The 57,671-nt window shown below is 71.9% G+C and carries 47 protein-coding genes (2 of these 47 cut by a window edge); 16 read left to right on the forward strand and 31 right to left on the reverse strand.

The features are described 5' to 3' along the window. The 3 genes from AB0C33_RS17500 to AB0C33_RS17510 all read right to left on the reverse strand — a co-directional run. Positions 1-1,622: the 5' portion of a VanW family protein gene (locus tag AB0C33_RS17500; protein WP_358288667.1), read on the reverse strand. It extends 262 nt beyond the left edge of the window; only the first 1,622 of its 1,884 coding nucleotides appear in the window; it begins with the start codon at positions 1,620-1,622; its stop codon lies beyond the left edge, outside the window. Between the two features lie 200 nt (positions 1,623-1,822). Further along, on the reverse strand, positions 1,823-2,485 hold the full coding sequence (locus AB0C33_RS17505; RefSeq protein ID WP_358288670.1) for a response regulator: 663 nt from the start codon (positions 2,483-2,485) through the stop codon (positions 1,823-1,825). Next, positions 2,482-4,047 carry a sensor histidine kinase gene (locus AB0C33_RS17510; protein WP_358288672.1) on the reverse strand — a complete coding sequence of 522 codons (1,566 nt, stop codon included), beginning with the start codon at positions 4,045-4,047 and terminating at the stop codon, positions 2,482-2,484. Before AB0C33_RS17510 ends, AB0C33_RS17505 begins: the two co-directional genes overlap by 4 nt. Positions 4,048-4,192: 145 nt before the next feature. Between AB0C33_RS17510 and AB0C33_RS17515 the strand changes: the two genes are divergently transcribed. The 3 genes from AB0C33_RS17515 to AB0C33_RS17525 are packed head-to-tail and all read left to right on the forward strand — an operon-like array spanning position 4,193 to position 7,174. After that, positions 4,193-5,164, forward strand: coding sequence for a tripartite tricarboxylate transporter substrate binding protein (locus AB0C33_RS17515; protein WP_357973258.1), 972 nt, complete (start codon positions 4,193-4,195; stop codon positions 5,162-5,164). After that, complete coding sequence (locus tag AB0C33_RS17520; protein ID WP_352352222.1) at positions 5,164-5,649, forward strand: tripartite tricarboxylate transporter TctB family protein; 486 nt, start codon at positions 5,164-5,166, stop codon at positions 5,647-5,649. The genes AB0C33_RS17515 and AB0C33_RS17520 overlap by 1 nt, the downstream gene beginning before the upstream one ends. Position 5,650: 1 nt before the next feature. Beyond that, complete coding sequence (locus AB0C33_RS17525) at positions 5,651-7,174, forward strand: tripartite tricarboxylate transporter permease (protein ID WP_358288675.1); 1,524 nt, start codon at positions 5,651-5,653, stop codon at positions 7,172-7,174. A gap of 197 nt (positions 7,175-7,371) precedes the next feature. On the opposite strand, the gene gatB is transcribed toward AB0C33_RS17525, so the two are convergent. From gatB to AB0C33_RS17565, 8 genes are all read right to left on the reverse strand, one after another. Further along, positions 7,372-8,859 (reverse strand): Asp-tRNA(Asn)/Glu-tRNA(Gln) amidotransferase subunit GatB, encoded by a 1,488-nt coding sequence (gene gatB / locus AB0C33_RS17530; protein WP_358289067.1) that lies wholly within the window; start codon positions 8,857-8,859, stop codon positions 7,372-7,374. A gap of 2 nt (positions 8,860-8,861) precedes the next feature. After that, entirely contained in the window at positions 8,862-10,352 is a 1,491-nt protein-coding gene (gene gatA, locus AB0C33_RS17535; RefSeq protein ID WP_352318951.1) for an Asp-tRNA(Asn)/Glu-tRNA(Gln) amidotransferase subunit GatA, read from the reverse strand. Continuing rightward, positions 10,349-10,648, reverse strand: a complete 300-nt coding sequence (gene gatC, locus AB0C33_RS17540) for an Asp-tRNA(Asn)/Glu-tRNA(Gln) amidotransferase subunit GatC (RefSeq protein WP_101787882.1) — start codon at positions 10,646-10,648, stop codon at positions 10,349-10,351. The genes gatA and gatC overlap by 4 nt, the downstream gene beginning before the upstream one ends. A gap of 97 nt (positions 10,649-10,745) precedes the next feature. Continuing rightward, entirely contained in the window at positions 10,746-12,191 is a 1,446-nt protein-coding gene (locus tag AB0C33_RS17545) for an ATP-binding protein (protein ID WP_358288678.1), read from the reverse strand. Positions 12,192-12,260: 69 nt separating this feature from the next. Next, positions 12,261-14,333: an EAL domain-containing protein gene (locus AB0C33_RS17550; protein ID WP_358288681.1), complete on the reverse strand. Its 2,073-nt coding sequence runs from the start codon at positions 14,331-14,333 to the stop codon at positions 12,261-12,263. 231 nt (positions 14,334-14,564) lie between these two features. Next, positions 14,565-16,757 (reverse strand): NAD-dependent DNA ligase LigA, encoded by a 2,193-nt coding sequence (gene ligA, locus AB0C33_RS17555; protein WP_358288684.1) that lies wholly within the window; start codon positions 16,755-16,757, stop codon positions 14,565-14,567. A 73-nt stretch (positions 16,758-16,830) separates the two neighbouring features. Next, positions 16,831-17,250, reverse strand: a complete 420-nt coding sequence (locus AB0C33_RS17560) for a hypothetical protein (RefSeq protein WP_358288687.1) — start codon at positions 17,248-17,250, stop codon at positions 16,831-16,833. Between the two features lie 14 nt (positions 17,251-17,264). Then, positions 17,265-18,257, reverse strand: a complete 993-nt coding sequence (locus tag AB0C33_RS17565; protein WP_358288690.1) for a methionine synthase — start codon at positions 18,255-18,257, stop codon at positions 17,265-17,267. Between the two features lie 24 nt (positions 18,258-18,281). Here AB0C33_RS17565 and AB0C33_RS17570 point away from each other — a divergent pair, with 24 nt between their 5' ends. Further along, positions 18,282-18,914 carry an MBL fold metallo-hydrolase gene (locus AB0C33_RS17570; protein ID WP_358288692.1) on the forward strand — a complete coding sequence of 211 codons (633 nt, stop codon included), beginning with the start codon at positions 18,282-18,284 and terminating at the stop codon, positions 18,912-18,914. Here the strand turns inward: AB0C33_RS17570 and mnmA are convergent. Then, positions 18,911-19,972: a tRNA 2-thiouridine(34) synthase MnmA gene (gene mnmA / locus AB0C33_RS17575; protein ID WP_352318938.1), complete on the reverse strand. Its 1,062-nt coding sequence runs from the start codon at positions 19,970-19,972 to the stop codon at positions 18,911-18,913. The genes AB0C33_RS17570 and mnmA overlap by 4 nt on opposite strands. 67 nt (positions 19,973-20,039) lie before the next feature. Here mnmA and AB0C33_RS17580 point away from each other — a divergent pair, with 67 nt between their 5' ends. Beyond that, on the forward strand, positions 20,040-21,092 hold the full coding sequence (locus AB0C33_RS17580) for a DUF695 domain-containing protein (protein WP_358288695.1): 1,053 nt from the start codon (positions 20,040-20,042) through the stop codon (positions 21,090-21,092). Here AB0C33_RS17580 and AB0C33_RS17585 read toward each other — a convergent pair. Beyond that, positions 21,085-22,248: a cysteine desulfurase family protein gene (locus AB0C33_RS17585; RefSeq protein WP_352318935.1), complete on the reverse strand. Its 1,164-nt coding sequence runs from the start codon at positions 22,246-22,248 to the stop codon at positions 21,085-21,087. The two genes, AB0C33_RS17580 and AB0C33_RS17585, sit on opposite strands and share 8 nt — an antisense overlap. A gap of 53 nt (positions 22,249-22,301) precedes the next feature. On the opposite strand from AB0C33_RS17585, the gene AB0C33_RS17590 reads away from it, so the two are divergent. The 4 genes from AB0C33_RS17590 (at position 22,302) to AB0C33_RS17605 (ending at position 25,427) form a co-directional block, all read left to right on the forward strand. Next, positions 22,302-22,811, forward strand: a complete 510-nt coding sequence (locus AB0C33_RS17590) for a TetR/AcrR family transcriptional regulator (protein WP_352318933.1) — start codon at positions 22,302-22,304, stop codon at positions 22,809-22,811. Between the two features lie 164 nt (positions 22,812-22,975). Next, a complete protein-coding gene (locus AB0C33_RS17595; protein ID WP_358288698.1) occupies positions 22,976-23,260 on the forward strand; it encodes a hypothetical protein in 285 nt (94 codons plus the stop codon). Positions 23,261-23,500: 240 nt separating this feature from the next. Then, complete coding sequence (locus tag AB0C33_RS17600; RefSeq protein ID WP_358288701.1) at positions 23,501-24,688, forward strand: MFS transporter; 1,188 nt, start codon at positions 23,501-23,503, stop codon at positions 24,686-24,688. Positions 24,689-24,758: 70 nt separating this feature from the next. After that, positions 24,759-25,427: a rhomboid family intramembrane serine protease gene (locus AB0C33_RS17605; protein WP_358288704.1), complete on the forward strand. Its 669-nt coding sequence runs from the start codon at positions 24,759-24,761 to the stop codon at positions 25,425-25,427. A gap of 74 nt (positions 25,428-25,501) precedes the next feature. Here the strand turns inward: AB0C33_RS17605 and AB0C33_RS17610 are convergent, their stop codons facing one another. The 12 genes from AB0C33_RS17610 to AB0C33_RS17665 form a co-directional block, all read right to left on the reverse strand. Beyond that, positions 25,502-26,455 (reverse strand): electron transfer flavoprotein subunit alpha/FixB family protein, encoded by a 954-nt coding sequence (locus AB0C33_RS17610; RefSeq protein ID WP_358288707.1) that lies wholly within the window; start codon positions 26,453-26,455, stop codon positions 25,502-25,504. 19 nt (positions 26,456-26,474) lie between these two features. Then, positions 26,475-27,254, reverse strand: coding sequence for an electron transfer flavoprotein subunit beta/FixA family protein (locus tag AB0C33_RS17615; RefSeq protein WP_352329623.1), 780 nt, complete (start codon positions 27,252-27,254; stop codon positions 26,475-26,477). Between the two features lie 253 nt (positions 27,255-27,507). Further along, positions 27,508-28,728 (reverse strand): serine/threonine-protein kinase, encoded by a 1,221-nt coding sequence (locus AB0C33_RS17620; protein WP_358288710.1) that lies wholly within the window; start codon positions 28,726-28,728, stop codon positions 27,508-27,510. Between the two features lie 35 nt (positions 28,729-28,763). Next, positions 28,764-30,527, reverse strand: a complete 1,764-nt coding sequence (locus AB0C33_RS17625) for a serine/threonine-protein kinase (RefSeq protein WP_358288713.1) — start codon at positions 30,525-30,527, stop codon at positions 28,764-28,766. A 16-nt stretch (positions 30,528-30,543) separates the two neighbouring features. Then, a complete protein-coding gene (locus AB0C33_RS17630) occupies positions 30,544-32,658 on the reverse strand; it encodes a protein kinase (protein ID WP_358288715.1) in 2,115 nt (704 codons plus the stop codon). A 126-nt stretch (positions 32,659-32,784) separates the two neighbouring features. After that, positions 32,785-33,297, reverse strand: coding sequence for a YbaK/EbsC family protein (locus AB0C33_RS17635; protein ID WP_358288718.1), 513 nt, complete (start codon positions 33,295-33,297; stop codon positions 32,785-32,787). Positions 33,298-33,361: 64 nt separating this feature from the next. Further along, the gene (locus tag AB0C33_RS17640) at positions 33,362-34,918 is read right to left on the reverse strand and encodes a flavin monoamine oxidase family protein (protein WP_358288721.1); all 1,557 of its coding nucleotides are present in this window, start codon (positions 34,916-34,918) and stop codon (positions 33,362-33,364) included. A 30-nt stretch (positions 34,919-34,948) separates the two neighbouring features. Beyond that, on the reverse strand, positions 34,949-35,791 hold the full coding sequence (locus tag AB0C33_RS17645) for a M55 family metallopeptidase (RefSeq protein ID WP_358288724.1): 843 nt from the start codon (positions 35,789-35,791) through the stop codon (positions 34,949-34,951). Positions 35,792-35,834: 43 nt separating this feature from the next. After that, a complete protein-coding gene (locus AB0C33_RS17650) occupies positions 35,835-37,040 on the reverse strand; it encodes a DUF6395 domain-containing protein (protein WP_358288727.1) in 1,206 nt (401 codons plus the stop codon). Continuing rightward, positions 37,031-37,378 (reverse strand): hypothetical protein, encoded by a 348-nt coding sequence (locus AB0C33_RS17655; RefSeq protein ID WP_358288730.1) that lies wholly within the window; start codon positions 37,376-37,378, stop codon positions 37,031-37,033. Before AB0C33_RS17655 ends, AB0C33_RS17650 begins: the two co-directional genes overlap by 10 nt. Before the next feature lie 80 nt (positions 37,379-37,458). Then, the gene (locus AB0C33_RS17660; protein ID WP_358003064.1) at positions 37,459-38,232 is read right to left on the reverse strand and encodes an enoyl-CoA hydratase-related protein; all 774 of its coding nucleotides are present in this window, start codon (positions 38,230-38,232) and stop codon (positions 37,459-37,461) included. A 64-nt stretch (positions 38,233-38,296) separates the two neighbouring features. Beyond that, positions 38,297-38,989: an endonuclease gene (locus tag AB0C33_RS17665; RefSeq protein WP_358288732.1), complete on the reverse strand. Its 693-nt coding sequence runs from the start codon at positions 38,987-38,989 to the stop codon at positions 38,297-38,299. Between the two features lie 101 nt (positions 38,990-39,090). Here AB0C33_RS17665 and AB0C33_RS17670 point away from each other — a divergent pair, with 101 nt between their 5' ends. Next, positions 39,091-39,375, forward strand: coding sequence for a Fe-S cluster assembly protein HesB (locus AB0C33_RS17670; RefSeq protein WP_352328823.1), 285 nt, complete (start codon positions 39,091-39,093; stop codon positions 39,373-39,375). 57 nt (positions 39,376-39,432) lie between these two features. Here AB0C33_RS17670 and AB0C33_RS17675 read toward each other — a convergent pair whose 3' ends face one another. The 3 genes from AB0C33_RS17675 to AB0C33_RS17685 all read right to left on the reverse strand — a co-directional run bounded on the left by AB0C33_RS17675 (position 39,433) and on the right by AB0C33_RS17685 (position 41,644). Continuing rightward, positions 39,433-40,491, reverse strand: a complete 1,059-nt coding sequence (locus tag AB0C33_RS17675; RefSeq protein WP_358288735.1) for a 3-deoxy-7-phosphoheptulonate synthase — start codon at positions 40,489-40,491, stop codon at positions 39,433-39,435. Positions 40,492-40,740: 249 nt separating this feature from the next. After that, positions 40,741-41,433 (reverse strand): CBS domain-containing protein, encoded by a 693-nt coding sequence (locus AB0C33_RS17680; RefSeq protein WP_358288738.1) that lies wholly within the window; start codon positions 41,431-41,433, stop codon positions 40,741-40,743. 7 nt (positions 41,434-41,440) lie between these two features. Beyond that, positions 41,441-41,644, reverse strand: coding sequence for a hypothetical protein (locus AB0C33_RS17685; protein ID WP_352322071.1), 204 nt, complete (start codon positions 41,642-41,644; stop codon positions 41,441-41,443). A gap of 187 nt (positions 41,645-41,831) precedes the next feature. Here AB0C33_RS17685 and AB0C33_RS17690 point away from each other — a divergent pair, with 187 nt between their 5' ends. Beyond that, a complete protein-coding gene (locus AB0C33_RS17690) occupies positions 41,832-43,742 on the forward strand; it encodes a peptidoglycan recognition family protein (RefSeq protein ID WP_358288741.1) in 1,911 nt (636 codons plus the stop codon). On the opposite strand, the gene AB0C33_RS17695 is transcribed toward AB0C33_RS17690, so the two are convergent. Together AB0C33_RS17695 and glgP are read right to left on the reverse strand one after the other, a co-directional pair. Next, entirely contained in the window at positions 43,705-44,601 is an 897-nt protein-coding gene (locus tag AB0C33_RS17695) for a MurR/RpiR family transcriptional regulator (RefSeq protein ID WP_352352251.1), read from the reverse strand. The two genes, AB0C33_RS17690 and AB0C33_RS17695, sit on opposite strands and share 38 nt — an antisense overlap. A gap of 50 nt (positions 44,602-44,651) precedes the next feature. Then, positions 44,652-47,231 (reverse strand): alpha-glucan family phosphorylase, encoded by a 2,580-nt coding sequence (gene glgP, locus AB0C33_RS17700; protein ID WP_358288744.1) that lies wholly within the window; start codon positions 47,229-47,231, stop codon positions 44,652-44,654. Positions 47,232-47,524: 293 nt separating this feature from the next. Here glgP and AB0C33_RS17705 point away from each other — a divergent pair, with 293 nt between their 5' ends. From AB0C33_RS17705 to AB0C33_RS17715, 3 genes are all read left to right on the forward strand, one after another. Then, positions 47,525-49,627: an alpha-1,4-glucan--maltose-1-phosphate maltosyltransferase gene (locus AB0C33_RS17705; protein WP_358288747.1), complete on the forward strand. Its 2,103-nt coding sequence runs from the start codon at positions 47,525-47,527 to the stop codon at positions 49,625-49,627. A 71-nt stretch (positions 49,628-49,698) separates the two neighbouring features. After that, the gene (gene treS / locus AB0C33_RS17710; protein ID WP_352322061.1) at positions 49,699-51,399 is read left to right on the forward strand and encodes a maltose alpha-D-glucosyltransferase; all 1,701 of its coding nucleotides are present in this window, start codon (positions 49,699-49,701) and stop codon (positions 51,397-51,399) included. A 3-nt stretch (positions 51,400-51,402) separates the two neighbouring features. Next, entirely contained in the window at positions 51,403-52,734 is a 1,332-nt protein-coding gene (locus AB0C33_RS17715) for an aminoglycoside phosphotransferase (protein ID WP_358288751.1), read from the forward strand. A 79-nt stretch (positions 52,735-52,813) separates the two neighbouring features. On the opposite strand, the gene AB0C33_RS17720 is transcribed toward AB0C33_RS17715, so the two are convergent. Beyond that, positions 52,814-53,668, reverse strand: coding sequence for an NAD(P)-binding domain-containing protein (locus AB0C33_RS17720; protein WP_358288754.1), 855 nt, complete (start codon positions 53,666-53,668; stop codon positions 52,814-52,816). Positions 53,669-53,754: 86 nt separating this feature from the next. Between AB0C33_RS17720 and AB0C33_RS17725 the strand changes: the two genes are divergently transcribed. Together AB0C33_RS17725 and glgB are read left to right on the forward strand one after the other, a co-directional pair. Beyond that, on the forward strand, positions 53,755-56,850 hold the full coding sequence (locus AB0C33_RS17725; RefSeq protein WP_358288757.1) for a BTAD domain-containing putative transcriptional regulator: 3,096 nt from the start codon (positions 53,755-53,757) through the stop codon (positions 56,848-56,850). A gap of 169 nt (positions 56,851-57,019) precedes the next feature. Then, a protein-coding gene (glgB, locus tag AB0C33_RS17730) for a 1,4-alpha-glucan branching protein GlgB (RefSeq protein ID WP_358288760.1) crosses the window boundary here: on the forward strand, positions 57,020-57,671 show its start. Its footprint extends 1,544 nt past the window's final position; only the first 652 of its 2,196 coding nucleotides appear in the window; its start codon is at positions 57,020-57,022; the stop codon falls past the right edge of the window.

The following is a 57,671-nucleotide window of genomic DNA, read 5'->3' on the forward strand; positions in this document are numbered from 1 at the left end:
GTGGTGGCGGTCTTGATCAGCACGCCGTACTCGGAGTCGTTGCGCCACTTGAGGTCGCGGTCGGGGTAGAGCAGCGCCACGTCGCGCCCGGCCGGGTAGGAGGGCGCGTAGTAGTCCATGGGCTCGTGCTCGACCAGGTCGAAGCCGCCGAGGAAGGCCGCGTTGTACATGGTGGTGGCGAACTGGGAGACGCCGCCGCCGACGATGTCGACCATCCGGCCGCCGACGATCTGACCGGCCCGGACGTAGCCGTCCTCGACCGTGCGCTCGCCGGTCGCCTCGTTGAGCGAGAGCGTCTCGCCCGGCTTGACCAGCCTGCCGTCCAGTTCCTGGGCCATGCGGCGGATGTTGGTGACGCGCGGCGGGCAGCAGTCGAAGGACGTGCTGAACGTGCCGACGTTCTCCTTGATGCCGAGGCCGCGGATCTGGCTCGTGGTGACCTCCGGGGTGACCACGCCCAGCTTGACCTCCACGGTCCGCGGGCCCGCGGAGGCGAGCAGCTTCTCGACGTCGCGGGCCAGCAGCTTGGCGTTCACGCCCCGGCCCTTGCGCGCGGGCACCAGCACCGGCTTGTCGCCGACGATCTGGTACGTCGCGTCGCGCGGCTGCTGGGTGGCGTCCACGAGGCTGTTCTCCACCGGCGCGAGCGCGGCCTCCGCGTCGAACTGGGGGACGAGCGCGCCGTCGCCGCCCGGCACGTAGGTCAGGTGGGCGGCGATCATGGCGGGGGTGAGCTGGGCCTGCTTGCCGGCGAGGGTCAGCGTGACGGGCGCGGAGACGGCCTTCCTGGCCGCGGCCAGGGCCGACTCGACGCTCTCGGCCGAAGTGGCGGACTTGGCCGGGCGCATGGAGAGCACCACGGCGCCGCCGCCGCGCAGGAACGCCTCGCCGATCCGGCGCACGGCGTCGTCGCGGTCGAGGAGCACGCCGTCCTCGGGCATGCGGGCCTTGGGCTCCAGCCCCGAGAAGGTCACCCTGCCCTCGCGGGCCTGCTTGTCCACGCCTTCGGCCAGGCCCTCGACGGTCCTGGTGAGCTGGGAGGAGTCGATGGTGATCTTCGGCGGGACGTCGGTGGTGCCGGTCAGGCCGCGCCAGACCTCGACCGGGCCGGGGAAGCCGCTGGGGGCCTGCCCGATGGTGCCGACCACGTCGAGTTCGAGACCGGCCTCGTCGGGCTGGACGGTGTCCTTCTTGCCGTTGATGTTCACCGTGACCGGCCGGCTGAGCCTGGGGCCCAGCTCGGTGCGCAGCTTGTCGGCCGCCTGGGTGACGGTCAGGCCGCCGATCTCCACGCCGCCCACCCGGGTGCCGCGCAGCACGGCCCCCGACATCATCACGGCCGGCACCACGTACGCCAGCGTGGCCAGGACGAGCACCAGCACCAGCACCCCGGGCAGCAGGCGACGCCGGCGGACGGGCTCCGGCTCGAAGGCGGGCGGCCGGTCGCCGCTCCCCCCGAACACGGGGGCTGGCCCGGCGGGGTCCTTGTCCTTCATGGGCCACGGCTGCGCGGGCGGCGCCTTCGGTGGCAGCGCGCCGCCGGTCTGGCCGCCGGGCGCGCTCGGTCCTGGGGCCGGCCGGGGCTCCTGCTGGTCCTGCGGGCCGAAGATGTCACGGGACACGCCCGGAGGTAATCCTTCGATCCGCGGCTTCTTGGAGACACCCGACGTGGGCATCGGCACCGAGGCGAACGGGTCCGTCGGTGATTCGATCGGTCCGGCGTTTCGCACGCCTCAATCTCCTCCCGGTCCGCAGCCAAGTCTCAGGCAACAGTAAGGCACGAGTATCCGACTATGTCACCAGAAACGAATACGGAAGTGTGTCAACCTAGCCACCGGTAGCGATGTTCCGGCCGTCCGGCGGTGCCGTACCTGGGGTGGAGCTCGGCCCGGCCGGACGCGCACAGGTGCTCCAGGTACCGCCGCGCGCTCACCCTCGACAGGCCCGTGAGCTCGGCCGTCTCGGCCGCCGACAGGTCGCGCCCGGCCTCGCGCAGCGCCTGCGCCACCAGCGCGCAGGTGGCCGCCGACAGGCCCTTGGGCACCGGGACGGGCTGCTTGGGCGCGCCGAACAGCCGGTCCACGTCGTCCTGGCGGGCCTGGGGGCCGATGGCGGTGAGCCGCCTGCGGGTGTCGGCGTACTGGCGCAGGCGTTCGGTGAGCGCGGCGGCGGTGAACGGCTTGATCAGGTAGTTGACCGCCCCGCCGCGCATGGCCTCCCTGACCGTGGCGACGTCGCGGGCCGCGCTGATCATCAGGACGTCCACGTCGTCGATGGCCTTGAGCACCTCCAGGCCGGACATGTCGGGCAGGTAGATGTCGAGCAGGACCAGGTCGGGCCGGAGCTCGGCCACGGCGGCGAGCGCGTCGGCCCCGGTGTGCGCCACGGCGACGACCTCGAAGCCGGGCACGCGCGAGACGTAGCCGCCGTGGATCCGGGCGACCATGAAGTCGTCGTCCACCACCAGGACCCGTACGTCGTTCACGCGTGGGCCTCGGCGGGCAGCAGGGCGGTGAAGACGGCGCCGCCGGCGTTGCGCACCCGCACCCAGCCGCCGCGGCGCAGGCACGCCTGCCGGGTCAGCGCCAGGCCCAGGCCGCGCGGCCCCGACAGGGCGGCCTTCGTCGTGAACCCCTCCCTGAAGACCTCCTCCACCAGCTCGGGGGTGATGCCGGGCCCTGAGTCGCCGACGCGGACGTGCAGCCCCTCGGCGTCGGCCACGACCGAGACCTCGATCGTGCCGCCCGCGCCGTCGAGCGCGTCGATCGCGTTGGCGACCAGGTTCCCGACCACCAGGACGGCGTCCTGCGGGTCGCCGAGCGCGCCCTCCGGCACGGCGGAGTCCTCGGCCAGCACCAGCCGCGCTCCGCGCTCGGCCGCCTCCGCCGACTTGGCCAGCAGCAGCGCGGCCAGCGTGGGGTCCTGGACGCGTTCGCGCAGGCCGGTGGCGTACGCGCCGGCCGTGGTGCGGGTGATGAAGCCGATCGCGGCCTCGTGCTCGCCGAGCTCCAGCAGGCCGACGACGGTGTGCATGCGGTTGGCGAACTCGTGGGCCTGGGCGCGCAGGGCCTCGGTCGCGCTGCTGGTGTCGTCCAGCTCGCGGGCCAGGCGGACCAGCTCGGTGCGGTCGCGCAGGGTGACGACCCAGCCGCGGTGCCGGCCGCGTACCGCGACCGGGGTCCTGTTGAGCACCAGCACGCGCTCGCCGTGCAGCACCACGCGGTCCTCGCCCGGGTCGGCGCCGGTCAGCACGTCGCGCATGCGCTCGGAGACCGGCATGCGGGTCACGTCGGTCCCGAGGTCGCCGAGCAGGTCGCGGGCGGCGTCGTTGACCAGCGTGACCCGCCCGGCCAGGTCGAGGGCCAGCACGCCCTCCTTCACGCCGTGCAGCACGCCCTCGCGCTGCTCCAGCAGCGCGGCGATCTCGCGCGGCTCCAGCCCGAACGTCTGCCTGCGCACCCGGGCGGTGATCAGCGCGGCCAGCGCCAGGCCGGCCAGCAGCACGGCCAGCGCGGTCCAGATCAGCGGCGGCAGCGCGCCGCCGAGCTGGCCGGTGACCGTGGTCTGGAGCACGCCGACCGACACCAGGCCGATGACGTTGCCGTATTCGTCGCGGATGGGGGTCTTGCCGCGGACCGTGGTGCCGATCGTGCCCGTCTCGGTGCCGACCCAGCTGCGGCCCGTACGCAGGACCGCGGTGCCGTCGGTGGACAGCCGCTTGCCGATCAGGGCGGCGTTGGGATGGGCGTAGCGCTTCTGCTCGGCGTTGGCGATGGCCACGTAGTCGGCTCCGGTCTCGTGCTGGACGCTGAGCGCCAGCGGTTGCAGCACCGACTCCGGGTTCTCCAGCCTGAAGGCGTCGCGCACCTGCGGAAGGGCGGCCACCGACTGGGCGATGGCCAGGGCGCGCTGCTGGTGCAGCGCGTCGAGCTGCTCCCTGGTGTGCCCCGCCCACACGCCTGCCGTGCCGCCGACGGCGAGCAGCACGATCACCATCTGGAGCACGAACAACTGGGTGCCGAGGGGGGCGTCGGTAACCCTGCGCACGCCCACATGGAAACAAAGCCAGGTCACGGCCAGGTCGCGACCAATACGACCACTATGACGGCAACCGCCCAAAGCCTCGACCGGGCAGGGAACGGGCATCACCATCGCAGGCCAACGACTGTGCGAATCCCCCCTTGGAGTGATCATGCGCTTGCGCGTATTCGCCGCCGCTCTGGCGGCACTCTCCGTCGCCGCCCTGTCCGGCTGCGGCGAGACCGGCGCCTCCGGCGGCGACGGCTCTCTGCGGATCATGGCCCCCGCGGCGGCCGGCGGCGGCTGGGACCAGACCGCCCGCACGGCCGAGCAGGCGCTCAAGACGGCCGACCCCAAGCGCAAGGTCGAGGTCTACAACGTGCCGGGCGCGGGCGGCACGATCGGCCTGGCCCAGCTCGCCGGCGAGAAGGGCAACGGCAACCTGCTGATGACCATGGGCCTGGTCATGGTGGGCGCGATCGAGCAGAACAAGTCGAAGGTCACCCTGGCCGAGACCACCCCCATCGCCAAGCTGACCGAGGAGTACGAGATCGTCGTGGTCCCGGCCGACTCCCCGTTCAAGACGCTGGCCGACATGGTCGCCGCGTGGAAGGCCGACCCGGCGAAGGTCTCCGTCGCGGGCGGCTCGGCGGGCGGCACCGACCACATCGTGGCCGGGCTGATGGCCAAGGCCGCGGGCGTGGACCCCAAGCAGGTCAATTACATCGCCCACTCCGGCGGCGGCGAGGCGCTCAACGCGCTGCTGGGCAGCAAGGTCAGCGCGGGCATCTCGGGCGTCGGCGAGTTCGCCGAGCACGTGAAGTCCGGCAAGCTGCGGGCGCTGGCCGTCAGCAGCGGCTCGCGCGTCGCCGGTCTCGACGCGCCGACGCTGAAGGAGGGCGGCCTGGACGTCGAGCTGGCCAACTGGCGCGGCTTCGTCGCCCCCGGCGGCCTGGACGACGCCGCCAAGAAGTCCCTCACCGACCTGGTCACCAAGATGCACGACTCCCAGCCCTGGAAGGACGCCGTCGCCAAGAACGGCTGGATCGACTCCTTCCAGACCGGGCAGCAGTTCGCCGACTACCTGAAGTCCGAGGAGACCAAGGTCAAGGGCATCATCGCCGAAATGGGGCTCGTGTCCTGATGGCTCGCCGGTGGCGGCCCGAACTCGGGCTGGCGGTCGTGGTGCTCGGGCTGGGCGTGTTCGTGATGGTCGGCACGCTCGACGTCTCGGCCGCGGCCTCCCAGCTCGGCCTCGGGCCGCGCTTCTTCCCCATGCTGGTCGGCGCGGCCATGGTGCTGATCGGCCTGTTCTACGTGATCGACGTGCTGCGCGGCGGCGCCGGCGACCCTGAGGAGAGCGAGGACGTGGACGCGGACGCGCCCACCGACTGGCGCAGCGTCGGCCTGGTCAGCGGCGTCTTCCTGGCCTTCGCCGCGCTCCTCGACGTGCTCGGCTGGGTCATCGGCGCGAGCCTGCTGTTCTTCGGCCTGTCGGTCGTGCTCGGGGCCGAGCACAAGGTGCGGGCCGCCGTGGTGGCCGTGGTGCTCGGCGTGACGACGTACCTGCTGTTCGTCAAGGGCCTCGGCGTCTCGCTGCCGGCCGGCCCGCTCGGCGGGGTGATCTGAGATGGGCTCGCTCCAGCTCCTCATGGACGGCTTCGCCGCCGCTCTCACCCCCGTCAACCTGCTGTACGCCCTGATCGGCGTCACCCTCGGCACCCTGGTCGGCGTGCTGCCCGGCATCGGGCCCGCGATGACCGTGGCGCTGCTGCTGCCGATCACCTTCACCGTGCCGCCGGCCAGCGCGTTCATCATGTTCGCCGGCATCTACTACGGCGGCATGTACGGCGGCTCGACCACCTCCATCCTGCTCAACACGCCCGGCGAGTCGTCCTCCATGATCACCGCCCTGGAGGGCAACAAGATGGCCAGGCGCGGACGGGCGGCGCAGGCCCTGGCCACGGCGGCCGTCGGGTCGTTCGTGGCGGGCACGATCGCCACCGCGCTGCTGGTGGTGGCCGCGCCCGCCGTGGTGAGCTTCGCGATCTCGTTCGGCCCCGAGGACTACTTCGCGCTGGCGATCCTGGCCTTCACCGCCGTGTCGTCGGTGTTGTCCCGCTCGGTCGTGCGCGGGCTGGCCTCCCTGGGGCTGGGGCTGGTGATCGGGCTGATCGGCATCGACCAGCAGACTGGTCAGGCGCGGCTCACGCTGGGCGTCCCGCAGCTGCTCGACGGCATCGACGTGGTGATCGTCGCGGTCGGCCTGTTCGCGGTCGGCGAGGCCCTCTACGTGGCCTCCCGGCTGCGGCACGCCGCGCCCGAGGTGGTGCCCGTGGGCCGGGCGTGGATGGGCCGCGCCGACTGGCGGCGCTCGTGGTTGCCGTGGCTGCGCGGGACCGCGCTCGGGTTCCCGTTCGGCGCGCTGCCCGGCGGGGGCGCGGAGATCCCCACGTTCCTGTCGTACGCGGCCGAGAAGCGCCTGGCCAAGGGCGTGGCCAAGGAGGAGTACGGCAAGGGCGCCATCGAGGGCGTCGCGGGCCCGGAGGCGGCCAACAACGCCTCGGCCGCCGGGACCCTGGTGCCGCTGCTCACGCTGGGCCTGCCCACGTCGGCCACGGCCGCCATCCTGCTGGCCGCCTTCCAGCAGTACGGCCTGCAGCCCGGCCCGCAGCTCTTCGACCACAACCCGGCCCTGGTGTGGGCGATGATCGCCTCGCTGTTCGTCGGCAACACGATGCTGCTGGTGCTGAACCTGCCGCTGGCTCCCCTGTGGGCCCGCGTCCTGCGCATCCCCCGGCCGTACCTGTACGCCGGGATCGTGCTGTTCGCCGCGCTCGGCGTCTACGCCCTGAACGGCACCGTCGTGGACCTGTTCGTCCTGTACGTCCTCGGCCTGCTCGGGTTCTCCATGCGCCGCTTCGGCCTGCCCGTCGCGCCCGCGGTGATCGGCATGATCCTCGGGCCGATGGCCGAGATCCAGCTCCGCCGCGCGCTCGCCATCGGCGCGGGCGACGTCAGCGTGCTGGTACGCAGCCCGATCGCGGCCGTGCTCCTCGCCCTGGCCCTGCTCGCGCTGCTCACACCGGTGTTTCGGCGGCTGATGGCACGCCGGGGCGTCGATGCGGTCACACCCGTGTCACGCGAGGACTGACCGGCCCGCCCGCCGGGAACGTCGCCCGGTGGTTCTTGGGACCCGCCTTCCGACGGCTGCACGCGCGGAAGGCACTGCGCCCGCGAGCGCGCCCCTCGGTGGCCCCGCCGATATGTCCGGATCGGCGGGGCCACCAGGGGCCCCGCCGCTGTGAACGGATCCGCGGGACCGGCGAGGGCCCCGCGGATGTGCCGGACCTACTCCGAGACGCCCAGCTTCTCCAGGATGAGCTGCCGGGCGCGGGCCGCGTCGGCCTTGCCGCGGCTGGCCTTCATCACGCCGCCCACCAGCGCACCGGCGGCGGCGACCTTCCCGGACCGCACCTTCTCGGCCGCGTCCGCGTTGTCGGCCAGCACCTGGTCGATGATCGCCGACAGCTCGCCCTCGTCGTTGACGATCTGCAGGCCGCGCGCCTCGACCACCTCGTCGGGCGTGCCCTCACCGGCCAGCACGCCTTCGAGCACCTCCCGGGCGAGCTTGTCGTTGAGCGCGCCCGAGGCCACCAGCTCGGTGACCCTGGCGATCTGGGCCGGCGTGATGGGCAGCTCGGCCAGCCCGACGCCGCTCTCGTTGGCGCGCCGCGCCAGCTCGCCCATCCACCACTTGCGCGCGTCGGCCGCCGGGGCGCCGGCCGCGACCGTGGCCTCGACCAGGTCGATCGCGTCGGCGTTGTGCATGGCCTGCATGTCGAGGTCGGACAGACCCCACTCGGCCTGCAGCCGCTTGCGCTTGACCGACGGCAGCTCGGGCAGCGCCGCCTTCAGCTCGGCCACCCACGCCGGGTCGGGCTCGATCGGCACCAGGTCGGGCTCCGGGAAGTACCGGTAGTCCTGGGCCTCCTCCTTGGACCGCCCGGACGTGGTGGTGCCGGTGTCCTCGTGGAAGTGCCGCGTCTCCTGGATGATCTTGCCGCCCTCGGCGAGGACCCCCGCCTGGCGCTCGATCTCGCTGCGCACCGCCCGCTCGACGCTGCGCAGCGAGTTGACGTTCTTGGTCTCGGTGCGGGTGCCCCACTCCGACGACCCGCGCGGCATGAGCGAGACGTTGACGTCGCAGCGCAGCGAGCCCTCCTCCATGCGCACGTCGGACACGCCGAGCGAGCGCATGATCTCGCGCAGCTCGGTGACGTACGCCTTGGCCACCTCCGGCGCGAGCCGGTCGGTGCCCGGGATGGGCTTGGTGACGATCTCCACCAGCGGGATGCCCGCGCGGTTGTAGTCGACGATCGAGTAGTCGGCCCCGTGGATGCGGCCGGTCGCGCCGCCCACGTGGGTGGACTTGCCGGTGTCCTCCTCCAGGTGCACGCGCTCGATCTCGATGCGCACGGTCTCGCCGTTGACCTCGACGTCGACGTAGCCGTCGAAGCAGAGCGGCTCGTCGTACTGGGAGATCTGGTAGTTCTTCGGCATGTCCGGATAGAAGTAGTTCTTCCGGGCGAAGCGGCACCATTCGGCGATCGAGCAGTTCAGCGCCAGGCCGATGCGGATCGTCGACTCGATGGCCATGGCGTTGGCCACGGGCAGCGAGCCGGGCAGCGCCAGGCAGGTCGGGCAGACCTGGGTGTTGGCCGGGGCGCCGAAGGCGGTCTTGCAGCCGCAGAACATCTTCGACTTGGTGCCGAGCTCGACGTGCGTCTCCAGCCCGAGCACCGGCTCGAACCTGTCGAGCGCTTCGTCATAGACCATGGTCATAGCGACGGGGCCTCCTTCAGCAGCGGGCCGCCCCAGCGGCTCTCCAGGGCCTTCTCGACGGCGGCGCCGACGCGGTAACAACGGTCGTCGGCCAGAACCGGGGCCATGATCTGCAGGCCGACCGGCAGGTTGTCCTCGTCGGCCAGACCGCACGGCACCGAGATGGCCGCGTTGCCCGCGAGGTTGGACGGGATGGTGCACAGGTCGGCGAGGTACATCGCCATCGGGTCGTCGGTGCGCTCGCCCAGCCGGAACGCCGTGGTCGGCGTGGTCGGCGAGACCAGCACGTCGACCTGCTCGTAGGCCGCCTCGAACTCGCGCGAGATGACCGTGCGCACCTTCTGCGCCTGGCCGTAGTAGGCGTCGTAGTAGCCGCTGGACAGCGCGTACGTGCCCAGCATGATGCGCCGCTTGACCTCGGGGCCGAACCCGGCCGCCCTGGTCAGCGCCATGACCTCCTCGGCGCTGCGGGTGCCGTCGTCGCCGACGCGCAGGCCGTAACGCATGGCGTCGAAGCGGGCCAGGTTGGACGAGCACTCCGACGGCGCGATCAGGTAGTACGCCGGCAGCGCGGTCGTGAACGACGGGCAGGACACCTCGACGACCGTGGCGCCCAGCGACTCCAGCAGCTTGACGACCTCGTGGTAGCGGGCCAGCACGCCCGGCTGGTAGCCCTCGCCGGCGAACTCCTTGACCACGCCGATGCGCATGCCGGACACGTCGGGGTTCCTGGCCGCCTCGACGACGCTCGGGACCGGCGCGTCGACCGACGTGGAGTCCATCGGGTCGTGCCCGGAGAACGCCTCCTGCAGCAGCGCCGCGTCGAGCACGTTCCGCGCGAACGGCCCCGGCGTGTCGAGCGAGCTCGCGAACGCGATCAGCCCGTACCGGGACGAACCGCCATAGGTGGGCTTCATGCCCACGATGCCGGTGACGGCGGCGGGCTGCCGGATCGAGCCGCCGGTGTCGGTGCCCGTGGACAGCGGCGCCTCGTACGCGGCGACGGCCGCGCTGGACCCGCCGGACGAGCCGCCCGGGATCCTGTCCAGGTCCCACGGGTTGCGGGTGGGGTGGTAGGCGGAGTTCTCCGTGGAGGAGCCCATGGCGAACTCGTCGAGGTTCGTCTTGCCGAGGATGACCAGCCCGGCCTCGCGCAGGCGCGCGGTCACGGTCGCGTCGTACGGCGGCCGCCACCCTTCGAGGATCTTGGACCCGGCCGTGGTCGGCATGTCGCGGGTGGCGAAGATGTCCTTGTGCGCGACCGGCACCCCGGCCAGCGGCCCGAGCTTCTCGCCCGCACGCAGCCGGGCGTCCACCGCCCGCGCCTGCTCAAGGGTGGTCTCCCGGTCGACGTGCAGGAACGCCTGGACCTTGGGCTCCACCTCGGCCATGCGGTCGAGGTGCGCCTCGGCCACCTCGGCGGCCGACACCTCGCCCGCGGCGATCATCGCGCCCAGCTCGGCGGCGGTCTTGCGGATCAGACTCATGCCTCCTCCCCGAGGATGCGCGGCACACGGAAGCGGTCGTCCTCGACGGCGGGAGCGCCGGAAAGGGCCTGCTCCGGCGTCAGGGACTGTCGCACCTCGTCGGCACGGAAGACATTGGTCAGCGGAAGCGCGTGCGACGAAGGCGGCACGTCCTCGGCGGCGACCTCGGCCACCTTCGCGACCGACTCGATGATGGCATCGAGCTGGGTGGCGTAGTGGTCGAGCTCGTCGTCGGTGAGCGCCAGCCTGGACAACCGGGCCAGGTGCGCGACCTCGTCGCGGGTTATGGCGGACATGAGTCGTTGAACCCGTTTCGTGGATGGAGTTTGGGACACTGCCATCCTAGGGGGCTTGACGCCGCAGGCCCGAACCCTTAACCCGGCGGAAACACACTCATCCGTAGAGCTGGTCCAGGCCGATCGCCAGCACGTCGCTCTCCTGGGCCAGCCCGGCCTCGAATCCGGCTCCGCCGTAGCAGACCAGTTTGGCGTCCCGCACGTCGAATCCCTTGGCGTCGAGCAGGTCTCGTGCCCTCCTGAGCCGGGCGACGTGCCGACCCCCCATGACCTTGCCCCATTTCACCTCGCCCAGCGACAACACCCGCTTGCGCTCGCCGCGCATGGCGGGCGCGAAGACCGCGACGTCGATCTGGATCTGCTCGTGCCGTACGGGATCGACGACGATCCCCGCGCCGATCTCGCCCGGCGAGTCTCCCAGGACCTCGGGTTCCAGCAGGTGGAACTGACGGCACATCTCCTCGAAGTGCGGGCCGAGCACCTGGTCGCTGAAGCCGGCCCGGCCGTCCTGCCACACGAACTCGGCCCGGCCGCTCTCCAGCGGCCCCCACTGGGGTCGCATCACGACCTCGTAGAAGTGGATGAGCGGCTCGCACACGCGATAGACCGACCGCGAGGAGCGGAAGACGTCCACCTCCCTGCGAAGCAGGTTGCTGTCCTCCAGCACGTTGAGGTGATGGCCGATGTCGGACGCCTTGCGCCCCACGTAGCTCGCGATGCCGCCCCGGGTGCCGTTCCCGGTGGCCACGGCCGCCAGCACGGACTTGTACATGGCGGAGTCCCGCACCTCCGCCTCCTCTTCGAGGAGATAGCGGGCCTCCTTGAAGAGCGGGGTCGAGGGCGAGAGCACCGTGCGCCGCACCCAGGCGTCGAAGTCCTCCAGGCCGTCCGGCCTGTCGTCGTTGGCCAGGGGCAGGTACGCGGGGGTCCCGCCGACGATCGCGTGCACCTTCACGGCCAACTGCGGATCGGTGATCCCCCAGTACCGCGCGGCGAGGCGGTAGTCGAACGGCCGGACCGCGAGTTCCATGGAAGCCCGCCCCCTCAGCGGCGCGTTGCCTGCCAGGAGCCGGCCCATCACGGACATCGCCGAGCCGCACAACAGCAGGGACGCCGGCACTTCGTCGAAGACGGCCCGGTCGACGGCCTGCTGGATGATCGAGGGCAGGGCCGGCGACGCCTTGCTGAGGTAGGGGAACTCGTCGATCACCATGAGAGCGCGGCGCTCGGCGCTGACGGCGAAGAGCTGGCCGATCGCCTCGTCCCAGGTCGTGAAACGGAACGGCGCCGAAGCCCCCACGTACCGGGCCAGAGCGGCGGCGAAGAGGTTGAGCGACTCCGTCGGGGTGCCCTCTGTCGCGCCGAAATAGAAGCCGCCCGTCTTGCGCGCGAGCGACTCGACCAGGAACGTCTTGCCCTGGCGGCGCCTGCCGCTGACGACGCCGAGCCGGGGCCGGGGCCGGGGACCGGAACGCTCGACGAAGGCGGTCAGAGCCTCCCACTCGAAGTCGCGCGCGAAGATCCGTTCAGGCTTCGGGATCAAGACGCCCCCAGAGACATCGAAGTGTACTTCGTCGAAGTGTACTTCGACGAAGTACAGTCCTGTAATCTGTCAGGCTGTCTGAGTGACCTCGGGCTGATAGCCGAACTCGATGGCCGGCGCCACCTCGCAGCGGCCCCTGAGCCAGGCGGTGGCCTCGGCGGCCGGCATGGGCTGGCAGAACAGCCAGCCCTGGCCCAGGTCGCAGCCCATCTCGGCCAGCCGCAGCGCGACGTCGTCGGACTCCACGCCCTCGGCGACCGAGCGCAGGCCGAGCGAGCGCACCAGGTCGACGATCGAGCGGACGATGCGGTCGTCGTCCTCGGACTCGGCGATGCGGCGGACGAACGAGGCGTCGATCTTGACCTCGGAGACCGCCAGGCGCTGGAGCCTGATCAGCGAGGAGTAGCCGGTGCCGAAGTCGTCGAGGGACAGCGGGACGCCGAGCGTGGCCAGCGCCTTGATGGTCTCCTGGGTGTAGGCCTGGTCGCCGGTCAGGATGCGCTCGGTGACCTCCAGCTGAATGGCGGCGGGCGGCAGGCCGTACCGGGTCAGGCCGACCTCCAGCTGCTCGGGCAGCGCCGCGTCGAGCAGGTCGCGGGCGGAGATGTTGACCGAGATCTGCACCTGCAGGCCGGTGTGCCACCAGCGGGCGGCCTGCTCCAGCGCGGCCTCGATGACGTATTCGGTGAGCTGGCGCATCAGGTACGTCTGCTCGGCCAGCGGGACGAAGTCGGACGGCGGGATCGGCCCATGCACCGGATGGCACCAGCGCAGCAGGGCCTCCACCCCGGTCACCGCGCCGCCGGCCAGGCTGACCTTGGGCTGGTAGTGCAGCTGCAGCTCGCGGTTGTCGATGGCGCGGCGCAGATCGCCCAGCAGGTTGAGCCGTTCAGGCGAGTTACGGTCTTTGTCGGGCTGGTAGAGCTCTACCCCGGTACGCCCTTCCTTGGCCAGGTACATGGCCACGTCGGCGCGTTGCAGCAGCAGCTCGAAGTCGGGGGCGTGGTCGGGGAAGAGCGCGATGCCGACCGAGCCGTCGAGGTCGAAGCTCATGCCCTCCAGGCGTACGGGCTCGGTCAGGGCGGCCCGCAGCCTGGCGGCCACCTCCCTGGCGGCGTTGGCGTCCCGGATCGAGGGCAGCAGGACGGCGAACTCGTCGCCGCCGAGCCTGGCCACCACGTCGCCCGGCCGCACGGAGTGGGTCAGCCGGTGGGCCACCATCTGCAGCAGGCGGTCGCCCACCGGATGGCCCATCGTGTCGTTGACCTCCTTGAACCGGTCGAGGTCGAGGAGGAACAGCCCGACCCGCTCGTCCTGGCGGGACTCGGCCAGCGCCTCCTCCGTGCTGACGATGAGCATCTTGCGGTTGGGCAGGCCGGTCAGCTCGTCGTGCAGGGCCTGGTGGTCGCGGCGCATGGACAGCGTGGCGGTGAAGTAGACGGCGGCGAGGGGGGCGACGAAGAGCGGCACGAGGCCGGGCGAATGGTCCATCACCACGACGACCAGCGGCGCGAGGCCCAGCAGCGCGGTGTAGACGAGCCCCTGCGGCCCGGCGGTGACCCGCAGCACGCGGACGATCGAACGCCGCTCGTGCAGGGCGACCGCCCCGGACACGAGCGCGGCCCTGGTGGCGAAGTAGGCCACCCCGGCCAGCGCGATCGCCGGAAGGTCGGCCCCGCTGGGCGTCCACGGCACGGCCGGGCCCGGCACGACGCCGAACAGCCCGAGCACCACGGCCGCGGCGGTGAGCGCGAGGGTGGACTGGGCGACGTTGAACATGACCCGGTGCCACGCCTTGCGCGTCACGACGCCGTTCATCGCGATCGCGACGGCCTGCATGAGCACGGCGGTGGACAGCCCGAAGTGCAGCAGCACCGCGAAGGTGAACATGGTCGACGGATACGTGCCGCCGACCGCGGTCGCCGAGGACACCATGACGGGCCGCAGCTCGCCCAGCATCACCAGCACCGCCAGCACCCAGAACAGCGGGGTACGGGCGAGCTCCGCCAGCGCGACCGGATCCAGCCTGAGCATGGCCACGACCAGCGCGGTGAAGCCGATCACGGTGATGCCCGCGAGGAACGCCCAGAGCGGCGTGCCGACGCGTGGACCGGTGTCACGGGTGTCGGTTGGGTCAGTCATCGGTAACAGAACCCCCATTAGGTCACTATGGGAGGGTACGACCTTCACCCCACTTCGCGAAACCAAGCGCGTACGTTCCGTCACTTCTCCTTTCCGACATATACCCAAAAACCACTATGGGTAGCGCGGCCATCGACAGTCCGTACACGACTCTGATCCCCAGCTCGCCGGGTGCGCATCCGCGGGGCCACCGAACACCAGCCCCGCCGCAAGGGCGAGCCGGGGCTTTCGCTACGTCTCCTCGACGACCGCCACGCGCGCCGCGGCCTCCGGGCCCTCCTTCAGCAGCAGCTCGAACCCCTGCTCGTCGAGGATCGGCACCTTCAGGCTGACCGCCTTGTCATACTTCGACCCGGCGTTCTCCCCCGCCACCAGGAACGACGTCTTCTTCGACACCGATCCGGCCACCTTCCCGCCCCGGCTGGTCAGCGCCTCGGACGCGGTGTCACGCGTGTACGCCTCCAGCGTCCCGGTGACCACGAACGTCAGCCCCTCCAGGATCTGGGGCTCCGTCTTCTCCGGAGCGGGGCCGTCGTCCATCCGCACCCCGGCCCGCCGCCACCGCTCGACGATCTCCCGGTGCCAGTCGACCTCGAACCACTCCCGGATCGTCGCCGCCACCCGCGGCCCGATGCCCTTGACCGAGGCCAGCTCCTCCTCAGAGGCGTTCATGATGGCGTCGATCGACCGCATGGAGTCGGCGAGGTCGCGCGCCGTCGGCGGCCCGACGTGCCGGATCGACAGCGCGACCAGCACCTGCGCGAGCGGCGCCGACCTGGCGCGGGCGAGCTCGTCGACCAGCGTGCGGGCGGCCTGGCTGGGCCCGCCGTCGAGGTTGGAGAACAGGGAGACGACCTTCTGCTCGCCGGTCTCGGGGTCGAGCTTGGGCAGGCCGGTGTCCTGGTCGCGGACGACCGACCGGATGGGCATGAGCTGCTCGATCGTCAGGTCGAACAGGTCGGCCTCGGTGCGCAGGACGGGCTCCTGCGGCGGCACCGGCTGGGTGAGCGCGGTCGCCGCCACGTAACCCAGCCCGTCGATGTCGAGCGCGCGCCGGCCGGCCGCGAAGTAGAGGCGCTCGCGGATCTGGGCGGGGCAGCTGCGGGCGTTGGGGCAGCGCAGGTCGGCGTCGCCCTCCTTCTCGTAGGCCAGCTCGGTGCCGCACTCGGGGCAGTGGGTCGGCATGACGAACTCCCGCTCGGAGCCGTCGCGCAACGCCGTGACCGCCCCGACGATCTCGGGGATGACGTCGCCCGCCTTGCGCAGCACCACGGTGTCGCCGATCAGCACGCCCTTCTTGATCACCGTGGCCGCGTTGTGCAGGGTGGCCCGCTCGACGGTCGAGCCCGCGACCACGATGGGCTCCATCACCGCGTACGGCGTGACCCGGCCGGTACGGCCCACCCCCACCTGGATGTCGAGCAGCTTGGTGTTGACCTCCTCCGGCGGGTATTTGTAGGCGATCGCCCAGCGCGGGGCCCGCGAGGTGGACCCGAGCTCCCGCTGCGTGCGGAAGTCGTCGACCTTGACCACGACCCCGTCGATCTCATAGGCCGGATCGTGCCGGTGCACCCGGTAATGCTCGATGAACTCGTCGACCTCGGTGAGGCCGGGCACCACCTGGAACAGGTCGCTGACCGGCAGCCCGAACTCCCGCAGCCGCTCGTAGACCTCCGACTGGGCGCGCGGCACGGCCGAGCCCTCCCAGACGCCGATGCCGTGGACGAGCATGCGCAGCGGCCGCTGGGCGGTGACGCGCGCGTCCTTCTGCCGCAGCGTGCCCGCCGCCGAGTTGCGCGGGTTGGCGAACGGCGGCTTGCCCTGCTCCACGAGCTGCTCGTTGAGCTGCTTGAAGCCCTCGACCGGGATGTAGACCTCGCCGCGCACCTCGACCAGGCTCGGGACGCCCTCGCCCTTGAGCCGGTGGGGCACCCCCTTGATCGTGCGCACGTTGGCCGTGACGTCGTCGCCGACCCGGCCGTCGCCCCGGGTCGCGCCGCGCTCCAGCTTGCCGTCGCGGTAGACGAGCGCGATGGCCAGCCCGTCGATCTTCAGCTCGCACAGGTAGGGCCCCGGGTCGCGCTCGGCCAGCCGCTCGACGCGGGCCATCCAGGCGGCCATGTCGGCCTGGTTGAAGGCGTTGTCGAGGCTCTCCATGCGGTTGAGGTGGCTGACCTTGGCGAAGTCGCCCGAGACCGGCGCGCCCACCTTCTGGGTGGGCGAGTCGGGCGTCTGCAGCTCGGGATGGGCCTGCTCCAGCGTGAGCAGCTCGCGGAACCACTCGTCGAACTGCGCGTCGCTGGCCGTGGGCTGGTCGAGCACGTAGTAGCGCCAGCGCGCGTCCTCGACCAGCTCGCTCAGCTCCGCATGCCGCTTGAGCGCGGCCACGGGCACGCCCCCGACCTCGGTGTCACGCTCGCTCACGCTGGGTCTCCTTCCACGTCGGACACGCTGAGGAAACGCTACCGCCGGGCCCCGACAGGAACGACTCCCCCGGTCATCCGCCCTGGGCCCAGACGCCTTCCCAGACCGAGCAGTTACCGGTGATCTTCCTTGCCGTGCCCCGGCAGACCCTGCCCTCGACGGAGAGCATGTAGCCGGTCTTGAGCGAGAACTCCAGCGGCTTGGTGCCCGAGCAGTTGCGGTACGTCTTGCGCCCCTCGCCGCCGCCGTCCTTGACCCAGCGCAGCTGCAGCCACGAGCACCCGGTACGGCCGGGGAAGTCGTACAGTCCGCCGCTGACCACGAACCCCGGCCGGTCGAGCAGGACCTTGCCCTTGGCCTTCCCGGCCCGGTCGGCGGAGTAGATCGGCCCCCAGCTCCAGATCTCCGGGTTGGCCGAGGCCCCGGCGGGGACGGCGATCGAGGCGGACGCGGTCAGCATGGCGGCACCGACGGCCAGAACGCGAGCAATCATGGCAAGGACGCTACTCAGCCGCCTTGCATCCCGCTTGCCGGATCGTCCTTGAGCACCTGGGCGGCCTTCCTGCACGCCGCCAGGGCCGCCCGCGCGTAGCGGGGCGAGGCTCCGGCCAGGCCGCAGGCGGGCGTCAGCGTGACCTTGGCGGCCAGCCCGTCGGGGGCGAACCCGAGTCGCCGCCACAGCTCCACCGCGGGCCTGGCGACCACCCCGGTGTCCGGCAGCGCGACGTCCCTGCCCGGCACGACGCCGAGCAGCAGGCCGGCCCCGGCCTCGAAGAGCTCGCCGAGCTGGTCGTCGTCCCTGCGGCGCAGCAGCGACGCGTCGACCGACACCGCGCGCGCACCGGCCCGCCGCAGCAGCGCGTAGGGCACCCCGGGCGCGCAGCAGTGGACCACCGCGCCGGGGAACAGCCGCAGCGACTCCTCCACCCGCCACTCCTCGACCGCCGCCAGCCGCCCGAACCCGGACGCGGTCGGGACCGTGCCCGCCAGCACGCCCGGCAGCCCCGGCTCGTCGAGCTGCAGCACGATCTCGGTGACCCCCGGCAGCCGCCGCCGCACCTCGGCGCAGTGGTCGGCGACCCCCTGGGCCAGCGACGCGACAAGGTCGCGCACGGCGCCCGCGTCGGAGAGCATCTTGTCGCCGTACTTCAGCTCAAGGGACCCGGCCAGCGTCCACGGCCCGCACACCTGGAGCTTGAGCGGCCCGGAGTAGTCGTGCGCGACCTCCTCCAGCCCGTCGAGGTCGCGGCGCAGGTGATCGACGGCCCGCTGATGGTCGCGGCCCGGCCGGTCGGCCAGCCGCCACCCGGACGGCTGCACCTCGACCGGCAGGTCGATCAGCAGACCGGCCGTCCTGCCGACCATGTCGGCGCCGACCCCGCGGGCCGGCAGCTCCGGCAGGTACGGCAGTCCGGGCAACTCGCCGAACACGACACGGATCGCCTCAAGATGATCCTCACCCGGATGTGACCCGACCCCGGTGGCTTCCCACGTAGACATGGGCACAAGCGTAGGCTCTGCCGAATGGAGCTCACCAAACTCACGCACGCCTGCGTACGCCTTGAGAAGAACGGCAAGGTCCTGGTCATCGATCCGGGCACCTTCTCGCAGGAGCCGGTTCTCGACGGGGTCGACGCGGTCCTGATCACCCACCAGCACTTCGACCACTTCGACGTCGAGAAGCTGAAGGCCGCTCCCGCCGGGGTCGAGGTCTGGACGTGCGAGGGCGTCGCGGCCCAGCTGACCGACGTGCCGGTCAAGGTCCAGGTGGTCCGGCACGGCGATGCCTTCGACGCGGCGGGCTTCCGGGTGAAGGCGTTCGGCGAGTGGCACAGCAAGAACCACCCCGATGCACCCGTCGTACAGAATGTCGGTTTTATGCTCGACGACGAGGTGTTCTACCCCGGCGACGCGCTCACCTTGCCCGGCGTCGAGGTGCCCACCCTCCTCGCGCCGACCAACGCCCCTTGGATGAAGCTCAGCGAGATGGTCGAGTACCTGCGCACGGTGCGCCCGGCCCGCGCGTTCTCCACGCACGACGGCCTGCTCAACGACATCGGGCTGTCGCTGGTGGACACCTACCTGGAGCTGGAGTCGGACAAGCAGGGCGCCGACATGCGCCGGCTCAAGGTCGGCGAGTCGGTGACGCTTCCCTAGGCGGCCGAGACGATGGTGGCCGAGCCGATGACCGTGTCGCCGGAGTAGAGCACGGCCGCCTGGCCCGCCGCGACGCCGGTGGCCGGGCGGTCGAGGTCGATGCGCAGGCCGCCGCCCGCCTCCTCCTCGAAGCGGCAGCCGTAGACCTCGCCGTGGGCCCTGAGCTGCACGGTCAGGTCGTCGAGGCGGGACGGGCCGTTCCAGACCGGGCGGACGCACGAGATCGAGGTGACCTCCAGCGCCGAGCGCGGGCCGACCGTGACCGTGTTGGAGACCGGCTCGATCGACAACACGTAGCGCGGCCTGCCGTCGGCGGCCGGACGGTCGATGCGCAGGCCCTTGCGCTGGCCGACCGTGAAGCCGTGGGCGCCCTGGTGGGTGCCCACCACCGCGCCCTCCTGGTCGACGATCGGGCCTTCCTCGGCGCCGAGCCGGCCGGCCAGGAAGCCGCGGGTGTCGCCGTCGGCGATGAAGCAGATGTCGTGGCTGTCGGGCTTGTCGGCGACGGTCAGGCCGCGCCGGGCGGCCTCCTCGCGCACCTCGGCCTTGGTGGAGCCGCCGAGCGGGAAGATCGCGTGGCTGAGCTGCTCACGGGTGAGCACCCCCAGCACGTACGACTGGTCCTTGCCCTGGTCGACGCTCCTGGACAGCACGCCGTCGGACAGCTTGGCGTGGTGGCCGGTGGCGACGGCGTCGAAGCCGAGGGCGAGCGCCCGGTCGAGCACCGCCTCGAACTTGATCTTCTCGTTGCACCGCAGGCACGGATTGGGGGTGCGGCCCGCGGCGTACTCGGCCACGAAGTCCTCCACCACGTCGCGCTGGAACCTCTCGGCCATGTCCCAGATGTAGAACGGGATGCCGATCACGTCGGCGGCCCGCCGCGCGTCGCGGGAGTCCTCGATCGTGCAGCAACCCCGCGCGCCCGTGCGGTGGGATTGAGGGTTGGCCGACAGGGCCAGATGCACACCAGTGACGTCGTGACCGGCCTCGGCGATCCGGGCGGCGGCCACGGCGGAATCGACGCCGCCCGACATGGCGGCAAGCACACGCAGTCCCATGACCGTTCCAGCGTACTGTCCGGCGGGGAGTGCGCGGCCATCGGCTCCGTCTGGGAGGATTCAGCGCATGCGACTGTTCGGGCGCAAGGACGAAGAGGAAGAGGCCGGCCGGCCCGGCGACGGCGTGGCCGCGTTCTGGGCGTGGTGGCAGGAGGCCAGGCCGCGGCTCGACTCGCTGGTGGCGGCGGGCGCCGCCGACGGCGTCGAGGAGCTGGTCGCCCCCGCCGTGGCCGCGATCGACCCCGGCCTGGTCTGGGAGGTGGCGCCCGGCAGGAACGCCGCGCACGCCCTGGTGGTGACCGCGGCCGGCGACGCCGAGCTGCGCTCGCTCGCCCACCGCTGGGCCAGGGCCGCGCCGCCGGCCGACCTGCTGTGGGAGTTCCATCCGTCCCGGCAGGCCAACCCGCAGGCGCTGGAGCTGACGCTCGACGTGGGCGGGTTCCAGTTCGCGCTCGACAAGCTGGTCTTCGGGCTGCGCGTGCCGCGCAACCAGCCGCGCGTCGACGTGACCGCCCACCACCCGATCTTCGGCGAGCTCGACGAGGAGACCCGTCTGGAGGCGACGCTGCTCGCCCTCGACTGGCTGCTGGGCGAGGACGACGTCGCCAGGTGGGTGGGCGAGATCACACCCGCCACGTTCCAGCCGATCGACGCGGTCGCCGCCGTCCACCTGCCCGCCGTGGTCGCCGACCTGGCCTCGGGCTATGAGGGCGAGGAGTGGCTGCTGCTCGAAGGGCAGACCGGCGAGGGCGCGCCGCTGGTGGCCACCGCGCGCTTCCCGCTGCGGCTGGTCGACCATCCGCTGCTCGACCAGCACATCGAGATCACGCTTCCGTACGCCCACCGCGACGCCGACGGCCTGCCCGCCGGCGATTCGCTGAAGGCGTTGAGCGACTTCGAGGAGCGCCTGGCCGCCCGCCTGCTCCAACTGCGCGACGACGCCCTGCTGGCCGCGCACCTGAGCGCCGCCGGCCATCGGGTCGTCCACGTCTACGCCGACCCGGCCTCCGACGCGGCGATCCACGCCAAGGAGCTGATCGCGAGCTGGCAGGAGGGCGAGCCGCGGGTCGACGTGGGCCACGACCCCGCCTGGGCCGCGGTCTCCCCCTTCCTCAGCTGAGCCCGGCCCTGCGGGCCCGCTCGACGGCCGCGGGCAGCACCTCGATCAGGCGGTCGACGTCGGCGGCGGTCGAGGTGTGGCCCAGGGTGAACCTGAGCGAGCCGCGCGCGGCCGCCGCGTCGGCGCCCATCGCGAGCAGCACGTGCGAGGGCTGCGCCACGCCCGCCGAGCAGGCCGAGCCGGTCGAGCACTCCACGCCCTTGGCGTCGAGCAGCATGAGCAGCGCGTCGCCCTCGCAGCCGGGGAAGGAGAAGTGGGCGTTGCCGGGCAGCCGGCCGGTCGGGTCGCCGTTGAGCACGACGTCGGGGACGGCCTGGCGGACGCGCTGGATGAGCTCGTCGCGCAGCGCCGTCAGGCGGCGGCCCAGGGCCTCCTGCTCCTTCACGGCGGTCCGCACGGCGGCGGCCAGGCCCGCGATGGCGGGCGCGTCGAGGGTGCCGGAGCGCACGTCGCGCTCCTGACCTCCGCCGTGCTGCACCGACACCGGGGTCAGCCCCCTGGTCAGCAGCAGCGCGCCCACGCCCATCGGGCCGCCGACCTTGTGGCCGGTCAGTGTGAGGGCGTCGGCGCCGGAGTCGGCGAACGACACCGGGAGCTGCCCGATCGCCTGCACCGCGTCGGTGTGGAACGGGACGCCGTGATCGTGGGCGACGGCCGCCAGCACGTGGACCGGCTGGACCGTGCCCACCTCGTTGTTGGCCCACATGACGCTGATCATGGCGACGTCGTCGGGGTCGCGCTCGATGGCGGCGCGCAGCGTGTCGGGATGGACCCGGCCGTATTCGTCGACGTCGAGCAGCTCGACCTCGGCGCCCTGGCTCTCGGCCAGCCACGCGGCCGGGTCGAGCGCGGCGTGGTGCTCGACGGAGCTGAGCAGGATGCGCCGCCGGGGCCTGCGCGCCCAGTAGAGGCCCTTGATGGCGAGGTTGTCGGCCTCGGTGCCGCCCGAGGTGAACACGACCTCGCTCGGCCGGGCCCCCAGGGCGTCGGCAATGCTCTCGCGGGACTCCTCGACGACCCTGCGCACCTGACGGCCCGCGGCGTGCAGCGACGAGGCGTTGCCGACGCGTTTGAGTTGCTCCGTCATGGCCTCGATCGCTTCGGGCAGCATGGGCGTGGTCGCCGCATGATCAAGATAGGCCGACGGTCGTGTCACCAGATCAGGGTATCTCGTTTGCCACTGTACCGTCCGGACGGTACAGTTGAGGCATGCGTAGGGACGAGCTGTTGGACGCGGCGGAAGACCTCCTGTGCGACCAGGGGTCGGCCGCGCTGACGCTGTCCGCCGTGGCCGACCGGGCCGGGGTGAGCAAGGGCGGTCTTCTTTACCACTTCGGCACCAAAGAGGCCCTGATCAAGGGCATGGTCGAACGGCTGATCGAAGAGTTCGACGACCTGATGGCCGCGCAGCCGGACGGCACGTACACCGAGCGGTACCTCGGCGCCACGCTGATCGCCGTGCGCTCGGGGCGGCTGCGACGATGGGCGGTCGTGACGGGCGCGTCGGGGAACCTCTTCCTGCTCGCGCCGCTGCGAGAGGCGATGTCGCGATGGCACCGGGAGGGGCTGGGCGACGAGCCCGATCCGCTGGCCGCGCAGATCGTGCGGCTGGCGTGCGAAGGGTTGTGGGACGTGGCCAGCCATGACCCGCAGCTCAACTCGGAGGCGGACCTGCGTGCCCTCGAAGCCCGGCTGAGAGCGCTGCTCAAACCCGGCTGAACCGTCTGGCTCCGGTGTGTCGGGAGTCACCATGGCCCCGGGAATGCGCCGGGGTCACTCGTGGTTCAGGTGTCGGAGCTTCGATCACGGAGCTTTCCGCGGTTCTCCGCGGTTCCTGTGCTGGACCGGAACGGATGGGAGGGCGGTCTCGCGATGACGATCCCGTGCTCCCACGACCCCTGTCCCGCGGCCTTCGCCCGCTTCCCGTCCAGACCGAGCGCCCCGGCGGCGGTCCAGCGGCCAGAGCCGACCGGCAGGGCCGGCCGTCCGGTCATGACGCGGGCCACGAGCGAGCGCCCGGGTCGCTCACCGAGCAGCACGAGCTGACCCCGACCGGCGCCGTCCGGCCACCCGCTCACCGGCACCACCCGCTCGACACCCGCCCGCGCCCTCAACCGCGCCTCGGCCCGTCCAAGGGGCCCGACCGCCTCAACCCGCCCAAGGGCTGAGCCCGGTCCGCCAATGCCCGCCCAGCAGCCCATCAACAGCTTGAGTCGCCCTGCACCCGCACAGCCGGGCACTCGGCAGGCGCGTCGGCCGAACGCCGGATGAGCCGGGGCGGCGGGCCGGACGCGTGGCGGCTGGCGGTTCTGTCCCTTCGAGTGTTCATCCCCCCGGTTTTCCTGGGCGCTCCCCCATGGGAGCGCCTGATTTGTGGCGAAATAACGAGTTTCTGAGAGGTGTGCCTTATGACCCGCGACCTGAGGACGGCCCGCTACGGGGCGATCCTCACCTTCGTCCTCGGCGGCCTGATGGTGGGCACGATGACCGTGCGCATCCCCGCCCTGACCGACAAACTCGGCCTGTCCGAGTCCACGGTCGGCGCGGTGCTCCTCGCATGGGGCCTCGGGGCCCTCGTGACCATGCAGTCCATGCGACGGATCATGGCCCGCGCGGGCAGCAGGGCGGTTCTGCGGATCGGCGCCCCACTCACCGCGGTCGGCCTGCTGGCCGTCGCCTTCGCCCCGAACCTGCCCCTCCTGATCGTGGCCGCCACGTTCTTCGGCATGGCCTTCGGCACCGTGGACGTCGCCATGAACGCCCAGGGCTCCACCGTCGAACAGGCGTACGGCCGCCCGCTGATGAACGGCATGCACGCCGGCTGGTGCGTGGGCGCCATCTCGGCGGGCGCGCTGGGCAGCCTGTCGATCGCCGCCGGCCTGTCGTTCACCGCCAACCTGGCGCTGGTCGCCCTGGTCTCGTTGCCGGTCGCGCTGCTGATCGGCCGTACGTACCTGCCGGAGGCCCCGGCGACGGAGGCGGCGCGCACGGCCCGGCACCGCATGCCGGCGATCGTCTACCTGCTCGGCGCCATCATGTTCTTCGCCTTCATGGTCGAGGGCGTGGTCGCCGACTGGAACGGCCTGTACATGCGCAACGAGCTCGGCGCGCCCGAGGCGCTGGCCGCGCTCGGCTACCCGGTGTTCGAGGCCGGCATGCTGCTGGCCAGGCTCACCGGTGACCGGCTGCGCTCCCGGTTCGGGGTGCGCGGCATGCTGGGCGTGTCCGGCGTGGCCACGGCCGGGTTCTTCACGGTCGTGCTGATGGCTCCGGCGGCGCTGGTGGCGGTGCTGGCGATGTTCTTCGTCGGGCTCGGCGTGGCGACGATCGCGCCGCTGACGCTGTCCCTGGCGGGCACCGCGACCGACGCACCCGGACCGGCCATCGCCCAGGCGGGCGCCATGGGCTACGCGGGCCTGCTGCTCGGCCCGGTGGTGATCGGCTTCCTGTCGGACGCCACCTCGCTGCGCGGCGCGCTCGGCATCGCGGTCCTCCTGGGCGTGCTGATCGCCGTGGCGTCGCGGTTCCTGCCCAGGCGGGAGGCGCCGGTGTTCGGAGCCGTTCCGGTGCGGGAGCCGGTGAAGGTCGCCGCGTAGGACATTTGTCATGCCAAGCCTCGTACATCCATCCATGTCCGATTCGTGGAGGGCGTGCGAGGCTTAGGCGGTGTTCAAGCCATATGTCACCGCCGTCGTCCTCGTCGGCACGGCGGTTCCGAGCCTGCTGCAGTTCGCCGTCCCGGGGCTGGAGGCGGGGTGGATGCGCGATCCGGCCGCGATCTCCGGCGGCGAATGGTGGCGGCTGGGGACGGCGCTCGTCGTCCAGGACGGCGGCGTGTTCGGCACCCTGTTCAACCTGGCGTTCCTCGCGGTGCTCGGCTACGTCGCCGAGCGCGCGCTCGGCCCCGGGCGCTGGCTCCTGCTGTACGCCGCGGGCGCGGTCGCGGGCGAGGCCGCCGGCTACCTCATGAACGACCCCGGCGCCGGCAACTCGGTCGCCCTCTGCGGCCTGGCCGGCGGCCTCGCCGTGGCCGCCGCCGGCCCCCTGGAACGCTCGCTGGGCGCGTTCTACGCGGTCCTGTCGGGCGCCTGGACCCTGTCGGCGTCCGGGACGGTCGGCGTGGTGCTCATGGTCGTCCTGGCCGGGGCCGGCTTCCAGCTCGTGGCGCACCGCGACCGGGTCCCCGCCCCGCTGTTCCCCGCGGTCGCCGCGGCGGCCGCCGTCGTCCTGTGCGCACTGCTCGACCTGCACGGCTTCGCCCTGCTGGCCGGTGTCCTGGCCGGATGGGCGCTGAAGGCGGCCGGCGCCCGGACCGCGCCCGCCGCGTCCGCCTGAGACGGCGGAGGCGGCGCCGCACGTCGTGCGGCGCCGCCTCCGACCGGCGCTGTGCGCGCCGATGATCCCTGACGCTACTTGCGCTTGCTGATCTCTTCGGTGAGCTGCGGGACGACCTGGTGCAGGTCACCCACGACCCCGTAGTCGGCGAGCTCGAAGATCGGCGCCTCGGGGTCCTTGTTGATCGCGACGATGGTCTTCGCGGTCTGCATGCCGGCCCGGTGCTGGATGGCGCCGGAGATCCCGGCCGCGATGTAGAGCTGCGGCGAGACCGTCTTGCCCGTCTGGCCCACCTGGAACTGGTGGGGGTACCAGCCGGCGTCCGTGGCGGCGCGCGAGGCGCCGACGGCCGCGCCCAGCGTGTCGGCCAGGCCCTCGATGACGGAGAAGTTCTCGGCGGAGCCCACGCCCCGGCCGCCGGAGACCACGATCGCGGCCTCGGTCAGCTCGGGCCTGGCGCCCTTCTCCTGCTTGACGCGCTCGACGATGCGGGCGGCCTTGGCCGCCTCGCTCAGCGCGACCGACACCTCCTCGACGGCGCCGGCGCCCGCGGCGGCCTGCGGGGCCGTCGAGTTCGGGCGTACGGCGACGATCGGGGTGCCCCTGCGCACCTTGGAGTGCACGTTGACGCCGCCGCCGAAGATCGACTGGTCGGCCACGAAGCCCTCGGACAGCCCCACGGCGTCGGTGATGACGCCGGAGTCGGTCTTGACGGCCAGCCGACCGGCGACCTCCTTGCCCTCGGCCGTGGCGGCCACGAGCACCGCGGCGGGCGACTTCTCGGCGACGAGCTGGGCCAGCAGCTCGGCCTTGGGCGCCACCACGTGGTCGACGATGTCGGCGGAGCCGGCGTTGTAGATCGTCTCGGCGCCGTACTCGGCCAGCTTGGCCTTGGCGGCGTCGCCGAGGCCGGGGCCGGCCCAGACGGCGGCGGGCGTGCCGAGCGAGCGGGCCAGGGTCAGCAGTTCGAGCGTGACCTTCTTGACCTCGCCGTCGACCTGCTCCACGAGAACGAGAATCTCCGACATATCAGTAAAACCCCCGTTCTCAGATGAACTTCTTGGAGGCGAGGAAGTCGGCGGCCTTCGAGCCTCCGTCGCCCTCGTCCTTGACGATCGTGCCGGCGGCGCGCGGCGGCGCGGCGGCGAAGTCGACCACCTCGGACCAGGCCGCGCCCAGGCCCACCTGGGCGGCGTCGATCTCGGCGTCGGCGATGGCCAGCGTCTCGACCGGCTTCTTCTTGGCCGCCATGATGCCCTTGAAGGACGGGTAACGCGGCTCGTTGATCTTCTCGACCACGGACACGACGGCCGGCAGCGAGGCCTGGACCTTGTCGAAGCCGTAGTCGGTGATGCGCTGGACGCTGATCGAGGAGCCCTCGATCTCGACCTTGTTGGCCAGGGTGAGCTGGGCCGTGCCCAGGCGCTCGGCCAGCATCGCGGCCAGCACGCCGGTGCGGGCGTCGGTCGACTCCGAGCCCAGGACGACCAGGTCGAACCCGATCTTCTTGAGCACCTGGGCCATCGCGTACGAGGTGGACAGCGCGTCGGAGCCGTGCAGCGCGTCGTCGCTCAGGTGGACCGCCTTGTCGGCGCCCATCGCCAGGGCCTTGCGGATGGTCTCGGTGGCCTTGCCCGGGCCCATGGTGAGCACGGTGACCTCGCCACCATGCGCCTCCTTGAGCTTCAGCGCCTCCTCGACCGCGTACTCGTCAAGCTCGTTGACCACGCCGTCGACGGCGTCACGATCGAGCGTGTTGTCATCGGACCGCAGCTTGCGCTCGGTCGCCGTATCGGGGACCTGCTTCACGCAGACGACGATGTTCATGGCCGGTGGCCGACCTCCCGTGTTCGCGTGCGCCCACCGCGTCGCTGCGATAGGCGCCGAATGCAATGCTGACCAGACTGCCAGGTTCCCGACGGGCTCCTGACACGGGGTGGGTCAGAGTCGTGCCCTGGCTCCCGCGGTCATGTTACCCGTGGGTAGCTTACGCGCAAACCGGCGGTTCCCGCGTCAAGCCCCTACCCTTCCCACCATACCGAACTTTATTCGGTACGTTCCGATCGCCCCCCGAGGGAAATCAGGCGGACAACAGGAACACGATGCCCACCACCAGGGCCGTACCCGCGAACAGGGCCAGGGTGAACGTGCTGAACACCGCGGCGAGCCCGAAGCACAGCCCCACCGCCCCCGCCACGCTCACCAGGTCGGCCACCATCCGGCCGCGCCGGTACGGCCCGCGCGAGAGCAGCGCCACCCCCGCGTCGCTCACCACCGCCAGCACGTAGGCGGCCAGCAGGAACAGCGCCACCTCGGGCAGCGGCTCGCGGGCGGCCGCCGCCAGCAGCGACACGAACAGGCCCGAGCCGATCAGCCACCGCCTGCGCACCTTCTCCCGGTGCCGCGCCCTGGACTCCTCGACCGGCCTGCGTCGGCCGTCGCCCGGCCGCCACTCTCTCGTGCTCATGTCGTCGGCCGGCCGGGGACGCGCCACCGGGGCCGAGGGACGGGGGCCGGTCTGCCGTACGTGCGGGACGGGGGCGACGCCCAGCCGGGCGCAGATCTGCGCGGCCGTGGGCCGGGCGGCGGGGTCGGTGGACAGGCACTCGCGTAACAGCGGCGCCAGCCAGTCCGGCACGCCCTCCAGGTCGGGCGGGTGGTGCACGACCCGGTAGGCCACCGCCGAGGCCGGCCCCTGCCCGTACGGCTGCCGCCCGGTCGCGGCGTAGGCGAGCGTCGCGCCGAAGGAGAACACGTCGGCCTCGACGCCCGCGCTCCCGCCTTCGAGGATCTCCGGAGCCAGGTAGCCGGGCGTGCCGACCACGGCGCCCGACGCGGTGACCGACAACGAGTCGAGCGCGCTGGCGATGCCGAAGTCGATGACGACCGGGCCGTCCTCGCTCATCATCACGTTGGCCGGCTTGAGGTCGCGGTGGACCACCCCGGACTCGTGCATGGCCAGCAGCGCGTCGGCCAGCCCCGAGGCCAGGGGGCCCAGCTCGGCGACGGGCACCGAGACGGCGCTGAGCGGGCGGCCCTGGACGTAGCGGGTCACCAGGTAGGGTCTGGGGCCCTCCAGCGAGGCGTCGAGCACCTCGGCGACGTGCGGCCCGCCGACCCGGCGCATCGTCTCCACCTCGCGGTCGAGCCTGCCGAGCGCGAGGGCGTCGGCCGCGACGTGCGGATGCAGCACCTTGACCGCGACCGTGCGCCCCTGGACGTCGAGCGCCAGATGGACCTCGCCGAAGCCGCCCGCGCCGAGCCTGGAGAGAAGCTCATAGGGGCCGAGGCGCTCGCTCATACCTCATCTCTCCCCCGCCGGGCCGAGGGGGACACTCACGACCACGGAGTCAGGAAGCCCAACCCCAGCCCGTCGAGCAGACTTTCGATCAGGCCGGTGATCAGCCCGATGGTGCTCTGTCTGGCGTCGCTCGCCAGGTCGTCGATCACGCTCTGCGGGGCCCGCCACGGCGTCCAGACCGGGTCCTGGCCGAGCGCGAACATCGCCGCGAACAGCGCCGCCGTGCCCACCGCGACGACCGCGACCAGCGCGGCTCCGGGGCTGCGCAGCACGCCGGTGAGCGTCCGGGTCACGGCCTTGCGCGGCGCGCCGCCGCCCGGCAGCACGAACAGGCCCCCGGCGAACGCGCCGGCCGCGAAGGCGGCGGCCTGGTTGGTGCCCATGCCGCCGGCCCAGTGGAGCGCCCCCCACACGCACGCGCCGAACAGCAGCGCGAGCGGCACGTGCACCAGCGTCACCAGCGCGGCCTTGACCAGCGCCCACGGCGTGCCGACCAGCGCGAGCAGCGGGTCGGCCGAGCTGCTGCCGCGGATCTGGCGCCGCTTGACCATGTCGCCGAAGAGGTACTCGCCCACGCGCAGCACCACCGCGAGCGCGACGGCCACCGCCCCCATGACGACGGGCATCATGACGGTCAGCGCCACCAGCGTGACCAGCAGCAGCAACCCGGTCACCTGGGCGCCGAACAGGTACCTCTTCCGCTCCGCCGGCGGCACGTGGCCGCGCGGCTGGGGCGGCGGCGTGTAGGGGCGTGGTTGCGGCGGCGGCGCCGGGTAGCCGGCCACCCGCTGGTCGGTGCGCGGCACCGGGCGCGCCGAGGTCGGCGCGGGCACGTAGGGCGGCGGCCGCTCCTCCCGCCGCGCGGGCGGCGGCGGGGGCGGCGGCGCGGCCTTGCGGTACTCGACCGGCGGCAGCAGGTCGGAGAACGTGTCCATGGCGCGCGTGCCGCTGCCGATGCGCTTGGTGCCGGTCGGCCCCTCGATCTCGTTGAACGACGTCACCGACGGGTCGAGCTCCCTGGCCATCCGCAGCAGCTCCTGCGCGCCCGGCCGGGCGGCGGGATCGACCCGCAGCGCGCGCGACAACCAGCCGCGCAGCCACGCGGGCGCCCGGTCGAGCTGGGCCCGCCCCTCCATGATGTTGAAGCAGACGGCCTCGAACGTCCCGGTGCCGAACGGCGGCGCGCCCGTGGCGGCGAAGAACACCGTCGAGGCCAGCGCGTGCACGTCGGCCGCCTGGGTGATGTCGGAGTCGCGGATGATCTCGGGCGCCAGGTAGCCGGGCGTGCCGACGAACATGCCGGTCTGGGTCAGCCGGGTCGCGTTCACCAGGTGGGCGATGCCGAAGTCGATGACCAGCGGCTCGCCGTCGACCAGCATGACGTTGGACGGCTTGAAGTCGCGGTGGATCACGTCGGCCGCGTGGATGGCGACCAGCGCCTGGCACAACCCCTGGGCCAGCCTGATGACCTGCCGCGCCTCCAGGGCGCCCTCGGTCAGCACGGTCTCCTCCAGCGTGCGCCCCGGGGCGAAGCGGGTCACGACGTAGGGCTGGCCCCCCACCAGCTCGGCGTCGATGACCTCGGCGACGTACGGGCTGCGCACCCGGCGCATGGTCTCGACCTCGCGGGTGAGCCGGTCGCGGGCCTTGAGGTCGGCGGCCACGTGCGGGTGGAGCACCTTGATGGCGACCTCGCGGCCCTCACCGTCGAGACCCAGGTGGACGACCCCCATGCCGCCCTCGCCGATCTTCCTGACGATGCGGTAGGGGCCGAGGCGTTCCGGCGCTTGGATGCTCATCGCCACCTTCCTCGGCTCAGCCGCCGCCCTTCAGGCTGCTGAGTTGCTCTGTCACGGGTGTGACGTCCAGTGGACTCCATACACTCCCCCTTGGCGTGTCCCCGAACGTGCCGTAGGCGAGGATCAGCGAGAGCGCGGCGCCCGCCGCCAGCACTGCCGCCATCGCCATGGCCGCTGTTCTAGAGGGTACGAGCGATGAGAGCGTTCTGCGCATCTGCCGCCCCGGGCCCTCGACGCCCGGCCCCGCGCAGAGGGTCCAGAGCGCGACCGCGGCCCCCCACGCGAGGGCGTTGGCCGAGTTCATCCTGACCACCACGCTGAGCAGCAGCGTCACCGGCAGGCCGAGGATCAGGGCGTACAGGACGAGCGCGACCGTGATGCCCACGGACTTGGCCAGCGCCTGCGGCCGGGCGAGGACCCTGAGCACGTCGAGGGCGGCGGACCCGGCGGGCCTGCGCCCGCTGAGCGCCGGCTGGGCGAGGTCGGCGGCACGCAGCAGCACGGCGATCGGGATCGCCACCACCGCCACCAGGACGGGGGCCGTCACCGCCGCCACGATCATGAGGATGAGCAGCATGGCGCTGGCCACCCCGTACGCCTTCGAGCGCTGCAGCGGCTGCGCCGGACGCCCGCCCTGGTGGTACGGCTCGCGAGCGGCCTGCGGGTCTTGGGGCGGGTATTGCTGCTGCGCCGGGATGTAGGGCGGCGGCTGCACGGGCACCGGGCCGTAGTTGGCCGCTTCCTGGCCGGAGTTGAACCGGCCGTGGTCCACCGGCTGCGCGCCGGACCCGAGCCGGCCGTGGTCGACCGGCTGGGGGCCGGAGCTGAGCCGGCCGAACTCCGCCGAGTCCGGGCGTACGCGCCGGGTGGGCACGTCGGCCTCGTGCGGGTTGACCTGCGGAAGCGGCTGCGACTGGGGCAGCGGCTGAGGCTGTGACTGCGGCTGGGGGTGGAGCGGGGGCTGCTGCTGCGGCCAGGGCTGGCTGGGCCCGGCCTCGCGCTGGATCTGGCGCAGCTCCTCCGGCGAGACCCGGCGGGTCGGCCACGGGTCGCCCGCGCCCTGGTCGGCCGGCGCCGCGCCCTGTTCGGGCAGCACGGCACCAGGCAGCGGAGCCGCCTGGTTGGGCAGCAGCGAGACGAAGTGCGGGTCGGCGGGCGGCGCGACCGGCTGCTCCTGGCCGTCGATCAGCCGGCGCGGCGTCATCGGCGGCGTGGAGACGTCGTAGGACGGCTTCTCCCCCACGAACGGCGGCCGCCTGGTCGGGTAGTCGTCGGGCGCGTCGGGCCGGGGGACGGTGGAGATCTCGTCCGGCACGCCGTGCGGCGGCCTCGGCAACATCCGGGCCGTCTGCTCGGCCAGGTCGGCGGCCTTGGGCCGCTTGGCCGGGTTGCGCTGGAAGCCCGCCTTGAGCAGCGGCTGCAGCTCGGCCGGCACGCCGCTGATGTCGGCCTTGCCGGCGGTGATGTTGTAGAAGATCATCTCCAGCGTGCCCTTGCCGAAGGGCGGCTGGCCGGTGGCGGCGTAGAGCAGCGTGCCCGCCCAGGCGTGGATGTCGACCTCGGGGCCGGCCTCCTGGCCTTCGATGATCTCGGGCGCGAGGTAGCCGGGCGTGCCGATGAACATGCCGGTCTGGGTCAGCCTGGTCGCGTCGACCGCCTGGGCGATGCCGAAGTCGATCAGGACGGGCTCGCCGTCGAGGATCAGCACGTTGCCCGGCTTGAGGTCGCGGTGGATCACGCCGACGGAGTGGACGACGGCCAGCGCGGAGGCCACCCCGTGGGCGAGCCGGACCAGCGCGGGCAGGTCGAGCGGCCCGTCGTCCTTGACGATCTCGTCGAGGGGACGGCCGGGCACGTAACGCGTGACGATGTAGGGACGATGACCGGTTACATCCGCATCGACCACTTCTGCGATGAATTTGCTGCGGACCCGGCGCATGGTCTCGACCTCACGCGAAAGCCGTCGCCTGGCGACCTCGTCACCGGCGACCTCTCCGCGCAGGACCTTGACCGCCACCTGTCGCCCCTGGGGGTCGACAGCGAGGTGGACAACGCCCATCCCGCCTTCACCGAGCCGCCTGAGCAGCCGGTAAGGGCCTAGTCGGTCATCGTTCATGGCATGAAGCACCATACCGGCTTAATCCCCGCCCACGAGATGAACCATGAGGCCACATTCCCACTCGTACAACGTCCGATACGGCCTCATCGGTTTCCCATCCAACGGTCTCGAATTGGCTTCAGTTCGGCTTCGGGGCCTTCAGGTCGTCAGGGACAGGACCTCGGCGCCCTTCAGCCCGGCCAGCGCGGCGCCCGGCACGGCGAGCTTCGACCTGCGCAGGCCGCTGCCGATCACCACTCTGGGATGTTCGGCGACGTGCACGTCGACCAGGACGGGCCAGTCGCCGGGCAGCCCGAGCGGGGTGATGCCGCCGTACTCCATGCCGGTCAGCTCGACCGCGTCGGCCATCGGCGCGAAGCTCGCCTTGCGGGCGTCGAGGTGTTTGCGCACCGCGCCGTTGACGTCGACGCGCATCGTCGCGAGCACCATGCAGGCGGCGTAACGCGTCTCGCCGCCCCGCTTGGCGGCCACGACCACGCAGTTGGCCGACTCGTCGAGCCGTACACCGTAGCGCTCGCAGAACGCGGCCGTGTCGGCCAGGTCGGGGTCGATCTCCGTCACCTCGGCGCCCTCGACGCCCGGCACGGCGAACGCCACCGGATCGGCCAGCAGGTCGGCGCGGCCGGTCGCGGGCACCCAGTGCAACGTCATCCTCGTCTCCTCGATCGCTCTTCCTTGACCGACCCTATGCCGGTCGAGGAAGTGGCGTGCGACGTCACGTGGACTGCAGCACCCGCCGGTGCAGCAGGGTGACGGCGCTGCGGGCCGACTCCATGGCGCCTGCCTGCCAGGCGATCAAGTGGGTGAGCCAGTCACCCGCGAAGTAGACCCTTCCGGCGGGGCGTTGCAGAAGAGTGAAGGACGAATCAAAGGACGGCCAGTACATCCAGCCTCCCTGGATGTGCTCCTGGCGGTGCCAGGCGATCGAGACGCTGGACAGGAGGTTCTGGCGGTACTTGTCGCCGTGGATCTTCCTGCCCTGGGTGAGGGCCTTCCGCCTTCTGTCCTCGGGGGTGAGGGAGCCGTACAGCTCGGCGTTCTGCTCGGTGTTGTAGTAGCCGACGATCAGGCCGCGTTCGGAGTGGTAGCCGTGGGAGGGGTACCAGATGTGGGTGATGTCCAGGTCGGTCTCGGTGACGCCGCCGTAGATGCGGTCCTCCAGCTCCCACCAGCGCCTGCCGTACTCCAGGCCGATCTTGCCGGCGGCGACCGGGATGGGGGTGCTCAGGGCGCTGGTGACCTGCGCTCCGAGGTTGTGCGGGATCTTGGCGAGGAGGTGCGGGGGGAGGGTGGCGATGCAGTAGTCGGCCTTGACGCTGCCGCCGTCGTACGTCACCTCGACGCCGTCGTCCAGGGTCGTGATCCCGGTGACCTTGGCGCCGGTCCTGATCCGGTCGGCCCCTACGGCCTCGGTCAGCTTCGTGACGATCGCGTCCATGCCGCCGACCGGCTGGAACATGGGGGTGGCCATGTCGTAGCCGAAGTCGTTGGTGATGGCGCGGCCGGTGGCGGCGGCCAGCACGTCGTGGAGGGTGCCGGGGGGCGGGACGGGGGTGCCGCCGTCGAGCGCCGGGTACTTGGTGAAGCCGCGCCGGGGTGAGCCCTCGTAGTCGAGCTTGGGGCCCAGGTCGCCGAACCGGCGGAGGAACTCCAGCAGGCGCTGCCGGTCGTCGGCGGTGATCGCCTTGTCGAGCGCGCCGATATTTGTGGCCTTGGCCAGCAATTCCGCGACATATCCGTACATGTCGGCTCGGGCCGTGCGGGCCCGCACGGTCCTACCGTTGGTGTGGACGTAGGCCGCGGCGTTGTTGTTGACGAACGTCTCGATCGGGACGCCCAGCTCCCTGCAGTAGTCGAGAGTGACCATCCAGGGGGCGATGCGGCCGGGCCCGGCGTTGAAGTAGACGCCCTCGCCCAGCCTGACGTCCTGGGCCGGGCCGTTCAGCTCGGTCAGGCGGTCGCCGCCGCGCAGCGTCAGGTTCCGGCCGCCGGCCCTGCCCCTGGCTTCGAGCAGGGTGCAGTCGTAGCCGGCCTTGCCCAGCTCGTACGCGGCGGTCAGCCCCGCCACGCCCGCGCCGAGGATCACCACCTTGGCCGCGCCCTTGCCGCGCAGGGAGAAGTCGCCGGGGCGCGGCGCGGCGAACTCCTTGTCCTGCTCCGAGGGGGCGAGCCCGAGCGCGCCCATGGCGGCGTACATGGCGCCCGCGCCACCCACCGCTCCGATCCCGACGAGCAGCCCCCGCCGGGTCAGCGCCGCGCCTTCCACCGTCACCCGCTCCCTGAGTCAGCAGTTACCGACATCTCAGCCGTACGGCCCGCTGCCGCAGGCCACCTGGCCGCCGATGGTGGCGAAGATCCCGAGCAGCGCCATGATCTGGCGGAAGTCGTCGGTGGTGAACTCGGTGTGCCGTGAGCCGGCCGTCTTCACGCCGGGCACCAGGGCCACCGCCGCCGCGATGGCGGTCGAGTTCCACTCCACCCCCAGCGTGTACGGCGCCTCCACCCGATATGGCGTGAAGTCGCTCAACCGGGACAGCGCGCGAGCGGCGGCCTCACGGATCTTCGCCTGGGCGACGCTCGGCGGCAGCAACTCGGCCGAGAACTTGTCGATGCCCTTCTTCACCGCGACCGTCTCGACGTCGCCGAGCAGCTCGCGCGCCTCTTCGCCGACGGCCTCGTCCCCGGTCACCAGCACGACCGGCACGCCGTGGAAGCCCGCGCACGCCGCGACCAGCCGGGTCTCGCCGCACAGCTCGCCGTTGAGGTAGACGTTCTGGATCTCCTTGCCCATCCACGTGTGGTTGAGCACGCCGTGCTGGACGCCGGCCCTGGCGTGGTAACCCACGAAACACGCGGCCTGGAACGTGCCGTCGAGCCCCTGGGCCATGCGCTGGGCCTTGCCCGGCCCCCGGATCAGGGTCGCCCGCGGGTCCAGGAGGTCGATCCGCAGGTTCTTGGTGGACCCGTGGGCGTCGTTGACCAGCACCGAGCCGGCCCCCGCGGCGAACGCTCCCTCGACGGCGGCATTGGCGTCGGCGGTCATCAGCTCGCAGCCGCGGTCGTAGCCGCGTTTGCCGGCGTGCATCTCCTCGGGGTCGGTCAGCCCCGTCACGCCCTCCATGTCCACCGACAGGTAAACCTTCACGCAGTCAACTCCTCGCACTTCGCCGGATCCGTCCCGCGGACGGTCACGCGCCCCACGTCTCCACCCTCCGTACCTCGGCCTCGGTCATGAGGCCGACCTGGGAGGTCAGGAAGGCGGCCGCCTCCGTCCGCCACGGCTCGGGGATCTCCTCGATCGCCGGCGGGTAGCAGTGGTCGAGCCAGCTCGTGGACTCCTCGGTGGCCTCGAAGTGGTCGAGGGCCTTGGCGAACAGGGACCGTTCGACGCCGGGGATCCGGGCGAGGCCGTACTCGATCATCTCCTGGCCCCCGAAGGGGGGCGGCCGCAGCCACTTGCGGGCCACGGGACGGTCGGCGGTGAGGGGCGTGTCCAGGGGACGGCGCTCGACGGCGGCCTGGATGAGCTCCTTGTACAGGCACTTGCCGCAGGTGCGGCAGGGGCCGTCGGTGCCGCGCAGGCACCAGCGCACCTGGTCCTTGAGCTCGGAGTTCAGGGCCAGCCGCATGGTGACGGCCTCACTCACCCCGCCGACCGGGAGCACGATGTGCACGCCCGCGGCGGCGAACAACCGGCCCCACGCGCCGTGCGGCGCCCACATGGGGTTGTCAGGCGTGAACCGCAACAAGTAACGGTCACCGCCGAGCCAGCGTGAACCGAGTTCATAGCCGAAGCCCAGGCCACCGAGGTTCATCCGGTCGGCCAGCAGGAGCGCCCCCGCCGCGACGGCGTGGTGCTCCGGATAACCGGGACGCGGCTCGGCGAGCGTGAACTCCAGGTCGGAGGTGACGGTGGTGAGCTCGCGGCCGGTCCGCTCGGCCAGCTTGGCCAGCACGTCGGAGCGGTAGTGCGGCCACCGGTTGGGCACCCGCGGATGCGGCACCCGCCGGAAGTGCACGAACGGCGCCGACGGATGGATGGCCGCCGCGGCCACGGAGTCCGCGCCGCCGCTGTAGGAGAGGGCGAGCCGGTCCCCGGCCCGGCGCGGCTCGGCCCCGACCGGCCCGGCCTCGATGCCCCACCCGTCGTGCAGGGCCGCGGCCACCTCGGCGGAGACGGCCCGGTCGAACGTGATCCGCCGCCTGGTCCAGGGCGCCACGATCGTCCAGGCGGCCACGGCGAACAGGTCGGGGTGGGCGTCGGCGGGCACGCCGCCGATCGAGCAGGAGTTGGTGGCCAGCTTGACGGGATGGTCGTCGGCCGCCCTGCCGGTGATCTCGTCCTCCGGGTCGAGACGGAAGGTCAGCTCGGTGCCGGACCAGGTCACGCGCACGGCCGGCCCCCCTCCGGGACGCGGGCCCGCAGGTCGTCGATGGCCTGCCAGACGAGCACCTCGTTCTGGAGCACGCCGTCGAGGGCCTGCGCGGTCTCCTGCGCCAGCCGGTGCGTGTCGTCGACCCTGGCCTTGTCGATCACCGGTCCGGCCGGCGGGCGGGCGTTCCGCAGCCGCTCGACCTCGCCCTGCAACGTGGCCATCTCCCTGCGCAGGGTCTGGACCTCCCAGAGCGCGTCCCGGATGTCCTGCCGGTGGTCGGCGACGGAGATGTAACGGGAGTCGAACCACGAACGCACGGCTTTACGCAGCCGGGCGGGGACCGGGACGCGCATCATGAAACGCCACCATACTGGCAAACCCGCTTCCCCTTGGACGGCCTATTCCAAAGGGTCGCATTCGTATGGCGGCCGGGCGGTCACCGTCCGGTGAACTTGGCCTTGGCCTTCTCCGCGAAGGCCCGCATGCCGATCCTGGCGTCGTCGGTGGCGAACAGGCCGGAGAAGTGCAGACGCTCGATCTCCAGGCCGGAGTCGAGGTCGACCTCGGCGCCCTGGTCGACGGCCTGCTTGGCGGCGCGCAGCGCCACGGCCGGGCCGCCGACGAACGTGGCCGCCCACTCCAGGGCCGCCGTGTAGACCTGCTCGTCCGGCACCACCCGGTCGACCAGCCCGATGGCCAGGGCCTCGGCGGCGGGGACGTGCCGGCCGGTGAAGATCAGATCCTTGGCGCGGGACGGGCCGACGAGCCGGGGCAGGCGCTGCGTGCCGCCCGCGCCCGGGATGAGCCCGAGCAGGATCTCCGGCTGGCCGAGCCGGGCCGACTCGCCGGCCACCCGGAAGTCGGCGCACAGGGCCAGCTCGCAGCCGCCGCCCAGGGCGTAGCCGGTGACGGCGGCGATGACCGGCTTGCCGATGCGGGCCACCGTGGTGAAGCACGCCTGGAGCGTGCGGGAGTGGGTGGACATGTCGGCATAGGACATGTCGGCCATCTCCTTGACGTCCACGCCGGCGGCGAAGACGCGCTCGCCGCCGTAGAGGATCACCGCCTGCACCTGGTCGTCGGCATCGACCTGAAGCGCCGCCTCGACGAGCTCCCGCTGCGTCTGAACGTTGAGCGCGTTCATCTTCGGACGGTCAAGACGGATCGTGGCGATCTGGTCGGCCACCTCGACGCTCACAAACTCACCCATGAGCCGAACCTAACAGAGCGCTCCCGCTCACCCCCGCGGCCCACCTCGTCGCCCGCCTTGTCGTTCACCCCGCCGCGGCCGACCTCACCTCGTCGGCGGCCTTCTTGCTGGTCGACACGCGGACCAGCGCCGCCGACAGGCGGGCCAGCTCGTCGCCGGAGCCGGCCAGGCGGGCCAGGCCGCGTTCCTGGCGGGGCAGGCCGAGCCGGGCCGCGCCGTCCAGGACCCGGCCGTCCAGGTGCGGCGCGACCTGCGGCCACACGCCCTGGACCTCGCGCAGGAAGATGTCGGCGCCGGTCGGGCCGATGCCGGGGAACTCCCGGAGCAGCTCGCCGATGCGCCCGGGGTCGCCCCCGGCCTCGTCGCGCAACCTGCGCAGGTCGCCCTTCCAGCGGTCGAGCAGCAGCTCGGCGCCCCTGCCGAGCATGGTCGAGGTGCGTTCGTCGTAACGCCGGTAGTGGCCGCGGCCGAGGGCGTCCACGCGGTCCTGCCAGCTCGCCCGCGCCATGTCCCGCGGCGTGCGGTACCCGGCGGCGAACAGCTCGCGCGCCGCCGCCACCGCCACCCCGGACGAGATGCGCGCGCTGAGCAGCGTGGCCAGCACGAGGAGCTGGTACAGCGGCCGCGGCCGGTCGGCGAGCCGGATGCCCGCCTCCGCGGCGAACGTCTGGCCGCACTGTTCGAGCAGGGCGTCCAGCACGCCCCTGTCCTTGTCGGCGTCCTTGTCGGCGTCCTTCTCAGCGTCCTTGTCAGCCATGACGCTCCGCTACCCCCATGGCGGGCGCTCATCCCGGCCCGGCGCGTTTGCCGCCCTGGTCGCGGGGGAGGCGGGGGGTCTCCAGCGAGAAGGAGCGCATCGTGCTGACTTTGACTGACAACGCCGTGGTCGCGATCCGTGACCTGATGGTCGGCGAGGACGTGCCCGCGCACGCCGGCCTGCGGATCGCCGCCAAGCCGGACGAGGCGGGCGCCTTGGAGGTGTCGCTGGCGAGCACGCCGTACGCCGGGGACCAGGTCATCGAGCAGGGGGACGTGCGCGTCTTCGTGGCCGAGGACGCCGCGCCCATCCTCGACGACAAGTCGCTGGACGCCCAGCCGGGCACGCCGGGGCATCCGACGTTCCGGCTGGACCGCCGCACCTGACCGGCCCTGCCGGGCCTCCGGCGGCCCGCCCGTCACCTCGGGGCCGCCGGGAGGCCGTCAGCCGGCGGCGCGGCCGGCGCGCACGGCGTCGGCCAGCTCGGCCAGCAGGCGCTCGGTCTCCTCCCAGCCCACGCAGGCGTCGGTGATGCTCTGCCCGTACGTCAGGCCCTCGGCCGGGCCGGGCTCCTGCCGTCCAGGCACCAGGAAGCTCTCCACCATCAGCCCCGCGATGCCCTTCTCGCCCGCCGCCAGGCGTCCGGCCACCTCGCGCACCACGGCCGCCTGCCGTACGTGGTCCTTGCCGCTGTTGCCGTGGCTGGCGTCGATGATCAGCCGCTCCGGCAGCCCGGCCTTGGCCAGCAGCGCGAGCGCGTCGCCGATGGACTGGGGGTCGTAGTTGGGGCCGGTGCGCCCGCCGCGCAGGATGACGTGGCAGTCGGGGTTGCCGGTGGTCGAGACGACCGCGGCCCGGCCCTCGTCGTCGATGCCGAAGAACACCTGCGGGTGCGCGGCGGCGTTCACGCCGTCGATGGCCACCTGCACGTCGCCGTCGGTGGCGTTCTTGAAGCCGACCGGCATGGACAGGCCGGAGGTGAGCTGGCGGTGCACCTGGCTCTCGGGCGTGCGCGCGCCGATCGCGCCCCAGGTGACGGCGTCGGCGATGTACTGCGGGCTGGTGGGCTCAAGGAACTCGCAGCCCACCGGCAGCCCGGTGTCGAGCACGTCGAGCAGCACCGTCCTGGCCAGGCGCAGCCCGCGCTGGACGTCGTGGCCGCCGTCGATGTCCGGGTCGTTGATCAGGCCCTTCCAGCCGATGGTGGTACGCGGCTTCTCGAAGTACACCCGCATGACCACGCACAGGGCGTCGCCGAGGTCGCGGGTGGCGGCGGCCAGGCGGCGGGCGTAGTCGAGCGCGGCCTCCGGGTCGTGCACCGAGCACGGGCCGACGATGAGCAGCAGGCGGTCGTCGTCGCCGGCGAGCACGTCGCGCACGGCGTTCCTGCTCGCCGCCACCAGCGCCTCGCGCTCCGGGCCGAGCGGCTGTTCACCGATGAGCTCGCGGGGCGTGGGCAGGGGTTCGAACGAGGTGATGCGCAGGTCGCTGGTCGTGGTCATGGGCTGGTCCTCCGCTTTCGATGGAAGTTCGAAGGCGGTACGGCCCACATCCGTGGCCCCCGGAGCCGTCCGCCTGAACGACGAAAGGCAGAGACGGGACGTCTCTGCCTTTGGGCTCCGGGTGATCAGTAAGTCAGCGCATGTGACCTTCGGCTCCACCCGGAGCCGCCACATAGCGCCAAAATCGGCTGATCACTGACATGCTGTTGACGCTAGCAGACGCCGGGTGACGGCTCCAAATCCCGTCCGCTATCCGAGATCGGATTCCCAGCCGGGTTCGCGCAGGTCACCGAGCCCGTAGAGGCCGACCAGGGTGCCGTCGGCACGGGTGACGACGACGTGGTCGACGTTCGCGCCCTCCATGCGGGTGGCCAGGGCGTCGAGCTGCTCGCTGGGCCGTACGGTGGTGACGCCGGTGTTCATGGCGGCCTCGGCGGTGCCGGTCAGGTCGGCGCCCTTGAGCTCGCGCGACCCGATGACGCCCTGCACCACCTCGTCCCGGTCCACCACGACCGCGAGCCCGGCCGGGTCGGCGACGATGCGTTCGCTGAGCTCCTCCAGCGGGTCCTCCAGGTCAGCCGTGACCGGGTCGCGCCGGGCGCCCGAGCCCACCAGGACGGCCTCCCCCTCGTACGGCAGGTCGGCCGACAGCCAGTCCATCTTGCCCAGGCCGTAGTCGTGCACGTCGGCGAAGCCCAGCCGGGCCAGCCGGTGGGCGGCGCGCGGGCTCAGGTCGCAGAGCCAGTCGTGGCAGTAGACGACGACCGGGCGCGACCGGTCCAGCAGGTCGTCGGCCAGCCGGTCGAGCGAGCCGAGCGGCAGGTGCACAGCGCCGGGCAGGTGCGCCCAGGCGTACTCGCGCTCGGGCAGCACCTCGGCGAGCTGGGCGTCGCGCGTCGCGAGCAGGTCCTGGACGCCGACGCGGTCGATGATGCCGATCATCAGGGCCTCAGCGCTCCCCCCGGCGGGGCCGTTCGGACTTGGGTCCTTCGGCGCGGTCGCCGCCCACCTTGCGCGGGCTCTTGTCCGGGTCCGACTGGAGTTTCCTGGCCACGCGCTTCTTGAGCTCCTGCTCGCTCATCCCCTGCCGGTCCAGTTGCTTGCGCAGCCGGCGGCGCTCGTTGTCGTAGGAGTGACTTCCGGGTCGAGGCATGACAACTCCCCCTCTCCTCGCAGGCCCGCCTACCCAGCCCGTCACCTGCTAGTCCTCGGGAACGGGCCGCCGGAGCCGGCCCGGCGGTCCGTTAAGGGATGAAAAATATCTTCGCAAAGTTCTCGCCAGAGAAGGAAAATGTTGAGACGCTGAACGCGCACCACGCCCCCCAGTCAAGGAGCGGTTCATGCGCAGAGCGCTGGCGATCGCCGTCGTCGCCTTCTTGCCCTTAACCCAAGTGCCCTCGGCCAACGCCGAAGAGCCCGCCGACCGGCAGCAGGCGTTCGCCGCGGCGGCCGACGAGTTCAAGGTCCCCCAGAGCGTGCTGCTCGGCGTCTCGTACCTGGAGTCGCGCTGGGACGCCCACGCGGGCCAGCCGTCGAGCGACGCCGGGTTCGGCCCGATGCACCTGACCGACGCGGCCGCGTACACCGGCTCGAACCACCACGGAGAGGGCGAGGAGGACGCCCGCGGCGACGAGAGCAGGCCGCTCGCGCCCACGGCGACGCCCGCCCCGGCGGAGATCCCCGCCTCGCTGCGCACGATGGAACGCGCCGCGCAGCTCACCGGCGAGAGCCACGAGCGGCTGCGCACCGACGACGCGGCCAACATCCGCGGCGGCGCGGCGCTGCTCGCCGACTACCAGAAGAGCCTCGGCGCGCCCCTGAGCGCCAACCCCGGCGAATGGTACGGCGCCGTCGCCAAGTACTCCGGCGCCGACGAGGCCGACGCGGCCAAGTTCTTCGCCGACGAGGTCTACGCCACCATCCAGGAGGGCGCCGAGCGCACCACGGACGACGGGCAGAAGGTCACCCTGCCCAAGGTCCCGGACCTGGAGAAGATCGAGAAGTGGCTGGAGAAGCTCGGCCTGCGGCCCGCGCGGCGCGACGGCGTCGAGTGCCCGGCCTCGATCTCCTGCGAGTGGATCCCCTCGGCCTACCAGGAGCTCCCGCCGGACGACTACGGCCACTACGACCTGGCCAACCGGCCGGTCAGCCAGAAGGTCGACTACATCATCATCCACGACATGGAGGGCTACTTCCTCCCGTCGATCAAGCTCAACCAGGACCCGAACTACGGCGCGAGCTGGCACTACTCGGTCCGTTCCAGTGACGGGCACATCGCCCAGCACATCAAGACCAAGGACGTCGGCTGGCAGGCCGGCAACTGGTACATCAACGCCAAGTCCATCGGCATCGAGCACGAAGGCTTCCTGGCCGAGGGCAGCACCTGGTACACCGAGGCGATGTACCGCTCGTCGGCCCGGCTCGTCCGCTACCTGGCGCTCAAGCACGGCGTGCCGCTCGACCGCGCCCACATCCTGGGCCACGACAACGTCCCCGGCACGATCCCGAGCACGGTCCGCGGCATGCACGAGGATCCGGGGCCGTTCTGGGACTGGGCGCACTACTTCCAGCTCATGGGCGCGCCGCTGCACCAGTTCGGCGGGCCGCAGGCCGGCTCAGTCATGATCAAGCCGGACTTCGCCACCAACAAGCCCTACTTCTACGGCTGCGACCGCAAGAACCCCGAGGCGGCCTGCCCGCCGCTCAGCGCCGGCACCGTGTGGCTGCGCACCGAGCCGCGCGACGACGCCCCGCTGATCAAGGACATCGGCAAGCACCCGACCGGCGGCTCGCTCTACAGCGTGTACGACCACAGCGCCAGGGCCAGCACCGGCCAGCGCTTCGCCGTCGCCGACCGCCAGGGCGAGTGGACGGCGATCTGGTACCTCGGCCAGAAGGCGTGGTTCCACAACCCGGCGAGCGCCCCGACCGCGATCCCGTCGATGGGGCTCGTCGTCACGCCGAAGCCGGGCAGGGCGACCGTGCCGGTGTTCGGGCGGGCCTACCCGGAGCAGGAGGCGTACCCGGCCGGCATTCCATACCAGGCGGTGACGCCGCTGCAGTACACGTTCTCGGCGGGCGAGAAGTACACGCTGGCCGGGCCGGCCGCCACCGAGTACTACCGGGCGGTCACGTTCAACCTGGCCGACCACACGGTGGTCAAGGGCAAGACGAAGTACCTGGAGATCCAGTTCGGGCACCGCGTGATGTACGTCAAGGCTGACGACGTGCAGGTGTCGTTCTCCGGGTGAACTCCTTGACGGCGCGCCTGGTGCTCGCGAGCGCCTCCTGAGAGGAGTCGAACGTGCGCTGGGCGACGCCGACGAACACGCAGTCGACGACGAGGAGCTGGCTGATCCTGCTGGCCAGGGCGCCGGGACGGAACTCCGTCTCGCGCCCGGCCGAGATCAGCACGTGCTCGGCCAGCTCCGCGATCGTCGAGCGCGGGTTGTTGGTGACGGCCACCGTGGTGGCCCCCGCCTCGCCCGCCCGGCGCAGCGGCTCGATCACGTCGGGGGTCTCCCCCGACGTGCTGATGCCGATCGCCACGTCGCCCGCCTTCAGCAGGACGGCACTGGTCAGGGCCAGGTGGGCGTCCTGGAAGGCGTGGCTGGACAGGCCGATGCGCAGCAGCTTCTGGGCGACGTCCTCGGCGACTAATCCCGAGGCGCCCACGCCGTAGGCGTCGATGCGCCTGGCCCCCACGATCGCGTCGACGACCAGGCCCAGGCGCTCGCTGGTGAGCTGGGCGACGGTGTCGTTGATGGCCTCCGACTCGGCCCTGGCCACCTTCTGGATGACCTCCGACAGCGGGTCGTCGGGCGCCAGGTCGCCGGGCACGAGCCGGTCGGGCTGCGCGGCCGCCGCCGCCAGAGCCAGCCTGAGCTGGGGATATCCGGCGAAGCCGAGCAGCCGCGCGGTGCGCACGATGGTGGCCTCGCTGGTGCCGGAGGCGGCCGACAGCTCCGTGATGGTGCTGCGCGCGACCGTCGCCGGATTCTCCAGGATGAGCCGGGCGACGGTCTGCGCGGCAGGCGTCAGGGACGGCAGGACACCGCGGACCGTGGCCACCAGATTGTCGGCCCGCAGGCCGTTCCCGCTGTCGTCCACGGTCCTGATTATGCACCGCCCGACCACCGGGCCGACCTCGTCCGGATATATCAGCGCAAGGTACCGTTCGTCATTCCCACCGGCTCCTCCGGGACGGCGATCAGCCCCAGTTCCGCCGGAGTGGCAGCGAACGGGTGATGCGGGACAACCCGGACGGTGTATCCGAAGGCCCCCGTACGATCGAGCGGCACCCGGCCCGTGAAGTGGGCGTGGCCGTCGTCCTCCAGCGACTCCAGGGCCAGCCGCGCGTACCGCGGCCGGACCAGCTCGTCGTGCGGCCCGACCTTGCCGTACGCGGCCTCGACCAGCACGTCTCCCGGCTCCAGGTCGCCGAGCGCGATCGTGGCCCGCAGCTCGACCGAGGCGCCCACCTCCGGGGCGTCGCCCACGCCGGACGCCTCGACGTGCTCGACCCGCACGCCCGGCCAGGCCCGCGTGACGCGCACCCGCCAGGCCGCGAACGCCTTGGCCGCGGCGTAGTTGTCGGCCGACAGCGCGCGGGCCGACTTGGCGGCCGGGGTGTAGAGGTCGACGACGTAGTCGCGGAGCATGCGTCCGGCCAGCACCTTGGGCCCGAGCGAGGCCAGGGTGTGCTTGACCATCTCCATCCACCTGCGCGGCAGCTCGTCGAACGGCCGGTCGTAGAAGCGGTCGGACACCTCGTGCTCGATCAGGTCGTACAGGGCGCCGGCCTCCAGCTCGTCGCGCCGGTCGGGGTCGCTGACGCCGTCGGCGGTGGGGATGGCCCAGCCGTTGGTGCCGTCGTACCACTCGTCCCACCAGCCGTCGCGGATCGACAGGTTGAGCCCGCCGTTCAGCGCCGACTTCATGCCCGAGGTGCCGGACGCCTCCAGCGGCCGCAGCGGGTTGTTCAGCCACACGTCGCAGCCCTGGACCATGAGCTGGCCGAGCGTCATGTCGTAGTCGGGCAGGAAGACGATGCGGTGGCGCACGTTGTGCTGGTCGGCGAACTTGACGATCTGCTGGATCAGCTTCTTGCCGCCCTCGTCGGCCGGATGCGCCTTCCCGGCGATCACGATCTGCACCGGCTTGTCCGGGTCGAGCAGCAGCCGGGCCAGCCGCCTGGGGTCGCGCAGCATGAGCGTGAGCCGCTTGTACGACGGCACCCGCCGGGCGAAGCCGATCGTCAGCACGTCGGGGTCGAGCGCCTCGTCGATCCAGCCCAGCTCGGCGACCGAGGCGCCGCGCTCGCGCCACGACCTGCGCAGCCGCTCGCGCGCGCCCTCGACCAGCCGCCTGCGCAGCTTGCCGCGGATCTCCCAGATCTCCCGGTCGGAGATCTTCTGGATGCCCTCCCAGCCGCGGGCTCGCTCGATCAGCGAGGGCAGCTCGCGGCCCGCCAGCTCCATGAACTCGCGCCCGACCCACGTGGGCGCGTGCACGCCGTTGGTGATCGAGCCGATCGGCACCTCGTCGAGGTCGAAGCCGGGCCACAGGTCCTTGAACATCTCCCGGCTGACCGCGCCGTGCAGCTCGGAGACGCCGTTGACGCGCTGGGCCAGGCGCATGCCCATGACGGCCATGTTGAAGCGGCCGGGCTCGGCCTCGGCGCCCAGGGCCAGGATGCGCTCGACGGGCACGGTCGGCCAGGCGGAGTCGCCGCCGAAGTGGCGTTCGATCAGGTCGCAGGGGAACCGGTCGATGCCGGCGGGCACCGGCGTGTGCGTGGTGAACACCGTGCCGGCGCGGACGGCCTCCAGGGCCTCGTCGAACGACATGCGCGACTCGGTCAGCTCGCGGATGCGCTCCAGGCCGAGGAAGCCGGCGTGGCCCTCGTTGGTGTGGAAGACCTCGGGCTCGGCGTGGCCGGTGATGCGGCAGTAGGCCCTGATGGCGCGTACGCCGCCCACGCCCAGCAGCAGCTCCTGCATGAGCCGGTGGTCGGTGCCGCCGCCGTAGAGGCGGTCGGTGACGTCGCGGGCGGCGGTGTCGTTGTCGGCCACGTCGGAGTCGAGCAGCAGCAGCGGCACCCGGCCCACCTGCGCCACCCAGACCTGGGCGTGCAGGACGCGGCCCTCGGGCAGGCCGAGACGGATCTTGACGGGTTCGTCGCCGTCCTTCAGCAGGGTCAGCGGCAGCCCGCCGGCGTCGAGCGCCGGATAGTGCTCAAGCTGCCAGCCCTCGGGCGACAGCGACTGGGTGAAGTAGCCGTGGCGATAGAGCAGGCCGACCGCGAGGATCGGCACGCCCAGGTCGCTGGCCGCCTTGAGGTGGTCGCCGGCGAGGATGCCGAGACCGCCCGAGTACTGGGGCATCGCGGCGGCGATGCCGTACTCCGGGGAGAAGTAGGCGATGGCGCGTGCGACGTCGGGCAGCGTCTGGTACCAGCGCGGCGATGTCATGTATTCGCGCAGGTCGTCAGCTGCGTCGGCCAGGCGGCGGAGGAAACGGCGGTCGGCGGCCAGCTCGTTGAGCCGGGCCGGTGTGACGGCGCCGAGCAGGGCCACGGGATCGTGCCCGACCTGTTCCCACAGGGCCGCGTCGACCTCGGCGAAGAGGTCGAGCGTCTCCGGGTGCCAGGACCAGCGGAGATTGTGCACGAGCTCGCCCAGGGCGACCAGCTCCGTGGGCAGGACGGTGCGGACGGTAAACCGGCGGATAGCTCTCACGTTTCTGCACCCTACGGGCTAGGAGGGACCTCTCAGTCCTTCACCCCCAAGAAGCCCCTTCAAACCCCAGCCCGGAACAAGCATGAAGCCGGACGATTGGGGCAACTTTCCTCTTTGTTGGCTCTCCCGGGAACACACTCGGGAGGTCTATCCGCTGCTGTCCAGTATTTACGTGCAAGGATCGTTACTGCCGGGGTAGGCCGTATCCAGCGGTCCCACGCGGTTGCGAAACCTTGCACATACGGAAAGCCTCCGGCGGCGCCGAGCGCGCCGTCGCAAACCCTGCGAATGCGATGATCGGACGAATTCCCATCACGGACATCTCCCCCGTCGTCGACTGCGGGCAGTGGCCCGCCAAGGCGGTCGCCGGCGAGACCTTCCAGGTCTCGGCGACCGTCTTCCGAGAGGGCCACGACGCCGTGGCCGCGGGCGTGGTGCTCACCTCGCCCGACGGACAGCGTGGCCGCCTGAAACCCATGCGCGAGCTGGCCCCCGGCACCGACCGCTGGGGCGTCGACGTGTGCCTGCCGGCCGAGGGCGACTGGATGTTCCGCGTGGAGGCGTGGAGCGATCCGATCGCGACCTGGCTGCACGACGCCGAGATCAAGATCCCGCGTGGGCTCGACACCGACCTCATGTGCGAGGAGGGGGCCCGGCTGTTCGAGCGGGCCGCCAAGGCCGTTCGCACGGCCGAGTGTCCCGCGCCCGGCGGCCAGGGCGGCCCCGGCAACGGGCACTCCAGGAACGGCATGGGCAACAGCAAGGGCAACGGCAACGGCGACAGCGCGTGCGGGCACCGGGCGGCGCTGCTGTCGGTGGCGGCCACGCTGCGGGACGAGGATCTCGACCCGCGCGCCCGGCTGTCCATCGCCCAGCTCCCCGAGACGGCCGCGCTGCTGGCGGCGCATCCGTTCCGCGAGCTGGTGACCAGGGCCAAGCCGTACAAGGTCAGGGTCGACCGGCGCAGGGCGCTCTACGGCTCGTGGTACGAGTTCTTCCCCAGGTCCGAGGGCGCGGTCGTCACCGAGTCCGGCGTCTCCAGGTCGGGCACCTTCGAGACCGCGGCCAAGCGGCTGCCTGCCATCGCCAAGATGGGCTTCGACGTCGTCTACCTGCCGCCGATCCATCCCATCGGCCAGACCTTCCGCAAGGGCCGCAACAACACGCTGAGCCCGGAGCCCGACGAGCCCGGCTCGCCGTGGGCCATCGGCTCGGAGGACGGCGGCCACGACGCCGTCCATCCCGACCTGGGCACCCTTGAGGACTTCGACGAGTTCGTCAGCCGCACCCGCGCCCTGGGCATGGAGGTCGCGCTCGACTTCGCCCTGCAGTGCTCCCCCGACCACCCGTGGGTCAAGGAGCACCCGGAGTGGTTCACCATCCGGGCGGACGGCACGATCGCCTACGCCGAGAACCCGCCGAAGAAGTACCAGGACATCTACCCGATCAACTTCGACAGGGACCCCGAGGGCATCTTCGCCGAGGTCCGGCGGGTGCTGCGGCACTGGATGGACCACGGCGTGCGGATCTTCCGGGTGGACAACCCGCACACCAAGCCGGTGGCGTTCTGGGAGCGCCTGCTGGCCGACATCCACGCGACCGACCCGGACGTGGTGTTCCTGGCCGAGGCGTTCACCCGGCCCGCGATGCTCCAGACGCTCGCCAAGGCCGGGTTCCACCAGTCGTACACGTATTACACGTGGAAGAACTCCAAGTTCGACGTCGAGACCTACCTCTCCGAGCTCGCGCACGAGACGTCCGCGTTCCTGCGGCCGAACCTGTTCGTCAACACCCCGGACATCCTGCACGAGTACCTGCAGCACGGCGGCGTGCCGGCGTTCCGGATCAGGGCCGTGCTGGCGGCTCTCACGTCGCCTACCTGGGGGGTGTACTCCGGGTATGAGCTCGCCGAGAACGTTCCGGTGCGCCCAGGTAGTGAGGAATACCTTGATAGTGAGAAATATCAGTACAAGCCACGCGACTGGGCGGCAGCCGAACGCGAAGGAAGGACCCTCGCCCCGCTCATCACCCATCTGAATTTGTTCCGAAGAGCGCATCCGGCGCTGCAGGAATTGCGTAACCTACGGTTCCACAGGGTCGACCATCCGGACATCGTCTGCTTCTCCAAACGGCTTCCGGGCGCCTATGACACGGCCACACGAAGGCACGGGCTGGGCGACGTCGTTCTGGCGGTTGTCAATCTGGATCCTCACCACACCCACGAGGCGACGGTAGATCTCGACCTGCCCGCCATCGGTCTCGACTGGAACGCCGAGGTCGTCGTGGACGACGAGCTGTCGGGCGAGTCCTACCGCTGGAGGCAGAGCAACTATGTGCGTCTCGACCCTCACATCCAGCCTGCCCACATTCTCACCGTACGAGCCGCGCCACGGTAGAACAGAATTCAGCGGGGAGTCTTCAACGTGTGTGAAAGCGCCCTCCTCATGAGCTCCCTCTGGGGGAGCCCATGAGCTCCACACCCATTCCCAACACCTTCGACGAGGAGAAGCCGCGCGATCCTTACTGGTACAAGCGCGCCGTCTTCTACGAGGTTCTGATCAGGGGATTCGCCGACTCCAACGGCGACGGGACCGGGGACATCAAAGGCCTGATCAGCAAGCTCGACTACCTGCAGTGGCTGGGCGTCGACTGCCTCTGGCTGCTGCCCCTGTACGAGTCGCCGCTGCGTGACGGCGGCTACGACATCGCCGACTTCATGAAGATCCTGCCCGAGTTCGGGGATCTGGGAGACTTCGTGAAGCTGGTCGACGAGGCGCACAAACGCGGCATGCGGGTGATCGCCGACCTCGTCATGAACCACACCAGCGACGCCCATCCCTGGTTCCAGGCCTCCAGGCACGACCCGGAAGGCCCGTTCGGCGACTTCTACGTCTGGTCGGACACCGATGAGAAGTACCAGGACGCCCGGATCATCTTCATCGACACCGAGACGTCCAACTGGACCTACGACCCGGTGCGCGGCCAGTACTACTGGCACCGCTTCTTCCACCACCAGCCCGACCTCAACTACGAGAACCCGGACGTGCAGGAGGCCATGCTGGAGGTGCTGCGGTTCTGGCTGGACCTCGGCATCGACGGCTTCCGCCTGGACGCGGTGCCCTACCTCTTCGAGGAGGAGGGCACCAACTGCGAGAACCTGCCCAGGACGCACGAATACCTCAAGAGCATCAGGCGCGAGGTCGACCGGCTCTTCCCGGACCGGGTGCTGCTCGCCGAGGCGAATCAGTGGCCTTCGGACGTGGTGGAATATTTCGGCGATCCGGTAGGCGGCGGGGACGAATGCCACATGGCCTTCCATTTCCCGCTCATGCCCCGCATTTTCATGGCGGTCCGCCGAGAATCCCGCTACCCAATTTCCGAAATTTTGGCACAAACGCCGAAAATTCCGGAACATTGCCAGTGGGGGATTTTCCTGCGGAACCATGATGAGCTGACGCTCGAAATGGTGACCGACGAAGAACGCGACTACATGTACACGGAGTACGCCAAAGATCCGCGCATGCGGGCGAATGTCGGCATCCGCCGGCGGCTGGCTCCCCTGCTGGAGAACGACCGCAACCAGATCGAGCTGTTCACCGCGCTGCTCCTGTCGCTGCCGGGCTCTCCCGTGCTCTACTACGGCGACGAGATCGGCATGGGCGACAACATCTGGCTCGGCGACCGCGACGGCGTCCGTACCCCGATGCAGTGGGACCCCGACCGCAACGCCGGGTTCTCCGACTGCGACCCCGGGCGGCTCTACCTGCCCGTGATCATGGACCCGATCTACGGCTACCAGGCGATCAACGTCGAGGCCCACCAGAAGAACGCGGGCTCGCTGCTCCACTGGACCAAGCGGATGATCGAGATCCGCAAGCGTCACCCCGTCTTCGGGCTCGGCGAGTTCGCCGAGCTCAACTCCTCCAACCCCAGCGTGCTCGCGTTCGTCCGGGAGCTGGGCGACGACCGGATGTTGTGCGTCAACAACCTGTCGCGCTTCCCGCAACCGGTCGAGCTTGACCTGCGTAGATTCGTCGGCGTCTCCCCCGTGGAAACCATGGGAGGGGTCCCATTCCCGGCAATTGGCGAACTACCGTATCTTTTGACGCTTCCCGGGCATGGGTTCTATTGGTTCACACTCCCACCGGCACACACCCAGGAGGAGTAGGGCGTGATAGAGGAGCTCCTTGCCGCATGGATCGGCCGCCAACGATGGTTCGGCGGCAAGGGGCGCCCGATCGACGATCTGTCGATCGAGTCGGACGTCCTGCTGAGGCCAGGGCTCCGGCACCTGATCGTGGCCGTCTGGCAGGAGGGCGCGCGAGACCGGTACCAGGTCTTCCTGGGCGAGCGGCACGACCTGCCCGACCGGCTCAACCACGCCCTCGTCGGCAGCCTCGGCGACGCCTACTTCTATGACGCCGTCCATGACGCCGACGCCATGAGCTGGCTGCTGGAGGGCATGGCGGGCGACGAGACCCGCAGCGGGCTGCGCATGCGGCACGCGCCCGGCGTCGTCATCGACACCTCCCAGCGCAGCCTGGTGCTGGGGGCCGAGCAGTCGAACACCTCGCTCGTGTACGGCGACTCCTACATCTGCAAGCTGTTCCGCCGGCTCGTCCCGGGCGTCAATCCGGAGCTGGAGATCATCAGCGCCCTGGCCGTCCGGAGCGCGCCGAACATCGCCCAGCCGTACGGGTGGATCGAGGCCGACGTGGACGGCACGGACACCACGCTCGCCTTCATGCAGGAGTACCTGTCCAACGCCAACGACGGCTGGGACCTCGCGCTGACCAGCGTCCGCGACCTGTACGCCTCGCTGCCGGGGGTCACCGCCGCCGAGGCGGGCGGCGACTTCGCGGCCGAGTCCGTACGGCTGGGCGTCGCCACCGCCCGTGTCCACCACGAGCTGGCCGCGGCGTTCCCCACGGACCTGGTCGAGATTCCCGAGGTCAAACGCATGGCCGAGGGGTTCCGGCGACAGCTCGGACGGGCCATGGCCGAGGTGCCCGAGCTGCGGCGGCACATGGCGGCCCTGGAGGACGCCTACCACCAGGTGGAACTGCTCACCAGGGAAGTGCCCGTCCAGCGTGTTCACGGGGATTACCACCTGGGCCAGGTGATGCGCACGCCCACCGACTGGGTGGTGCTCGACTTCGAAGGCGAGCCGGGGCAACCGCTGGCCGAGCGTCGGGCGCTGTCGTCGCCGCTGCGGGACGTGGCCGGGATGCTGCGCTCGTTCGACTACGCGGCCAGGCACCTGCTGGCCGACCACCCGCAGGCCGCCGAACTCCAGCCCCGGGCCGAGGCCTGGGCCGACCGCAACCGCACCGCCTTCCTGGACGGCTACCGCGAGGGCGGCGGCATGATCACGGTCGGGGACGCGGCGCTGCTGCGGGCGTTCGAGCTGTCCAAGGCGGTGTACGAGGTGGTCTACGAGGCCCGCAACCGCCCGTCGTGGGTCTCCATCCCGCTGGCCGCCTTCCACCCCCGCCCCGCCTGACCGGCGGACCCCGCCGCGCCTGACCGGCGGACCCCGCCCCCGCCTGACCTGGCCGGGCCCGCCGTGGGCGGCCCGGGGGTCAGCGCAGCTCTTCGACCAGGCCGGGCAGGCCCTCGGCGCCGTGGCCGCGGGCGGTGCGCTGGTCGATGATCGCCTTCAACGGCAGCAGGAGATCGGGCTTGACCTGCTGCTCCCGGAAGGCGCGCACCAGGTTCTCCAGGCCGGACCTGTTGATCTCCAGGTTCGACACCGAGGTCGTGTAGTCGCGCGACTCGACGGACTTGACCCACTCCGGTTGCAGGGCGGCCATCGCGTTGAGCCACGGGACCAGGAGGGTGCTCGTGAAGTCGGTCAACGAGTAGCCGGCCGAGTCGACGAGCGCGGTCGCCTCCAGGAAGCCGGCGATCTGGCCGTACATGCCGGTGAGCATGGCCAGGTCGAGGAGCGGGGCCATCCCGGGGTCGGAGCCGACGAAACGCGGCTCGGCCATCGCGCGGAACGCGTCCTCGAAGCGCTCGAAGGCCGGCTGCGAACCGCTGTAGAGCACGAGCGCGCCGGGCCGGCCGATCATCTGGGGCACGGCCATGATGCCGCCGTCCACGTAGTCGCCGCCGCGTGCGGCCACCCATTCGGCCGCCTCGCGGGCCTCGACGGGCCGGCCCGTGGTCAGGTTCGCCACGACGCGGCCCGTCAGCGGGACGTCGGCCAGCAGCTCGTACACGGCCGGGTAGTCGAGCACGCAGACGATCACCAGCGGGCCGGCCGCGACCGCCTCCGCCACCGTCCCGGCGCGGGTGGCGCCCCTGGCGACCAGGGGTTCGGCCTTGTCCGCCGAACGGTTCCACACGGTGACGCGGTGACCGGCGTCCAGCAGGCTGCCGGCGAGCGCCGCGCCCATGAGGCCGAGACCGATGATGGAAATTTCTTCTGACATTTCGGGATTCCTTAGGTTCTGACGGATGTCTTCACCCTGCCCGCAGGGGGTTATGGTCTGATTCGGAGTTGCTTCTGGGGGGTGGAGTGCGGTTCGGGGTGCTGGGGGCGCTCGCCGTGTGGGGGCCCGGCGGCGAGCCCGTCCAGGTGCTGGAGGTCAAGGTCCGGGCGCTGCTGGCCGACCTGCTGATCCACGCCGGGCGGCCGGTCTCCGCCGACCGGCTGATCGAGGACCTGTGGGGCGGCAGGCCGCCGGCGAACGCCCTGGCCGCGCTCCGGGTGAAGGTGTCGCAGCTGCGCCGGGTGCTGGGCGACCGCGAGCTGGTGGCGTACCGGGCGCCCGGGTACGTGCTGCGGGTCGAGCCCGAGGACGTGGACGCCGGACGGTTCGCCGCCCTCGTCGGGCAGGCGCAGCGCAGCGCCGACCCGCGGACCCGCGCCGGGTTGCTGCGGCAGGCCCTCGACCTCTGGCGAGGGGCCGCCTTCGCGGAGTTCGCCGACGAGGAGTTCGCCAGGGCGGCCGTGGCCAGGCTCGACGAGCAGCGGCTGGTGGCCGTGGAGGAGCTGGCCGAGGCGCGGCTCGGGCTGGGCGAGCACGGGCTGCTGGCGGCCGAGCTGACCGACCTGGTGGCCGAGCACCCGTTCCGCGAGCGGCTGCGGGCCGCGCACGTACGGGCCCTGTACCGGGCCGGACGGCAGGGCGAGGCGCTGGCCAGCTACGCCGACCTGCGGACGCGGCTGGCCGACGAGCTCGGGCTCGACCCCGCTCCCGAGCTGGTCGCGCTGCACCAGGCGATCCTTGAGCAGGACCCGGCGCTCGACGGGCCGGAGCGGCGGCGGACGAACCTGCCCGCGCCGCTCACCGGGCTCGTGGGCCGGGAGGAGGCGGTGGCGGAGGTGCGCGCCCTGCTGCGCGCGAACCGGCTGGTCACGCTGACGGGCCCTGGCGGCGTCGGCAAGACCCGCCTCGCGCTCGCCGCGGCCGACTCTCCCGGCCCGCCCGGTTTCGGCGGCGGGGTGTGGCTGGTGGAGCTGGCGGGGCTGCGCGCCGGGGCGCCGGCGGTCGAGGTGGCCGAGGCGGTCGCGGCGGTGCTCGGCCTGCGCGACGACGTGGGCGGCGCGGCGCAGGACCTGACCGCCCGGCTGGCCGACGTCCTGGAGGGCACCCGGACGCTGCTCGTCCTGGACAACTGCGAACACGTCGTCGAGCAGGTCGCCGCGCTGGCCGGACGGCTGCTGCGGGCCGCGCCCGGGCTGCGCGTCCTGGCCACCAGCCAGGAGTCGCTGCGCGTCGAGGGCGAGGCGCTGTGGAGCGTGCCGCCGCTGGGACCGCAGGCGGCGGCGGAGCTGTTCGCCGCGCGCGCGGGCATCGAGCCGGACGCCGACGTCGCCGAGATCTGCGCCCGCCTGGACGGCATCCCGCTGGCCCTGGAGCTGGCCGCGACGCGGATGCGCACGCTCACCCCGCGCCAGCTCGCCGACCGGCTGGACGACCGGTTCCGGGTGCTCGCCTCCGGCCGCCGCGGCGCGCCCGCCCGGCAGCAGACGTTGCGCGCGGTGATCGACTGGAGCTGGGAGCTGCTGGGCGAGGACGAGCGCGTCGTGCTGCGGCGGCTGGCCGTGCACGCCGACGGGTGCACGCTGGAGGCGGCCGAGGAGGTCTGCGCCGAGCCGGGCGTGGACGTCCTGGACGCGGTGGCCAGGCTGGTGGACCGCTCGCTGGTGGCGCGGGCGTGGGGTGACGGGGAGCCGCGGTTCCGGCTGCTGGAGTCGGTGGCGGCGTACTGCGTGGAGCGGCTGGAGGCGGCCGGCGAGCCGGCGGAGGTGCGGCTCCGGCACGTGCGCCACTACACGGACCTGGCCGAGCGGGCGGAGCCGCACCTGCGGGGGCACGGGCAGCGGCGCGCGCTCGCCCGGCTCGACGCCGAGGGCGGCAACCTGCGCGCGGCGCTGGAGGCGGCGGTGCGGCTCGGCGCGGCGGCCGAGGCGCTGCGGCTGGTGAACGCCCTGGCCTGGTACTGGGTGCTGCGCGGACGGCTGGGCGAGGGCAAGCGGGCGCTGGAGGCGGCGCTGTCGATCGCGGCGGACGACGATCCGGGCGCCCCGCGGGCCAGGGCGTGGCTGGCGGGTATGCGGCTGCTGGTGGGCCGGCCGCCGGGCCCTGACGTGACGGAACTGTTCACCGCGGTCGAGGACGCCAGGGAGCGGGCCAGGGCGCGATGGTTCGTCGGCTTCGCCCTGTTCGGGTACGACGATCTGTCGATCAGCGCCGGAATGATCGAGACGGCGTTGTCGGAGTTCGCCGAACTGGACGACGAGTGGGGCATGGCCGCCACCCTGACCGTCCGGGCCAGATGGGCGGGGATGCGCGGCGACCTGGCGGGCATGCGGCGCGACGGCGAGCGCGGCCTGGCGCTGTTCCGGCGGACCGGCGACCGCTGGGGCGAGCTGCGGGCGGCGGAGTGCCTGGGCAGCCACGCCGAGATCATCGGCGACTACGACCGCGCCGCGGAGCTGCGCGCGGAGGGCCTGCGCATGGCCGAGGAGCTGGGCCTGTGGAGCTCGGTCTCCGACGCGCTTTCCCGCCTGGGCCGGATCGCCATGCTGCGGGGCGACCACGCGGCGGCCGACGACCACCACGAGCGGGCCAGGCGGCTGGCGGTTTCGCAGTCGAACCGTCCGGCCGAGGAGTTCGCCGAGATCGGGCTGGCCCTCGGCGCGCGCCGCCAGGGACGGCTCGACGAGGCCGAGCGGCTGCTGCTGAGCTGGCTGGACTGGGTGCTGGACGTCTCCGGCGAGCCGGGCGCGGCGCTGATCCTGGCGGAGCTGGGGTTCGTGGCCGAGCTGCGCGGGGACGCGGCGGGCGCGCTGGAGTTCCAGCTTCGCGGGCTGGCCGCCGCCCGCAACGTGGGCGACCCGCGTGCGACCGCACTCGGGCTGGAGGGGCTGGCGGGGGCGCGGGCGCTCGGCGGCCGATACGCGGACGCGGCGCGGCTGCTCGGCAAGGCCGCCGCGCTCAGGGCGTCCGTCGGCGCGCCGCTGCCGGCGGGCGAGCGGGGCGACGTGGACCGGATCACGGCGGCCGTGACGGCGGGCCTGGGGGCGGCGGGGCTGGCGGCCGGCCTGGCCGAAGGGGCCGGCATGCCGGTGGACGACCTGCTGCCGGACACATCGGGCGCCTGATCGCCTTGTACAGGGCGGATCCGGCCACGACACGGCCAAGGATCATCCATGACGATCCCGCATACTTCTGCGATCATCCCGGGATTTTGCACATTCGGTGATTGTCGCCGTGAAAGCGGGCAGTGCCTGAGATGGACGGTCATCATAAGGCAGGGTTGGGAGCATGCCCATGAGGACAGAGCTCGACCGCCTCGCTGGCGGGGCGCACCACGATCCGCACTCCGTGCTCGGAGCACACCCGGTCCCGGGCGGCGTGGTGTTCCGCGCGCTGCGCCCGCTGGCCGAGCGGGTGCAGGTGGTGCTCGACGACGGCACGGCCCACGACATGAGACACCAGGCCCACGGCGTGTTCGAGGCCACGGTCGCCGGGCTGGACAAGGTGCCCGACTACACTCTGCGCGTCCGGTACGCCGGTGGGGAGCCGTACGAGGTCAAGGACCCGTACCGGCATTGGCCCACGCTGGGCGAGGTGGACCTGCACCTCATCGGCGAGGGGCGGCACGAGCGGCTGTGGGAGGTCCTGGGCGCCCGCGTGATGGAGCACCAGGACGTGCGGGGCACCGCGTTCGCCGTCTGGGCGCCGAACGCGCGCGGCATCAGGGTCGTCGGCGACTTCAACCACTGGGACGGCACCGCCTACCCGATGCGCTCGCTCGGCCGGTCGGGCGTGTGGGAGCTGTTCGTCCCGGGGCTGGAGGCCGGTGAGCGGTACAAGTTCCAGATCCTCGGCGCCGACGGGCTCTGGCGCGACAAGGCCGACCCCATGGCCCGGCGCACCGAGGTGCCCCCGATGACCGCGTCCGTGATCGACGAGTCCGCCT

It is taken from the genome of Nonomuraea sp. NPDC048881, assembly GCF_040649795.1.
In the GTDB taxonomy this organism is placed as follows: Bacteria; Actinomycetota; Actinomycetes; order Streptosporangiales; family Streptosporangiaceae; genus Nonomuraea.

Coding starts and splice junctions, on each gene's coding strand:
- AB0C33_RS17560 (WP_358288687.1), bottom strand. CDS start 17,250: ATGATTGCTCGCGTTCTGGCCGTCGGTGCCGCCATGCTGACCGCGTCC.
- AB0C33_RS17550 (WP_358288681.1), bottom strand. CDS start 14,333: ATGACTGACCCAACCGACACCCGTGACACCGGTCCACGCGTCGGCACG.
- AB0C33_RS17570 (WP_358288692.1), top strand. CDS start 18,282: ATGGAGCTCACCAAACTCACGCACGCCTGCGTACGCCTTGAGAAGAAC.
- AB0C33_RS17610 (WP_358288707.1), bottom strand. CDS start 26,455: ATGTCGGAGATTCTCGTTCTCGTGGAGCAGGTCGACGGCGAGGTCAAG.
- gatC (WP_101787882.1), bottom strand. CDS start 10,648: ATGTCCGCCATAACCCGCGACGAGGTCGCGCACCTGGCCCGGTTGTCC.
- AB0C33_RS17680 (WP_358288738.1), bottom strand. CDS start 41,433: ATGATCGGCATCATCGACCGCGTCGGCGTCCAGGACCTGCTCGCGACG.
- AB0C33_RS17520 (WP_352352222.1), top strand. CDS start 5,164: ATGGCTCGCCGGTGGCGGCCCGAACTCGGGCTGGCGGTCGTGGTGCTC.
- AB0C33_RS17720 (WP_358288754.1), bottom strand. CDS start 53,668: ATGTCAGAAGAAATTTCCATCATCGGTCTCGGCCTCATGGGCGCGGCG.
- AB0C33_RS17660 (WP_358003064.1), bottom strand. CDS start 38,232: ATGGGTGAGTTTGTGAGCGTCGAGGTGGCCGACCAGATCGCCACGATC.
- AB0C33_RS17665 (WP_358288732.1), bottom strand. CDS start 38,989: ATGGCTGACAAGGACGCTGAGAAGGACGCCGACAAGGACGCCGACAAG.
- AB0C33_RS17515 (WP_357973258.1), top strand. CDS start 4,193: ATGCGCTTGCGCGTATTCGCCGCCGCTCTGGCGGCACTCTCCGTCGCC.
- AB0C33_RS17590 (WP_352318933.1), top strand. CDS start 22,302: ATGCGTAGGGACGAGCTGTTGGACGCGGCGGAAGACCTCCTGTGCGAC.
- AB0C33_RS17635 (WP_358288718.1), bottom strand. CDS start 33,297: ATGACGTTGCACTGGGTGCCCGCGACCGGCCGCGCCGACCTGCTGGCC.
- AB0C33_RS17580 (WP_358288695.1), top strand. CDS start 20,040: ATGCGACTGTTCGGGCGCAAGGACGAAGAGGAAGAGGCCGGCCGGCCC.
- treS (WP_352322061.1), top strand. CDS start 49,699: ATGAGCTCCACACCCATTCCCAACACCTTCGACGAGGAGAAGCCGCGC.
- AB0C33_RS17620 (WP_358288710.1), bottom strand. CDS start 28,728: ATGAGCGAGCGCCTCGGCCCCTATGAGCTTCTCTCCAGGCTCGGCGCG.
- AB0C33_RS17655 (WP_358288730.1), bottom strand. CDS start 37,378: ATGATGCGCGTCCCGGTCCCCGCCCGGCTGCGTAAAGCCGTGCGTTCG.
- gatA (WP_352318951.1), bottom strand. CDS start 10,352: ATGAGTCTGATCCGCAAGACCGCCGCCGAGCTGGGCGCGATGATCGCC.
- mnmA (WP_352318938.1), bottom strand. CDS start 19,972: ATGGGACTGCGTGTGCTTGCCGCCATGTCGGGCGGCGTCGATTCCGCC.
- AB0C33_RS17525 (WP_358288675.1), top strand. CDS start 5,651: ATGGGCTCGCTCCAGCTCCTCATGGACGGCTTCGCCGCCGCTCTCACC.
- AB0C33_RS17690 (WP_358288741.1), top strand. CDS start 41,832: ATGCGCAGAGCGCTGGCGATCGCCGTCGTCGCCTTCTTGCCCTTAACC.
- gatB (WP_358289067.1), bottom strand. CDS start 8,859: ATGGTCTATGACGAAGCGCTCGACAGGTTCGAGCCGGTGCTCGGGCTG.
- AB0C33_RS17565 (WP_358288690.1), bottom strand. CDS start 18,257: ATGTCTACGTGGGAAGCCACCGGGGTCGGGTCACATCCGGGTGAGGAT.
- AB0C33_RS17630 (WP_358288715.1), bottom strand. CDS start 32,658: ATGGTGCTTCATGCCATGAACGATGACCGACTAGGCCCTTACCGGCTG.
- AB0C33_RS17600 (WP_358288701.1), top strand. CDS start 23,501: ATGACCCGCGACCTGAGGACGGCCCGCTACGGGGCGATCCTCACCTTC.
- AB0C33_RS17705 (WP_358288747.1), top strand. CDS start 47,525: ATGATCGGACGAATTCCCATCACGGACATCTCCCCCGTCGTCGACTGC.
- AB0C33_RS17625 (WP_358288713.1), bottom strand. CDS start 30,527: ATGAGCATCCAAGCGCCGGAACGCCTCGGCCCCTACCGCATCGTCAGG.
- AB0C33_RS17615 (WP_352329623.1), bottom strand. CDS start 27,254: ATGAACATCGTCGTCTGCGTGAAGCAGGTCCCCGATACGGCGACCGAG.
- AB0C33_RS17675 (WP_358288735.1), bottom strand. CDS start 40,491: ATGACCACGACCAGCGACCTGCGCATCACCTCGTTCGAACCCCTGCCC.
- AB0C33_RS17685 (WP_352322071.1), bottom strand. CDS start 41,644: ATGCCTCGACCCGGAAGTCACTCCTACGACAACGAGCGCCGCCGGCTG.